Below are 57133 nucleotides of genomic sequence, written 5' to 3' on the forward strand. Positions count from 1 at the left end.
CGGAAGGTGATCGGCGCACCGTTCATGCCCTGGTTGCCATGCACGCGTGCGATTTCACCGGAAATGCGCGCACCGATGGAGCGGTCGCAGTTGCCGATGTTCAACTCGAACTCACCGCCGGTCTTGCCAGCGATGGCGTCCTTGGCCATTTCCACCATCTTCTCGGCCAGCAGGCCTTCGTCGAACGGCGGGTTTTTCGGCACTTGGCAGAACTGCGGCTTGTCAGCCGGGATATGCGCGCTGGCCAGCAGCGGCGACAGATCCAGGTTGCCCTGCTTGGCGGTTTCGCCCGGCAGCACTTCGAGCAGGTCGGTACGCCCGATCAGCTCTTCCAGGCTGCGCACACCCAGCTTGGCCAGCCACTCGCGGGTTTCCTCGGCGACGTAGGTGAAGAAGTTCATCACCATCTCGACGGTGCCGATGAAGTGATCCTTGCGCAGCTTGTCGTTCTGCGTGGCCACGCCGGTGGCGCAGTTGTTCAGGTGGCAGATGCGCAGGTATTTGCAGCCCAGGGCCACCATCGGCGCGGTACCGAAGCCGAAACTCTCGGCGCCGAGGATGGCTGCCTTGATCACGTCCAGACCGGTTTTCAGACCACCGTCGGTCTGTACCCGAACCTTGCCGCGCAGGTCGTTGCCACGCAGGGTCTGGTGGGTTTCGGCCAGGCCCAGCTCCCACGGCGCACCGGCATAGCGAATGGAGGTCAGCGGCGATGCACCGGTACCACCGTCGTAACCGGAGATGGTGATCAGGTCGGCATAGGCCTTGGCCACGCCAGCGGCGATGGTGCCGACACCGGCTTCCGCCACCAGTTTGACCGACACCAGCGCCTTCGGGTTGACCTGCTTGAGGTCATAGATCAGCTGCGCCAGGTCTTCGATCGAGTAGATATCGTGGTGCGGCGGCGGCGAAATCAGGGTCACGCCCGGCACCGCGTAGCGCAGCTTGGCGATCAGACCGTTGACCTTGCCGCCCGGCAGTTGGCCGCCCTCACCGGGCTTGGCGCCCTGGGCCACCTTGATCTGCAGTACTTCGGCGTTGACCAGGTATTCCGGGGTCACGCCAAAGCGGCCGGTAGCCACCTGCTTGATCTTCGAGCTCTTGATGGTGCCGTAGCGGGCCGGGTCTTCGCCGCCCTCGCCGGAGTTGGAGCGGCCACCCAGGCGGTTCATCGCCTCGGCCAGCGCCTCGTGCGCCTCCGGCGACAGCGCGCCGAGGGAGATACCGGCGGCGTCGAAGCGCTTGAAGATCGACTGCAGCGGCTCGACTTCATCCAGCGCGATTGGCGAGGTGGATTCCTTGACCTTGAGCAGGTCGCGGATCATCGATACCGGGCGAGTGTCGACCAGCTTCGAGTATTCCTTGTACTTCTCGTAGTTGCCCTGCTGCACGGCGTCCTGCAGCGTGCGTACCACGTCCGGGTTGTAGGCGTGGTATTCGCCGCCGTAGACGAACTTGAGCAGGCCGCCCTGCTGGATCGACTTGCGGTTGTTCCAGGCCTCAAAGGACAGCAGCTTCTGCTCACTTTCGATGTCGACGAAACGCGCGCCCTGGATGCGGCTGGCCACACCACGGAAGCACAGTTCGGTGACTTCGTCGGCCAGGCCGACCGCTTCGAACAGTTGCGCACCGCGGTAGGACGCGACCGTGGAGATGCCCATCTTCGACAGGATCTTCAGCAGGCCCTTGGAAATGCCCTTGCGGTAGTACTTGAACACTTCGTACAGATCGCCCAGCACTTCGCCGGTGCGGATCAGATCGCCCAGCACTTCGTAAGCCAGGAACGGATAAACCGCCGAGGCACCGAAGCCCAGCAGCACGGCGTAGTGGTGCGGGTCACGCGCGGTGGCGGTTTCCACCAGGATGTTGCAGTCGCAACGCAGGCCTTTCTCGGTCAGACGGTGGTGCACGGCGCCAGTGACCAGCGCGGCATGCGCCGGCAGCTTGCCCGGGGCGATGTGACGGTCGGTCAGCACCAGCAGCACCTTGCCAGCACGCACGGCTTCCTCGGCCTGGTCGGCCATGTTGCGCACGGCGGCTTCCAGTCCCAGCGACTCGTCGTAGTTCATGTCGATGACATGACGGTCGAAGCCGGGACGATCCAGGTTCATCAACGCGCGCCACTTGGCCGGCGAGATCACCGGGCTGCTGAGGATCACGCGGGTGGCGTGCTCCGGCGACTCGCTGAAGATATTGCGCTCGGCGCCCAGGCAGATTTCCAGGGACATGACGATCGCTTCGCGCAGCGGGTCGATCGGCGGGTTGGTGACCTGCGCGAACTGCTGGCGAAAGTAATCGTAAGGCGAGCGCACGCGCTGGCTGAGCACCGCCATCGGCGTGTCGTCACCCATGGAGCCGACGGCCTCCTGGCCCTGCTCGCCGAGCGGACGCAGCACCTGGTCACGCTCCTCGAAGGTGACCTGGAACATCTTCATGTACTGCTTGAGCTGATCCGGGTCATAGAAGGCCGAACCGTGGTCGCGATCTTCCAGCGTCGCCTTGATGCGCTGGGCATGCTTACGCAGCCACAGCTTGTACGGATGACGCGACTTCAGACGGCTGTCGATGGACTCGGTGTCCAGCACCTGGCCGGTCTCGGTGTCGACGGCGAGAATCTGCCCCGGACCGACCCGGCCCTTGGCGATGACGTCTTCGGGCTGGTAATCCCACACGCCGATTTCCGACGCCAGGGTGATGTAGCCGTTCTTGGTGGTGACCCAACGCGCCGGGCGCAGACCGTTACGGTCGAGCAGGCACACGGCATGGCGACCATCGGTCAGCACCACGCCGGCCGGGCCATCCCAGGGCTCCATGTGCATGGAGTTATATTCGTAGAACGCGCGCAGGTCGGCGTCCATGGTCTCGACGTTCTGCCAGGCCGGCGGAATGATCATGCGCAGGCCGCGGAACAGGTCGATGCCACCGGTGACCATCAGCTCGAGCATGTTGTCCATGCTCGAGGAGTCGGAGCCGACACGGTTGACCAGAGGGCCCAACTCGTCGAGATCAGGGATCAACTCGTTGGCGAACTTGGTGCGACGGGCCTGCGCCCAGTTGCGGTTTCCAGTGATGGTGTTGATCTCGCCGTTGTGCGCGAGATAACGGAAAGGTTGCGCCAGCGGCCATTTCGGCAGCGTGTTGGTGGAGAAACGCTGGTGGAAGACCGCGATGGCGGTCTGCAGGCGCTCGTCACCCAGATCCGGATAGAACTGCTGCAGATCCGCCGGCATCATCAGACCTTTGTAGATGATGGTCTTGTGCGAGAAGCTGCAGATGTAGTGATCGCTGTCATCGGCATTGGCCACCGACGAACGACGACGAGCACTGAACAGCTTGATGGCGAATTCCTGGTCGCTCAGACCCTCGCCACCGATGAACACTTGCTCGATCTGCGGCAGACGCTCAAGCGCCAACCTACCGAGCACGCTGGTGTCGATCGGTACCTTGCGCCAGCCCACCAGTTGCAGGCCGGCAGCCTGAATTTCGCGGTTCATGTTCTCGCGCGCAGTCTCGGCCTTGGCCGAATCCTGATTGAAGAACACCATGCCCACGGCATATTGCCCAGGCAGTTCGACACCGAATTGCTCCTGGGCGATGGCGCGCAGGAATTGATCAGGCTTCTGGATCAGCAGGCCGCAACCATCACCGGTTTTGCCGTCGGCGTTGATACCACCGCGGTGGGTCATGCAGGTGAGGGCTTCAATAGCGGTATTGAGCAGGTGATGACTAGGTTCACCTTGCATGTGGGCGATCAAGCCAAAGCCGCAGTTATCCTTGAACTCATCAGGACGGTACAAACCTGCTTTCATAGGGGAACTCTCACCAGGCTGCCTAAACATCAGGCAAATTACTTTCTAATTCAATTACTTAAACCCGAAAAGCGGGCACGGGCCAGCTTTGCGTGGGCAAAAGGGAGGTCATTGTACATATCCCCCCATGGCGTCACAAATTTTCGTGACGAGGGGGTGAAAATTAATGTCGCAAAAACGAAGGATAAGACCGCGAGGTCGTGCTAACGACCAGGCGGTCATCTTGCGACAGAGCGCTTAGCGACTCATTTCCTGCTGGATACTGCCCAAGGTACGAGGCCAGGGCTTGCCCGCCTGCAGCTTGGCAGGCAGGGTTTTCACAGCCGCCTGAGCCGCGTCGCGACTGGAAAAACTACCATAGGTCAGTACATACAGCGGCTGCCCCTGGTGGATCTTCTTGAAGTAGCGGTATTCGCCGCCACCCTCGCGCACCAGCGCCTGAATATTGGCCTCCGAGCGCGAACCGACTACCTGCAAGGCATAGCGCGACGCCGATTGCTGCGCGTACCAGCTACCCGAGGCAGCACTCGGGGTAGCAGCCGGGGCGGGGGCAGGCTTGGCTGCCGGCGCAGGGGACGGAGTCACCGGCTTCGGCGCAGCAGACTCAGGCTGCTTCGCAGGTACAGATGCAGGTGCAGGTGCAGGTGCAGGTGCAGGTGCAGGTGCAGGTGCAGGTGCAGGTGCAGCAGCGATTGGAGCCGTCGGCGCGGTCACTGTCGAGGGCTCAGGCGATGCCGGTGGCTCGAAGCTGTCCAACTCCTCACCCGCCGCTTCAGCCAGCGGCTGGCGAATCACCGTCTGCGACTCTCCCACCAATGGCAACGGCAGCGGCTGGCTGGCGCCCGCAAATTCAATGGCGGGTGCACGGCTCTCGGCAGCCGGGGCCTGCGCCGCCCCTTCAGCCTCTACGGCTGGTGCAGAGGACTGCAGAGGCAATGAGGTGTTGCTGGCAACCGGCGCAGATGAAGTGGATTCGCGACCCTGCATGAACCACGCAGCGGCAACGCCCACCAACACGACAGCCAATGCCAGCAGATGCTTCTTCGGCAACGCGAAGCCGCCACCCGGCCCGCGCCCAGCGGAACGCTGCGCGAGCATCTGCTCAACTAGCAGCTCGCGAGCCTCCTGATTGATCGCCCCTGGCCAGCCCTGAGAGCGTGCATGGATATCTTCGATCTGCTCCTCGGCCAGCAGATCGATATCCTGACCAGCACCCTGGAGTCGCTGCGCCAGATATTCACGCGTCTCGTCCTCACCATAGGGCTGCAGCTCGATGGCGTGATAGCACTCTTCACCGCCCGCCAAAGCCTCCAGCCGAGCCAGCAGCTCCTGCTCGGCGAACAGAAAGACATGAGGACGCCCCTCGTCCCCACCCGCAGCAAGCACCAACAGATTTTTCAGGGCCACGTCGTCCAACTGATCCGCGTCATCGATCAGCAGATAAACTTCCTGCCCCGTCAGCGCCAACTGCCCGACTTGCGCCAGAATCGAGCGCACATCGGCTTGTGCGATGGACAAGCCTTGCGCCACTTGACGCAGCAGCGCCTCACTACCGGTAACACCCTGAGCGACGACGACACTCTGCACCGCCTGCTTGTTGGTGCTAGCGACCAATGCCTGTCGCAACAGCGTTTTACCACTGCCCTCAGGCCCAACTACCGCCAGCAGGAGCTGACTGTATCGCGCGAGATGGTGCAACTGCCCCAACACCGGCTTGCGCTGGGCCGGGAAGAACTTGAAGCCGGGTACGCGCGGCGCAAACGGGTCGTGACTGAACTGGTAATGGGCCAGGAAAGCTTCATCAGCATGCAAACTGGTCATGAATCACTCTTCAAGAGTTGGACGACTGAACCAACGCTGCGTAATCGCTACGCAGTGTGGCGTCGAGAATTTCACGCGGATAATCAGAGGTCACCACCGCCTCACCCAGGCGCTTGAGCAACACGAGGCGCAATTGCCCGTCGAGGACCTTCTTGTCTACCGCCATATGCTCCAGGAACTGCTCTGGCGTCATATCCTGCGGGGGTACGACCGGCAGCCCGGCAGCCTGCAGCAGGCATACACCTCGGTCACGGTCTTGCGTCGACAGCCAGCCCAACCGATGAGACATCTCCAGCGCCATCACCGTTCCGACAGCGACAGCCTCGCCGTGCAACCAGACACCGTAGCCCTGCTCGGTCTCGATGGCATGCCCGAAGGTATGGCCCAGGTTCAGGGTCGCTCGCACACCTGCCTCACGCTCGTCAGCACCAACGACACGCGCCTTGGCCACACATGATCTCTCGATGGCATAGGTCAGCGCTGCATTATCCAGAGCACGCAAAGCAGACATATTGCTTTCGAGCCAACCGAGGAAAGGCTCATCGCAGATCAGGCCGTACTTGATCACCTCAGCCAGACCCGCTGATAACTCGCGCGACGGCAAGGTACGCAGACTGCCAGTATCGATCAGCACAGCCTTGGGCTGATAGAAAGCGCCGACCATATTCTTGCCCAGCGGATGATTGATGCCGGTCTTGCCGCCCACCGACGAATCCACCTGCGAAAGCAGGGTCGTTGGCACCTGAATGAAGTCCACGCCACGCTGGTAGCACGCCGCTGCGAAGCCCGCCATATCACCAATGACGCCTCCGCCCAGTGCGATAACAGTAGTTCGCCTGTCATGCCGGGCAGTCAAAAGTCCGTCAAAAATCAGCTGCAGGGTTTCCCAGTTCTTGAACGCTTCGCCATCAGGTAAAACTACTGAAGCGACCTTGAATCCTTCCAGAGCGTGCAGCAGCGTTTCCAGATACAAAGGCGCCACGGTCTCATTAGTGACCACCGCCACCTGCCGCCCAGCGATATGACGAGTAAGCAACGCGGACTGCGCCAACAAGCCATCGCCAATGTAGATGGGATAACTGCGCTCGCCGAGTTCAACTTGAAGAGTCTGCATGAGGCCCCCGTAATAGAAAGGCCACTAGGATAGCGCAGTTCGCCCCGCGCTTTAACGGGGCGACAGGGCGTCCAGGCGCGAGAGAATTTCCTGAACCACCATACGCGGGGGACGCTCGTCCGTCTCGATGATGATATCGGCAACCTCCCGGTACAGCGGATCACGCATGGCCATCAGGTCACTGAGCACCTGAGCAGGATTAGGTGCACGCAACAAAGGACGGTTTCGGTCACGCGACGTGCGGTCGATCTGCTGCTCCACCGAGGTATGCAAGTAAACAACACGCCCACCGGCATGCAGCGCCTGACGGTTCTCTGGGCGCATGACTGCACCACCGCCAGTAGCCAGCACAAGACCGTCCTGCATCGAAAGCTCGGCGATCACCGCCTGCTCTCGCTCACGAAAACCCTGCTCCCCCTCAACATCGAAGATCCAGGGAATATCGGCACCGGTACGCTGCTCGATCTCCTTGTCGGAGTCCTTGAAAGGCAAACGCAGTTCTTTAGCAAGCAAACGCCCGATGGTGCTCTTTCCAGCTCCCATCGGGCCAACGAGGATTACATTCCGCACTTAGGTCATCGATTCACGGCAATGGCTTGGTTGTTCATGATGCGCGGAGTGAGGAAGACTAGCAATTCCGACTTGGTATCACGAACGACATCCCGACGGAAAAGTCGCCCCAGATACGGCAAGTCACCAAGGAATGGAACCTTATCCACTGCTGAGCTTCTTGTATTAGAGAAAACACCGCCGATCACAATGGTTTCACCATCATTCACAAGAACTTTTGCATTAACCTCGTTCTTCTTGATTGGCGGAACACCCAGAACTGCATTAGGGTAGTCAGGCTCATCTTTATTCACCTTGACTTCCATTATGATGCGATTGTCAGGGGTAATCTGCGGCGTGACCTCCAATGAAAGAGCTGCTTCTTTAAAGGAAACGGTGGTTGCACCACTAGAGCTGGACTCCTGATAGGGCACTTCAGTACCCTTTAGAATCTTTGCAGTCTCTTTATCAGAGGTCACAACTTTTGGCTGAGAAACGATCTCGCCATTGCCCGTCTTCTCCATGGCGGACAACTGCAAATCCAATATGGCATTATCGGTAATAAAACCAATACCAATACCAGAAGAGCTATTCACAGCACCCATATCCACAAAAGGCACAGGCACATTAGTCGTGCCAACGGTAGGACGAGTACATGCACCACCGAATGGACCACAAGTGCCGGCGCCATCTGAATCCACACCAGTGGCCCCATCTTTACCATTGGCACGCCACTTGGAGCCTGCACCACCCAAAGTCCCACCCCAGCGAACGCCTAAGCTTTTATCATAATCCACGTTCGCCTCAACAATTCTCGCCTCAATCATTACTTGACGCACAGCAATATCCAACTGAGCGACAATACGGCGTAGTTCGTCAAGGCGTTCCTGAGTCTGATAAGCAATGATGCTATTGGTACGCTCATCAACCGCCAGCGAACCACGCTCTTCAGTCACTGCACCACCAGCACTACTTGAGCCGGTACTGGTAACGGACTGGAATAATCTTGCTATATCTGTTGCCTTAGCATAATTAACCTGGATTAACTCGCGGCGCAAAGGAGCAAGTTCAGCAATCTGTTTCTGTGACTCTAACTCCTGACGCTCACGCGCTGCTATTTCATCTGCCGGGGCCACCAACAGAACGTTACCTACCTGACGCTTATCGAGCCCCTTAGTTTTCAGAACCAGATCCAGCGCCTGATCCCACGGAACATTCTGTAGGCGCAAGGTTATGTTTCCAGCAACAGTATCACTGGCGACCAAATTCAAATCGGTAAAATCTGCAATCAGCTGGAGAACAGAACGAACATCGATATCTTGGAAGTTAAGGGATAGCTTCTCACCGGTATAGGAAAAACGCTCCGCATTACGGCGCGCAGCATCATCCTGACTGAGCGGCTTTACACTCAGGGTCAACTTGTTCTCGGTCTGATAAGCCAAGTAATCGTACATGCCGACTGGCTCAATCACGATGCTGCTCTTGTCTGCACCACCCGTCGCACTCACAAACTGAACCGGAGTCGCGAAGTCCTTGACATCAAGACGAACCCGGAGGGATTCGGGCAGCTCGGTTTTAGCAAAATCAAGTCGGATTTTACCGCCCTGCTCTTGAATATCCGGGCTTACGGATGCATCAGAAAGCGTTATGACGACATTACCCTCGCCTTGCTCACCACGCTGGAAGTCTATATTACTAATCGACTTCGACTGCAAACCGTAGGTTTTCTTGGGCACCGGCTGAGCAACAGCAACTGGAGCAGCGGCAGCCGGGCGAGCACTGGCAGCAGATGACTCACCAACCAGAACGAACAAATCGTTCCCTTCGACCCGAGTGCTGTAAGGCGCAAGATTCGTAAGATTGACAATCAGACGAGTACGGTCTTTAGCCTCAACGATCGTAACGCTACGAGCATTACCTACGCCAAGTTCTCTATTTTTTGAACCAAGCTTATTGACTACACCCGGCAGATCCAGAGCAATTCGCGCAGGCTGCTCAATCGTGTAGCCTCGAGGGGCAGTCACAGGCTCATCGAAAGAGAGCTTCAGCTCGACTCGATCACCGGGCAAGCTGGCAACATCTATGCCTTGTAAATTGGCCGCCAATACCGCGGGCGACAGCAGCACCGCCATCAGGGCGACGCTAAGACGCGAAAGAGAGCCATTCATTTTCGTATCCCGTTTGGCAGACAAATTATTTATATTCATTTCTTCACCACCCCCGTCAGGAGCGCTCCTTCAAGGAAAGGCTGCGTGGTCGCTCAAGCCAGCCACCTTCGCCGTCCGGCACAATTTCCATAACATCGACTTTTGATTCATCGATTACCAGTATCTTGCCGTGGTTACGCCCCAGATAATCACCCACTTTTACACGGTGAACACCACCAGCCCCGCTAACCAAGGCGAATAGCTCGCTATCATTCCTGAGCGTTCCGACCATTTCGAAGGTTTCGATATTGAAGCCTTCGAGGAATTGTTTGACTCGAGCTTCATCGGGCTTAATTTCCTGCGACCCCTTCTGCCTAGAGACTACATCAATCTTCACGGGAGGCTGAAAGGGACTTCGCAACGACGCAGCTCGATATGTAAAACTTTCGTAAGGCTGGAATTTCGGTAATGGCTCGATAGTACCTTTGGGCCTTGCGCGAACCTCATTCATATACGCGCGCAAGTCAGTAAAATCACTGCTAGCGCCACACCCAACCAATAGAGACAAACCAAAGACCAGAGCCAAGCGCGAGAAAATCATTAGTTAGCCCCCTTATCATTGTAGCGATAGGTCTTGGCCATAATCTGCATACTCAAACGACCGGGACTACCCTCACTAGTCGGTGCCAACTGGAAATCATGGAGCGTAACAATACGAGGAAGACTAGCCACACCACTGACAAAAGTTGCAAGGTCATGATATCCACCCGTTACTTTTATCTGAATAGGCAACTCAACATAGAACTGCTGCACAGCTTCAGGAAGAAGTTTGATTTCCTCAAATTCCAGCCCACTTCCCAGACCGGTACGAGTAATATCCTCCAACAACCCCGGAACCTCAGTATCGCTTGGCAGTTGACGAAGAAGGGCCCCGAAAGAAACCTCCATTTCTTGCATTTGCTCCTTATAAGCTTCCAAGTTTGCAGCCTGGAAAGCCTTAGTAGAAAACTGCTCTTTAAGTGTCTGCTCTTCCTGCTGACGCTGCTCCAAGATACTTTGCATATCTTTAAGATGAAAATTGTAGCCAAGCCCCAAAACAATGATAAACAGCAATAGGCCAGCAATAAACTTGACTGCAGCCGGCCACGAACCAACGTTATTGAGCTCAAGCTCATTCAAATCGACACTGCGCAGGCCTTCAATAGAATCTCGAATACTCATTTCCCCACCTCCGCTTGCTCTTGGTCGGGCTGAGTTTGCTGAACGGTCAACTGAAACACGTTCGCCTGATCAAGAGCACCTGCCGTAACAGCCTTGACCTCAGTAAGGTTTGGAGAAGTAAACCATTCCGATCCATCTAGATTGCGCATGAGATTCGAGACGCGATTGTTCGACTCAGCAGCACCAACGATAGCAATACTTTTGTCTGCCATCTTGACGCTGGTGAAATATACGCCGTCCGGCAGCGTTCTCACCAACTGATCGAATACCCGACCGATGATTGGCCGATTGCCTTGCAGATCCTGGATGATCTTCATCCGCTCCAGCAATTGCTGCCGACGCGTGCGAAGTTCACTGATCTCCTTGATTCGAGCATCGAGGACAGCAATTTCTTTTTTGACGAAGTCGTTACGAGCAACCTGATTATCGATGGCAGCACTAAGCATCTGATCGCCGAGAAACACCAAGCCCGCAGCAACGATCAAAACACCAACAAGACTTACCAAAAACCGCTGCTTACGCTCCTCGCGCAGCTGCTCACGCCAGGGAAGTAGGTTAATCCGCGCCATCAGTCGAAACTCCTCATCGCCAGACCACAGGCAATCATCAATGCCGGCGCATCACTGGCCAGCGCACCGGCGTTGACCTTGCTGCTAAGCGCCATATCGGCAAAGGGATTGGCCACTAACGTCTGCGTACCGATCTTCTGCTGGATCAGTCGATCGAGATCAGGGATGGACGCGGTACCCCCAGCTAGGAGGATGTAGTCGACATCATTGAACTGCCCTGCGGCGAAGAAGAATTGCAGCGAACGTGAAACCTGCTGAACGACGGCTTCTTTGAACGGCTGCAAAACCTCACTGTCGTAGTCATCTGGAAGACCACCTTGCTTCTTGGCAAGACCAGCTTCTTCGACGGAAAGACCATAGCGACGCTGAATTTCCTCGGTCAGCTGTTTGCCACCGAAGAGCTGTTCGCGAGTGTAGATGGTGCGGCCGTTATGCAGGACGCTAAGCGTGGTCATGGTCGCACCGATGTCGACTACCGCGACCGTCATCTCGTCATGCCCAGCACCCAACTGTGCTTCCAGCAACCCATAGGCGCGCTCAAGGGCATAGGCTTCGACATCAACCACTTTCGCAGTCAGACCGGCAAGTGCCAGAGCTGCTTCGCGGACCTCCACGTTTTCCTTGCGGCATGCAGCCAGCAGCACTTCCACACGCTCGGGATTGCGTGGAGCCGGACCTTGCACTTCGAAGTCGATGGCGACTTCTTCAAGCGGATAGGGGATGTACTGGTCGGCCTCGATCTTCAGCTGGTTCTCCAGATCGTCCTCGGACAACCCGGCTTCCATTTCGATGGTCTTGGTGATGACAGCCGAACCAGCAACAGCAACGGCGGCTGTCTTGACGCCGCTCTTGGCCTTGGCCAACACGCGAGAAAGCGCCTGACCGACCCCCTCCAGCTCGGCGATATTCTTCTCAACCACTGCATTTGGCGGAAGCGGCTCGACTGCGTAAGCCTCTACCTTGTAGCGGCTTCCCGAGCGACTCAGTTCGAGGAGCTTGACCGAAGTCGAGCTGATATCGATCCCCAGCAGCGTATTCGCTTTCTTAGTGAAGAGCCCTAGCACGACCGTTTTCCTATTGGCATCCGCGACTTACGGACTATTTATGTTTTTCCACATTAAATATCAGTCTTGACAGAAGCGCAAATGGCTCCCCGGGAAAAAAAACGCTTATAATGTGATCAGCTTTTCCCTTTTTGCCTCAGCTCCTGCTTAACTCATTCTTTTACTTGGAATTCCGAACATTTTGATACGCCTGCTGAAGTTCATCTGGTGGTCTTGCGTTGCCGTTTTTTGTGGGCTGTTGCTCAGTTTCAGCGGCGCGTTTCTTTATCTTAGCCCGACCCTTCCGTCCGTCGAGTCGCTGCGCCAGGTGCAGCTGCAGATTCCCCTGCGCGTCTACAGCAGCGACGCCAAGCTGATCGCCGAGTTCGGCGAGATGCGCCGCTCGCCCATTCGCTTCGACGAGATCCCCAAAGAATTCATCAGCGCCCTACTGGCCGCCGAAGACGATAATTTCGCCAATCATTATGGCGTCGATGTGACCAGCCTGATGCGCGCTGCCACGCAATTATTGAAAAGCGGCCAGATTCAGAGCGGCGGCAGCACCATCACCATGCAGGTGGCGAAGAATTTCTTCCTGACCAGCGAGCGCAGCTTCTCTCGTAAAGCCACCGAAATTCTCCTGGCGCTGCAGATCGAACGCGAACTGAGCAAGGACGAGATTCTCGAGCTCTACGTCAACAAGATCTACCTCGGCCATCGCGCTTACGGTATCGAAGCCGCAGCGCAGGTGTACTACGGCAAATCCATCCGCGACCTCAACCTGGCGCAGATGGCAATGATCGCCGGCCTGCCCAAAGCCCCCTCGCGCTACAACCCGCTGGTCAACCCGACGCGAGCCAAGGAGCGCCGTGACTGGATTCTCGGTCGCCTCTATCGCCTCGGCCGTATCGACCAGGCCAGCTACGAAGAAGCACTGGCCGAAGAAGTCGATGCCCGTTATCACGTTCCGACGCCAGAGCTCAGCGCTCCTTATATAGCCGAGATGGCGCGCGCAGAAATGGTTGGACGTTACGGCAGCGAGGCCTACACCGAAGGATTCAATGTCACTACCACCGTCCCCAGCCAGTTGCAGGAAGTGGCCAACACCGCGCTGCGTGACGGGCTGATCACCTACGACCAGCGCCACGGCTATCGCGGCCCCGAAAGCCGCCTGCCGGGCATGACACGCGAAACCTGGCTCACCGAGCTGGGCAAGTTCCGCAGCATTGGCGGCCTTGAACCGGCGGTGGTGACCCAGGTAGAGAAAAGCGGCATCCTGGTGCTTACCCGTAACGGCGAAGAACAGGCCGTATCCTGGGACAGCATGAAATGGGCACGCCCCTTCCTCAACACCAATAGCCTAGGCCCGCGCCCGCAGCAACCCGGCGATGTAGCTCAAGTAGGTGACATCGTACGCGTACAGCGCCAGGAGGACGGCAGCCTGCGCTTTACCCAGGTCCCGGCAGCTCAGAGCGCGCTGGTATCCCTCGATCCATACAGTGGAGCCATTCAGTCACTGGTCGGCGGGTTCTCGTTCGATCAGAGCAACTACAACCGTGCCGTGCAGGCCAAACGCCAGCCTGGCTCCAGCTTCAAGCCCTTCATCTATAGCGCAGCACTGGATAGTGGCTACACCGCAGCGACACTGGTCAACGATGCACCGATCATCCTCTCTGATGACTATCTGTCGCAGAAGTGGCGCCCGAAGAACGATAACAACACCTTCCTCGGCCCGATCCGCATGCGCGAAGCCCTGTACAAGTCGCGCAACCTGGTGTCGATCCGCCTGCTGCAGGACGTGGGCATCGACCGTAGCCTTCGCTACATAGAGCGCTTCGGCTTCGCCCCCCAGGATCTACCGCGCAACCTGTCGCTGGCACTCGGCACGGCCAGCCTGACACCGATGGAAATCGCCGAGGGCTGGGCGACCTTTGCCAATGGCGGCTACAAGATCGAACCGTACCTGATTGAACGCATCGATGACCGCAACGGCAAACCGCTGTTCCGCGCCAATCCGGCACGCGTTCCCGGCAGCGAGCCAAGCGAGGAAAATGCCAACCTGACAGTGAACGCAGAGGACGATCTGCCACTGGAAGAACCCAAGGTCGCCGAACAGATCATAGACGAGCGCACGGCCTACATCATGACGAGCATGCTGCAGGACGTGATCAAACGCGGTACCGGCCGCCGCGCCCTGGCCCTGGGACGTAACGACCTGGCAGGCAAGACCGGCACTACCAACGAGTCCAAGGACAGCTGGTTCTCCGGCTACAACGCCGACTATGTGACCACCGTCTGGGCAGGCTTCGATCAGCCGGAAAGCCTCGGCCGCCACGAGTATGGTGGCACTGTCGCGCTGCCGATCTGGATGAACTACATGGGCCCGATACTCAAGGATCGCCCAAGCCATCTGCCCAAGGAACCCAAGGGCCTGCTGACCCTGCGTGTCGACCCGGTCAGCGGCCGCGCCGCAGCGCCAGGCACTCCGGACGCCTACTTCGAGCTGTTCAAGAGCGAGGATTCACCACCACCGATGAGTGAGTTCGAACCTGGCATGGGCATCCCTGGCAGCCCGCTGCCAGCTGATGAGGCGGCGCCGATCGACCTGTTCTGATCGGCGCTACCAGAACGGTGCTTCGCTCACAAAGACCGATCCCGTGAGAAGAACGACAGACAACAAAAAACCCGCCTAGGCGGGTTTCTTGTTTGCAGCATTCAGCGGCTTAGCCGTTGAACACTTCATCCACCGACTTCAGCGGATAGTGCTTCGGATAGGGCAATGTCGCAACGCCGGATTCGATGGCGGCCTTGGCCACAGCATCGCAAACCACGGTGATCAGACGCTGATCCATCGGTTTCGGAATGATGTACTCGCGGCCGAACGACAGCGCGATACCGCCGTAGGCATCACAGACATCCTGCGGCACCGGCAGCTTGGCCAGGTCGCGCAGCGCCAGCGCCGCAGCGATCTTCATCTCTTCGTTGATGCGAGTGGCGCGAACGTCCAGAGCACCGCGGAAGATGAAGGGGAAGCCCAGCACGTTGTTGACTTGGTTCGGGTAGTCAGAACGACCGGTAGCCATGATCACGTCATTACGGGTGGCGTGCGCCAACTCAGGACTGATTTCCGGATCCGGGTTGGAGCAGGCGAAGACGATCGGATTGGCCGCCATGCGCTTGAGGTCTTCCGAGCTCAGCAGGTTGGCACCGGACAGACCGACGAAAACGTCCGCACCTTCAAGGGCGTCAGACAGGGTGCGCTTGTCGGTCTCGGTGGCAAACACGGCCTTGTACTGATTGAGGTCATCGCGACCAGCATGGATCACACCCTTGCGGTCGATCATGAAGATGTTCTCGACCTTGGCACCCATGCTCACCAGCAGCTTCATGCAGGAGATCGCGGCAGCACCGGCCCCCAGGCAGACGATCTTCGCTTCTTCGAGCGTTTTGCCTGCGATTTCCAGAGCGTTGAGCATGCCGGCAGCGGTCACGATCGCGGTGCCGTGCTGGTCATCGTGGAAGACCGGAATGTCGCACTGTTCGATCAGCGCGCGCTCGATCTCGAAGCACTCGGGGGCCTTGATATCTTCCAAGTTGATGCCGCCGAAGGTGATGGAGATACGCTTTACGGTGTCGATGAAGGCCTGCGGGCTTTCCGAATCGACTTCGATATCGAACACATCGATACCGGCAAAACGCTTGAACAGTACGCCTTTACCTTCCATGACCGGCTTGGAAGCCAGCGGGCCGAGGTTACCCAGGCCGAGGATGGCGGTACCGTCGGAAATCACGGCGACCAAGTTGCCTTTACCGGTGTAGCGGTAGGCCAGTTCTGGGTCGCGAGCGATTTCGCGTACCGGCTCGGCGACACCCGGGCTGTAGGCCAGCGACAGGTCGCGGGCAGTGGCAGTGGCTTTGGTCAACTCGACGCTCAGCTTACCGGGGCGGGGCTGGGCATGATATTCGAGAGCGGCAGTTTTTAGATCTGACATAGTGGCATTTCCGCTTTTGTTGGCTGTTGAACGGGCAGGCGGCCGAGGATACGCAAGTTGTATACACCTGCCAAGACCGTTCGGTCGCGATTGAAGCGCCGCGCTAGCGCAGCGTTTTCAACCACTCGCCAGGGCGCGGTTCACCGCTCGGATAGAGCCCATTGAGCAGCCTCAGCTGCGCTTCGCCATCAGCAGGCAGCGGCGAATCCTTGGCCAAAGCAGAGAGACTCTGCCCCGCCTTGGCGCGCACCAGATGCAGGCGCACCGGTTCGGCCAGCTTGCGCTCGGCCGCCTTGAGAGGACGGTAACTACGGATGACATCGAGGAAATGCTGATCTTCGGTCTCCAATGAAGCGCGCCCTTTCACCGCGGCCACGAACAGGTAGGCGTTGTCGCCGCGATAGATCACCGCAACACGGCGTGCCGACTGTCCCTGCAAGACCGCCGTATAACCCTGCAATGTCCCCACGCGCAGCTCTTCGCCTGCCACCAGACGTTGACTGCCGGCACGCTTGCGCAGGAATTCGGCGGGAGAAAGTCGCTTGTCCGCCGCCTCCAGGGTCATGGCAATGAAGGCTTGCTCATCCGCGGTGTGGCCGATCAGCACATCCGGGCGATTAACCAGTTGCCAGCCTTGCGGATAGGTCAGGGCGAAATCCAGCTCGCCGTGATAGAAATTGCGCCCACGGCGAATACCGCTGGCAGCCGAGTCGCCGAATACCAGGCCGTCGAGCATCTGCAGAAAATTGTCGCGCCCCACTTCCTGATTGCCGCCGACCAACGCACTCGCCGGGCCGATCACTTCCTGCAGACGACGATCATTGTCCGGGTGGGTGTCGAACAAGCCGTGATAACCACCCACCGCCGGCGCTTCTCCGCGCTTGGCAGCCTGCGCCCGAGCGAAGTCCTCCTGGCCCTTGAGCACCTTGACTACTTCAATCATCGCCTGCGGATCGTAACCACCACGCGCCAGGTATTGCGCGCCCAGACCATCGGCCTCCAGCTCCATGTCGCGTCCGTAGCCGCGCACGAAGGCATTACCCATGGCGCTGGTCAGGTCGCCCACCGCACCGACACCGGTTCCGATTGCCGCAGCTTGGCCGAGAAGCCCCCAGGCCGTGGACTGACTCTGCTGACGCACACTGTGACGCGCCGTCACGTGGCCAACCTCGTGTCCCAGCACGGCAGCCAGCTCCGCTTCGGAGTTGAGGTAGGCGAGCAGGCCACGGTGGATATAGATGTAGCCACCCGGTAGCGCGAAGGCGTTGACGTCCGGGCTATCGACCAGGGTGAAGACGTAGTTGAGCTGGTTACGGTGACTGCTGCGTGCCACCCGCTCGCCGACGCGCTGGATGTAGGCCTGCAGCTTGGCATCCTCGTAGCGCGGGTATTGCTTGAGGATCTCCTGGTTGTAGCGCGCGCCGAGATCCAACTCCTGGCGCTCGCTCATCATCACGAAATCGGTGCGGCCGGTGGCAGGATTGACCGCACACCCGGCCAGCCAGCTGCAGATCAGGCACAGCGTTAACGCACGCATCATGGCAACAGCTCCAGCATCGCCGAATGGGTAAGCGGCAGCATCCAGCGCGCCTGCCGGGATTTCAAGCCGCCGCGACTCTGACGGTCGATGACCCAGCCACGCGCTTCCACGCGCCGCCCCTTGAGCTTCTGCAAGGCGCGCACATCGAACTCACCGAGCAGCTCGGGTGCCACACGCAGCACCCGGCCACCATCGAGGTCAATCCAGAGGCCGCCGCGATTGCGCTGCACAGCGGTAACCTGCCCGCCGAGCAAGGCGAAGCCACCACTGCGTAGCTGACCAGCCGTCTTCACCTGCTCGTCACGCCACACGCCAAGCCGCTTGTTGCGCGCCTGGCGCTCGGCCTGCGCCTGACATGCCACCAGCGCGCTATTGGGCGCCACCGCCACCATGAAGCCGAGGCCTTCGCCCAGCAGTTGCGCTTCGAGATTACGCCCCTGGCGATCGTAGAGATGGGCCAGGGTACGCCCGTAACGATCCTTGCGCTGCGCGCCGTAGAGCAGGCCGACACGTCCATCGCTGGCATCCACCAGCGCCTGCAGGCGGCGCTTGGCCTGCACCGCGTAGGGCTCGTCACTACGACCCTTGCGACCCAGTTCGGGCGTGTTGATGCCGATCAGGCGAATGCTGCGCCCATCGGTCAGGCGCACCGTGTCGCCATCGACCACCTGACGCACGGCGACCTGGGCAAGATCGCCACGCTGCGGGCAGAAGGCCTGGGCTAGTTCGACGCAAAGCAGAGAAACGAAAAAGGCGCCCACCAGGGACGCCTTTTTCAGTATCACGGAGTGGCGCATGCCAGATTCCGTTTTCGTTCGGTCGCTTACTTGGCGCCGAATACGCCGAAGCGCTGCTTGAAGCGATCGATACGGCCGCCGGTGTCCAGCACTTTCTGCTTACCGGTGTAGAACGGGTGGCACTCGGAGCAAACGTCGAGGCTCAGGTTCTTGCCCAGGGTGGAGCGGGTCTTGATCACGTTACCGCAGGAGCAGGTAGCGTCGATTTCGACGTAGTTCGGATGGATATCGGCTTTCATCGTGCTTTCCTCAGGGTAGTCGTGCCGCCACCCGACCAATGTCAGGCACCGCACAGAAATAGGCCGCGCATCTTACCAGACGCGCGAGTCGATGCAAGCCACGTAAGGCGCCGGTCGTCGCGTGCTAAGATCGCCCGCCTGTCAATGGAGCTTCTGGCTTGCCCAACCTGATCCTGCGCCTCGCCCTGCCCTCGCCGCTGCGCCGCCTGTTCGACTACCTCGCCCCCGCCGGCGTGTCGCGCAGTGCCTTGCAGCCAGGCGTACGCCTGCGCGTGCCCTTCGGCCGGCGCGAGATGATCGGCGTGCTGGTTGAAGTCGACAGCCAGAGCGAGGTCCCGACGGACAAACTCAAGCCCGCTCTGGAGCTGCTCGACACCCGCCCACCGCTACCGGAATCGCTGTTCAAGCTGTGCCTGTGGACAGCGCAGTACTATCAGCATAGCCTCGGCGACACCCTGAGCTGGGCCTTGCCGGTACTGCTGCGCCAGGGCGAACCGGCCGAAACCCGCCAGGAGCGTTACTGGCTGGCCAGCAAAGGCGCCAGCGTCGATGACCCACGCCTGACCCGTGCCCCGCGCCAACGCGACGCACTCAAGGCACTGGCGCAACATCCGCACGGTGTGGCCCACAGCCTGCTCAGCCAGCTGCAACTCAACCGCGACAGCCTGCAACTGCTGCAGGAGAAGGGGCTGGTACGGGTCGAGGTGCGCCGCACCCAGCCGCATGCCAAGCCCGCGCACTGGCTGGCACAACCGGAACTGCCGCTGAACGCCGAGCAACGTGCCGCCGTGAACGCCGTGGCCTCGGGCTGGGATCAGTTCAATGCCTTTCTTCTCGCGGGTGTCACCGGCAGCGGCAAGACCGAGGTGTACCTGCAACTGATCCACCAGTGCCTGGAGGCCGGCAAGCAGGCCCTGGTGCTGATCCCCGAAATAAACCTCGGCCCGCAGACCTTCGACCGCTTCGCCCGTCGCTTCAACGCGCGCATCGCCCTGCTGCATTCGGCGGTGAACGACCGCGAGCGCCTGGACGCCTGGTTGGCGGCGCGCGATGGTGAGGCCGATATCATCATCGGCACGCGCTCGGCGCTGTTCACGCCGATGAAGAACCCGGGACTGATCATCGTCGACGAAGAACACGACGCCTCTTATAAACAGCAGGAAGGCCTGCGCTACCATGCCCGCGACCTGGCCCTGGTTCGCGCGCGCCAGGAAGACGTACCGATCGTGCTCGGTTCGGCCACGCCCTCGCTGGAAAGCCTGCACAACGCCTACAGCGGCCGTTACGCCCTGCTCAAACTGACCCAGCGCGCCGGCGGCGCCAGCCAGCCACGCTTTCTGCGCCTGGACGTGAAGAGCCGGCCGCTGGACTCGGGTATCTCCGGGCCGATGCAGCAGGCCATCGCCCAGACCTTGGCGGCTGGCCAGCAAGTGCTGGTGTTTCTCAACCGTCGCGGCTTCGCCCCGACGCTGCTCTGCCACGACTGCGGCTGGCTGTCCGAGTGCCCGCGTTGCGATGCACGGATGACCGTGCACCAGCGCTACCAGGAACTGCGCTGCCACCACTGCGGGCATGTGGAGAAGCAACCGAGCAACTGCCCGAAATGCCAGCGCGTCGACCTGCGCCCGGTCGGTGCCGGCACCGAGCGCGCCGAAGAGCGCCTGGCAGTGCTGTTCCCCGATTACCCGGTGCTGCGTATCGACCGCGACAGCACCTCGCGCAAGGGCGCGATGGATCGCCTGTTCGCCACCATCAACAAGGGCGAGCCGTGCATTCTGGTGGGCACCCAGATGCTCGCCAAGGGCCACCATTTCCCGCGGGTGACGCTGGTGTCGATTCTCGACGCCGACGGCGGCCTGTTCTCGGCGGATTTTCGCGCCAGCGAGCGCATGGCGCAGTTGATCGTGCAGGTGGCTGGCCGCGCCGGTCGCGCCGAGGAGCCGGGCAAGGTGATCATCCAGAGCCATCTGGCCGACCATCCGCTGCTGGTGCAACTGACCGAACAAGGCTACTTCGCCTTCGCCGAACAGGCCCTCAGCGAACGCCGTAGCGCCGGCCTGCCGCCGTTCTGTCACCTGGCCCTGCTGCGCGCCGAAGCGCACAAGCCCGGCCAGGCAGAGAGTTTTCTCGACGAAGCCTGCAGCGAAGCCGAGCACCTGCTGGGCGAACTGAACCTCTCCGGTATCGAACTGCTCGGCCCGGTACCCGCACCGATGGAACGCCGCGCCGGCCGCTTCCGCGCACAACTGCTGGTGCAGGGCAATGCCCGCGCACCGCTGCACCGTCTGCTCAACCATTGGCTGCATGCACTGGAGCAAATGCCCAGCGGCCGTGCGGTACGCTGGTCACTGGATGTCGACCCGATCGACCTTTTCTGAACCGCATGCCGGCTTTTGTAGAAACGAGCGGCGCGAGCGAACTCCGGCAGTCCGTAGGGTGGACCGGGCGGCGTCCCGCTTCAGCCCAGCAACAGCGGCCAGCCTGGGTGGGCTGAAGCCCACCCTACCCACTGAACGCAGCACGCTTTTCCATGCCGCTTGTGGCTTGCAGCTTGTCGCTGCTCTTATAATGCGCAGTTTTCGACCAAAGCCCCAAGGCAACCCGAGCCGAACATGAAAGACAGCATTCGCCACCTGATCCAGCAAGCCATCGACCGCCTGACCGCCGAAGGCGTGCTGCCTGCCGGCCTGACGCCGGCCATCCAGGTGGAGAACACCAAGGACAAGAGCCACGGCGACTTTGCCAGCAACATCGCCATGATGCTGGCCAAACCGGCCGGCATGAAGCCGCGCGACCTGGCCGAGAAGCTGATCAAAGCACTGCCGGCCGACGAGCAGGTCACCAAGGTCGAAATCGCCGGCCCGGGCTTTCTCAACTTCTTCCAGAACAGCGACGTCCTGGCCCAGCGCCTGGAGGCTGCACTGGCCGACGCCAAGCTCGGCGTACGCAAGAGCGGCGCGGCACAGCGCGTGGTGGTCGACCTGTCGGCGCCCAACCTGGCCAAGGAAATGCACGTCGGCCACCTGCGTTCGACCATCATCGGCGATGGCGTGGCGCGTGTGCTGGAATTCCTCGGTGACAGCGTGATCCGCCAGAACCACGTCGGCGACTGGGGCACCCAGTTCGGCATGCTGCTGGCGTACATGCAGGAAAACCCGGCCGCCGCCGAGAGCGAGCTGGCCGATCTGGAAGGCTTCTACCGCGCCGCCAAGAAGCGCTTCGACGAATCCCCCGAGTTCGCCGACCGCGCCCGCGAGCTGGTGGTCAAGCTGCAGGCCGGCGACGCCGAGTGTCTGCGCCTGTGGCACCGTTTCAACGACATTTCCCTGTCGCACTGCCAGGCCCTGTATGACCGCCTGGGCGTCAAGCTGGGCATGGCTGACGTCAAGGGCGAGAGCGCCTACAACGACGACCTGCCGCAGGTGGTCGCCGATCTGGCCGCCAAGGGCCTGCTGACCGAAGATAACGGCGCCCAGTGCGTATTCATGGACGCATTCAAGAATGCCGAGGGCAATCCGCTGCCGCTGATCGTGCAAAAGGCCGGTGGCGGCTACCTGTACGCCACCACCGACCTGGCCGCCACCCGCTATCGCGCCGGCACGCTCAAGGCCGACCGCGTGCTGTACTTCGTCGACCAGCGCCAGGCCCTGCACTTCCAGATGGTCTTTGCCTGCGCGCGCCTGGCAGGCTTCGTCCCGGCCAGCATGGAAATGGAACACATGGGCTTCGGCACCATGAACGGCCCGGACGGCCGCCCGTTCAAGACTCGCGACGGCGGCACCGTGAAGCTGGTGCAACTGCTCGACGAAGCCGAGCAGCGCGCCTACAGCCTGGTCAAGGGCAAGAATCCGGACCTCGCCGAAGACGAGCTGCGTCAGATCGCCCGCGTGGTCGGCATCGCCTCGGTGAAATACGCCGACCTGTCCAAGCACCGCACCAGCGACTACAGCTTCAACTTCGACCTGATGCTGAGCTTCGAGGGCAACACCGCGCCCTATTTGCTGTACGCCTATACCCGCGTGGCAGGCGTATTCCGCAAGCTGGGCAAGGGCGTAGACGAGATCGGCGGGCAAATCACCCTGATCGCCGAGCAAGAACAGGCACTGGCTGCCAAGCTGGCGCAATTCAACGAGTTGCTCGGCAACGTCGCCGAAAAGGGCACGCCGCACATCCTTTGTGCCTACCTGTATGACCTCGCCGGCCTGTTCTCCAGCTTTTATGAGAACTGCCCGATCCTGAATGCCGAGGACGAAGCCACACGCGATAGCCGCTTGCGCCTGGCCGCCCTCACCGGCCGCACTCTCAAGCAGGGCCTGGAACTGCTCGGCCTGGAAACCCTGGAGCGGATGTAAATGGCAGCGCGCAAGAAACCGGCACCGAAACGCGGCGCCAGCCGCTATCAGGCCCCGGCAAAGAAGCCCGTACCGGGCTGGATCTGGCTGGCCTGTGGCCTGGTGGTCGGCGGTTTCTTCATGTTCCTGTTCAGCCTCGAACCGGGCCGTGACGAGATCAAGCGCGACAAGGGCGAGCAGGTACGCAGCACCAAGCCCGAGCCGAAGCCGACGCAGCCCGAGCCGACCAGGCCCAAGTACGATTTCTACACCTTGCTGCCTGAGTCGGAAGTGATCCTGCCGCAGGCGCTGGAAGAAACACCACCACCTGCACCCGAGCAGAAGCCGGTCACCCCGGAAGAAGCCGCGAAGATCGACACCGCCCGCGCCGAAGCTGCGCTCAACGGCCAGGTGCCGCCACCCGCGCCGCCGGTACTGGCCAGCGCGCCGGTCACCACACAGTTCTTCCTCCAGGCCGGTTCGTTCCGCAAGCGTGACGATGCCGATACCGTGCGCGCGCAGATCATCCTCCTGGGGCAGAACGTACGCGTGGAAACTGGCAAGGTGCGCGACGAGACCTGGCACCGCGTATTGGTCGGCCCCTTCGCCAGTCGCGAGCAACTCGCGGCCGCGCAGAAGACCCTCGCCGGCAACGGCTACAGCAACCTGCTGTTACAGCAGCGCCAGGTCCGCTGATCGTCGATTCACCCGCCGCCGGTTGAAAAGCCGCGGCGGGCACCCCATCTGATTCTCCATCCGGGCAATTCGCCCCGCAGCGTGGAGATTCACCCTTGACCACCATCGTTTCAGTGCGCCGCCACGGCAAGGTCGTGATGGCTGGCGACGGCCAGGTTTCCCTCGGCAACACCGTCATGAAGGGCAATGCCAAGAAGGTGCGCCGCCTCTACCACGGCCAGGTGCTGGCCGGCTTCGCCGGTGCCACCGCCGATGCTTTCACCCTGTTCGAGCGCTTCGAAGGTCAGCTCGAGAAACATCAGGGCCACCTGGTACGCGCCGCCGTCGAGCTGGCCAAGGACTGGCGCACCGATCGCAGCCTGAGCCGCCTGGAGGCCATGCTGGCCGTGGCCAACAAGGACGCCTCGCTGATCATCACCGGCAACGGTGACGTGGTCGAACCCGAGGAAGGCCTGATCGCCATGGGCTCCGGCGGCAACTTCGCCCAAGCTGCCGCGCGCGCTCTGCTGATGAAGACGGATCTGTCCGCCCTCGAGGTAGCGCAGACTGCACTCGGCATCGCCGGCGACATCTGCGTGTTCACCAATCACCACCAGACCATCGAGGAACTGGACGCTGCCGAGTAGCGTCCACTGCCTCAGAACCTGTTCCCGATGCGGCAGAGCAGGTTCTTACAGTTTTCCGATAGCGAGCCAAATTCCATGTCCATGACGCCCCGCGAGATCGTCCACGAACTCAACCGCCACATCATCGGCCAGGACGACGCCAAGCGCGCCGTCGCGATCGCCCTGCGCAACCGCTGGCGGCGCATGCAGCTGCCGGCCGAACTGCGCCAGGAAGTGACGCCGAAGAACATCCTGATGATCGGCCCAACCGGCGTCGGCAAGACCGAAATCGCCCGCCGCCTGGCCAAGCTGGCCAATGCGCCGTTCCTGAAAGTGGAAGCCACCAAGTTCACCGAGGTCGGCTATGTCGGCCGTGACGTCGAGTCGATCATCCGTGACCTGGCCGACGCTGCGGTGAAGATGCTGCGCGAACAGGAAATCACCAAGGTCCGCCACCGCGCCGAAGATGCCGCCGAGGAGCGCATCCTCGATGCCCTGCTGCCACCGGCACGCCAGGGCTTCGGCGACGAGCCTGCGCGCAACGAGGACTCCAACACCCGCCAGCTGCTCCGCAAGCGCCTGCGCGAGGGACAACTGGACGACAAGGAGATCGACATCGAAGTGGCCGAATCGCCCATGGGTGTCGAGATCATGACCCCGCCAGGCATGGAGGAAATGACCAACCAGCTGCAGAACCTGTTCTCCAACATGGGCAAGGGCAAGAAGAAGAGCCGCAAGCTCAAGGTCGCCGACGCGCTGAAGCTGGTGCGCGACGAGGAAGCTGCACGCCTGGTCAACGAGGAAGAGCTCAAGGCGCGCGCGCTGGAAGCCGTCGAGCAGCATGGCATCGTTTTCATCGACGAGATCGACAAGGTGGCCAAGCGTGGCAACACTGGCGGCGCCGATGTTTCCCGCGAGGGCGTACAGCGCGACCTGCTGCCGCTGATCGAAGGCTGCACGGTCAACACCAAGCTGGGCATGGTCAAGACCGACCATATCCTGTTCATCGCCTCGGGCGCCTTCCACCTGAGCAAGCCGAGCGACCTGGTACCTGAGCTGCAAGGCCGCCTGCCGATTCGCGTGGAACTCAAGGCACTGAGCCCGCAGGATTTCGAGCGTATCCTCAGTGAACCGCATGCCTCGCTCACCGAGCAGTACAGCGCGCTGCTGAAAACCGAAGGGCTGGATATCGAGTTCGCCGAGGACGGCATCAAGCGTCTGGCGGAGATCGCCTGGCAGGTCAACGAGAAGACCGAGAACATCGGGGCTCGTCGTCTGCACACCCTGCTCGAACGCCTGCTGGAGGAAGTGTCCTTCAGTGCTGGCGACCTGGCTGGCCAGCAGAACGGCGAGGCGATTCGTATCGACGCTGCCTACGTCAATGGCCACCTCGGTGAGCTGGCGCAGGACGAAGACCTGTCACGCTACATCCTGTAAATCCAGTAGCACGATCCTGGCGTCATTCTGTAGGAGCGGCTTCAGCCGCGAAATTCGCGGATAAATCCGCTCCTACAGGACAGTTCAAGTACCCAACTGGGCGTAACGCCTGAAAAGATCACGGAAATCAGCCATGCCCATCCCCAGCGCGATCAAACTGCACAAGGTGTCGAAGACGCTGGAGCTACGCTATGGCGAGCAGCACTACTCGCTCAGCGCCGAATTCCTCCGTGTGCATTCGCCTTCAGCCGAGGTGCAGGGCCATGGCAAGCCGATCCTGCAGACCGGCAAGCTCAGCGTCGGCCTCGAGCGTATCGAACCGGCTGGCAACTATGCACTGAAACTGTGCTTCGACGATGGCCATGACAGTGGCCTGTTCACCTGGGAATACCTGTACGAACTGGCCACCCGTCAGGACGCGCTGTGGGCCGACTACCTGGCCGAACTCAGCGCCGCGGGAAAATCTCGCGACCCCAGCGAGTCGGTCGTCCGCCTGATGCTCTGAGCAGCTGCAAAAGCCTCGCCGCAGAGCGCTCGCACCCATCACATAGAGTCACGTTAGCGACAGTTAGAGCGCGTTTTCTAATCTATCGCGGCATACTTCTGCCCCACGGACCAGCTTGCTTAACTTCAAAAACTCGGGTAACCAAGGAACTGGCAGGTTCCCTGCATTTGGCTGTGCCAGGTGCAACGAAAGATGCGGACTCGATCCGCCCCCGGTTAACCCGAGCAGTACCAGGCCCTGTGTCGCCGCGCGCCCCCGCAGGCCGGTATTCGTCTCAGGACAATGGAGCGTCGTAGATGAGTGATAAGAATAACGAAGACCTGAAACGCCAGGCCTCGGAAAACACCCTGGGACTCAACCCGGTGATTGGCATCCGCGGCAAGGATCTCCTGACATCTGCCCGCATGGTGCTCACCCAGGCACTCAAGCAACCCTTTCACAGCGCCAAGCACGTCGCTCATTTCGGCCTTGAGCTGAAGAACGTCGTGCTCGGCCAGTCCGCGCTCAAGCCTGAAGACGGCGACCGCCGCTTCGCCGACCCCGCCTGGAGCCAAAACCCGCTGTATCGCCGCTACCTGCAGACCTACCTGGCCTGGCGCAAGGAGCTGCACGACTGGATCGAGCACAGCTCGCTATCCGAGCAGGACGCCAGTCGCGGCCACTTCGTGATCAACCTGATGACCGAAGCCATGGCACCAAGCAACAGCATGGCCAACCCAGCAGCGGTCAAGCGCTTCTTCGAAACTGGGGGCAAGAGCCTGCTCGACGGCCTCTCGCACCTGGCCAAGGACATGGTGCATAACGGTGGCATGCCGAGCCAGGTCAACATGGAAGCCTTCGAGGTCGGCAAGAGCCTGGCCACCACCGACGGTGCCGTAGTGTTTCGCAACGACGTGCTGGAGTTGCTGCAGTACAAGCCGATCACCGAGAGCGTGCACGAGCGCCCGCTGCTGGTGGTACCGCCGCAGATCAACAAGTTCTACGTCTTCGACCTGTCGCCGGACAAGAGCCTGGCGCGCTTCCTCCTGCGTAGCCAAGTGCAGACCTTCGTGGTCAGCTGGCGCAACCCGACCAAGGCGCAGCGCGAGTGGGGGCTGTCCACCTACATCCAGGCGCTCAAGGAAGCCATCGACGTCATCTGCGCCATTACCGGCAGCAAGGACGTCAACATGCTCGGCGCCTGCTCCGGCGGCCTGACCACCGCGTCGCTGCTCGGCCATTACGCAGCGCTTGGCCAGCAGAAGGTCAACGCCCTGACCTTGCTGGTCAGCGTGCTCGATACCCAGCTCGACACCCAGGTGGCCCTGTTCGCCGACGAGAAGACCCTGGAGGCCGCCAAGCGCCGCTCCTACCAGGCCGGCGTGCTGGAGGGTAGCGACATGGCCAAGGTGTTCGCCTGGATGCGCCCCAACGACCTGATCTGGAACTACTGGGTCAACAACTACCTGCTCGGCAACGAGCCGCCGGTGTTCGACATCCTCTACTGGAACAATGACACCACGCGCCTGCCGGCCGCGCTGCACGGCGAATTCATCGAGATGTTCCAGACCAACCCGCTGACCCGTCCGGGCGCGCTGGAAGTCTGCGGCACACCGATCGACCTCAAGCAGGTCACCTGCGACTTCTTCGTCGTCGCCGGCACCACCGACCACATCACCCCGTGGGACTCCTGCTACAAGTCGGCCCACCTGTTCGGCGGCAAGTGCGAATTCGTGCTGTCCAACAGCGGCCATATCCAGAGCATCCTCAACCCGCCGGGCAACCCCAAGGCGCGCTACATGACCAATAGCGAGATGCCGCTGGACCCGAAAGCCTGGCAGGAAAGTTCGACCAAGCACGCCGACTCCTGGTGGCTGTACTGGCAGACCTGGCTGGCCGAACGCTCGGGCAAGACCAAGAACGCACCCACTGCACTGGGCAACAAGAAATTCCCGGCCGGCGAGGCCGCCCCGGGTACCTACGTACACGAACGCTGATCTGGCGCCTCTGGCGCCATTCTGCCCGCGGCACTGGGAAGTGCCGCACGTCACGACGGCCTGGCCGGGCGTGACGAACCAGGCTAGCCCTGGTCATTCTGGAAGCGGCCAGGATCGTCGCCTCCAGCGCTCAACTCCATAGGGGCTGCGCCCATGCCGCAACCATTCGTATTCCGCACCATCGATCTCGATGGGCAGACCATCCGCACGGCAGTGCGGCCGGGCAACAGCCAGTTGGTGCCGCTGCTGATCTTCAACGGCATCGGCGCCAACCTGGAGCTGGTGATGCCCTTCGTCGCCGCCCTCGACCCGGAGCTGGAAATCATCGCCTTCGACGTTCCCGGCGTTGGTGGTTCATCGACTCCGGCCACGCCCTACCGGTTTCCCGGCCTGGCCAAGCTTGCGGCACGCATGTTGGACTACCTCGACTACGGTCAGGTCAATGCCATCGGCGTGTCCTGGGGCGGCGCCCTGGCCCAGCAGTTCGCCCATGACTACCCCGAGCGCTGCAAGAAGTTGATCCTCGCCGCCACCTCGGCTGGCGCGGTGATGGTGCCGGGCAAGCCCAAGGTGCTCTGGCGTATGGCCAGCCCGCGGCGCTACGTGCAACCGTCCTACGGCGTGCGCATCGCCCCGGACATCTACGGCGGCGCCTTTCGCCGCGATCCCAAGTTGGCCATGGCGCATGCCAGCAAGGTGCGCTCGGGCGGCAAGATGGGCTACTACTGGCAACTGTTCGCCGGCCTCGGCTGGACCAGCATCCACTGGCTGCACAAGATCCGCCAACCGACGCTGGTGATGGCTGGCGACGACGACCCACTGATCCCGCTGATCAACATGCGCCTGCTGGCCTGGCGCATTCCCAACGCCGAATTGCACGTCATCGACGATGGCCACCTGTTCCTGGTGACCCGCGCCGAAGCGGTGGCACCGATCATCATGAAGTTTCTCGAAGAGGAACGGCATCGCGCGGTGATGCACCCGCAGCCAACACCTGTGCGCCAGCACTAGCAAACCGTTCGAAAACGTAGGCGAAGACTGCATGGATGCAGGAGGTAGAGCGATGCAGGAAGCCAAAGCCGAAGTAGCTTTCTGACGGCTTGTTGACCCGCACCAGCTTAGTGCGCAATGTTGGGCGTGCTCGAAGAAGGGGCCGGTAACGGCCCCTTCGATTTTCCAGCCAGTGCTCTGGGACGGACCTCCCGCGCGTTTGGTACAGGGCTTGCTGCACATCGTGCACAAGCACAAGGTGCGCGTCAGGCAGTCCGCGCCATGAAAGTCTCTTGCAGGTCGTTTTCAACGGCTTGCCAGGCGGTTTGACGATGGAGTGTTACACCATGCGAGACAAGTCGAACCCGGCCTCACTGCCGGCACCTGCCAGTTTCATGAACGCCCAGAGCGCGGTAGTGGGCGTACGCGGTCGCGATCTGTTATCCACCATGCGCCTGCTGGCCGCCCAGGGCCTGAAGAACCCGGTGCGCAGCGGGCGTCACCTGCTGGCCTTCGGTGGTCAGCTGGGCCGGGTGCTGCTCGGTGACACGCTGCACAAGGTCAATCCGCAAGACGCGCGTTTCGCCGATCCAACCTGGCACCTCAACCCCTTATACCGCCGCAGCCTGCAGGCCTACCTGGCGTGGCAGAAGCAACTGGCGGCCTGGATCGACGACAGCGACCTGTCAGCCGATGACCGCGCCCGCGCGCGCTTTCTCGCCGCGCTGATGAGCGACGCGCTGTCGCCCTCCAACAGCCCGCTCAACCCGCAGGCGCTCAAGGAGCTGTTCAATACCGGTGGCAGCAGCGCCTTCAAGGGCTTGCGCCATCTGCTCGACGACCTGCTGCACAACGATGGCATGCCCAGCCAGGTCACCAAGCATGCCTTCGAGGTCGGCCGTAACCTGGCCTGCACCCCTGGTGCAGTGGTGTTTCGCAACGAGTTGCTGGAACTGATCCAGTACAAGCCGATGAGCGAAAAGCAGTACCTGCGCCCACTGCTGATCGTGCCGCCGCAGATCAACAAGTACTACATATTCGACCTGTCCAACGACAAGAGCTTCGTCCAGTACGCACTGAAGAATGGCCTGCAAACCTTCATGATCAGCTGGCGCAACCCCGATCCACGGCATCGCGAGTGGGGCCTGTCGAGCTATGTGCAGGCGGTCGAGGAAGCCGTCGACGCCTGCCGCGCGATCACTGGCAGCAAGGACGTCAACCTGCTCGGCGCCTGCGCCGGCGGCCTGACCAGCGCCGCCCTGCAGGGCCACCTGCAGGCGCGTCGGCAATTGCGCAAGATCGCCAGCGCCACCTACATGGTCAGCCTGCTCGACAGCCAGATCGACAGCCCGGCCATGCTCTTTGCCGACGAAGAAACCCTGGAGTCGGCCAAGCGCCGCTCCTACCAGCAAGGTGTGCTGGACGGTCGCGACATGGCCAGGGTCTTCGCCTGGATGCGCCCCAACGACCTGATCTGGAACTACTGGATCAACAACTATCTGCTCGGCAAGCAGCCGCCGGCCTTCGACATCCTCTACTGGAACAACGACAACACCCGTCTGCCCGCTGCGCTGCATGGCGATCTGATCGATTTCTTCAAGCACAACCCGCTCAGTCGCGCAGGCGGCCTTGAAGTCTGCGGCACGCCGGTGGACCTGGCCAAGGTCAACGTCGACAGCTTCAGCGTGGCCGGCATCAACGATCACATCACGCCCTGGGACGCGGTCTACCGTTCAACCCTGCTGCTCGGCGGCAACCGCCGCTTCATCCTGTCCAACAGCGGCCATATCCAGAGCATTCTCAACCCGCCGGGCAACCCCAAGGCCAACTACTACGAGAATGCCAAGCTCACCTCTGACCCGCGTGCCTGGTACCACGACGCCCAGCACCAGCAGGGCAGTTGGTGGCCGCAATGGCTGGAATGGATTCAGGCGCGCTCCGGCGAGCAACGTGAAACCCTCATGGCCCTGGGTAACCAGAACCATCCGGCCATGGAAGCGGCGCCCGGCACCTACGTGCATATCCGTTGAAGTGGCATACCACGAAGGCCCAGCGTCAGCAAAGCCTGCGCGGTATGCCCGCATCCCTCATCCGGCGCTTCGCGCCACCTTCTCCCCGAGGGAGAAGGATTAGAGGCGTCACTACGCGACTTTTACTAAAGGGATGGCCGGCAGCAGCGCGGCCAGTTATCGTCAGCCCTTCGCGCCCAGCCGAACAAGAAGCCAAGGATGAAAACCCGCGAACGCATTCTGCAAACCGCCCTGCAGCTGTTCAACGAGCAGGGTGAGCCCAACGTTTCGACCCTGGAGATCGCCAACGAGCTGGACATCAGCCCGGGCAACCTCTACTACCATTTCCATGGCAAGGAACCGCTCGTGCTGGAGCTGTTCGAGCGTTTCCAGGGCGAGATGGCACCATTGCTCGACCCACCAGCCGAAGCCCAGCTGGACGTCGAGGATTACTGGCTGTTCCTGCACCTGATCGTAGAACGCCTGTCGCAGTACCGCTTTCTCTTCCAGGATATGTCCAACCTGACAGGGCGTCTGCCAAAACTGGCGCGCGGCATTCGCCATTGGCTCAACGCCCTCAAGCGCACCCTGGCGGCGCTGCTCGCCCGTTTGATGGCCGATGGGCAACTGAACAGCGGCACACAGGCGCTCGGCCAACTGGTCGAGCAGATCACCCTGACCCTGCTGTTCTCCCTCGACTACCAGCGCATCCTTAACCAAGAAGGTGAAGTGCGCCTGGTGGTGTACCAGATCATGATGCTGGTGGCACCGCACCTGAACCAGCCCTCACGCGGCACCGTCGAGCACCTGGCACAGCGTTATCTGGAAGCCTGATACACGGCCGTGCGCTGGCCGCAGGACGGGTGAAACCCGCCAGAACGCAAATGGCGAGTTACACCCACCCTACAAACCTGAGGCACATCCTCGGTTGCTGCGCATGGCGAGCCTTACAGCCTGAAATGAAAACGCCCGGCACTAGGCCGGGCGTTTTTGATCCTGAGAAACTCAGGACGAAGTGGCTGGGGTTGCCGCAGTGGCAGCCGGAGCCGGTGCAGCGGCCGGGGTAGCAGCGGCAGCCGGGGCTGGAGCGGCCGGCTTCGGTGCAGCTGCCTTGGGCGCAGCAGGCTTTTTCGCAGCCGGTTTCTTCGCCGCAGCCGGTTTGGCCGCAGGCTTGGCTGCTGGCTTGGCGGCTGCTGCAGGCTTGGCAGCGGGTTTCGCTGCAGCCTTGGCGGCCGGCTTCGCCGCGGGCTTGGCCGCAGGTTTAGCTGCTGGCTTCGCGGCAGCTTTCGCAGCGGCAGGTTTGGCGGCTGGCTTGGCTGCTGCTTTAGCAACTGGCTTGGCGGCCGGTTTTGCAGCGGGTTTGGCAGCAGCTTTCGCAGCCGGCTTGGCAGCAGCCTTGGCGGCGGGTTTCGGCGCGGCTTTGGCAGCAGGCTTGGCGACCGACTTGGCCGACACACCTGTGATTTTCTCCAGCTGCTTGGTCAGGCTGTCGACCTTGTCGTTCAACGCCTTGACCTCGTTGCGGCTGGGTACGCCCAGGCGCGAGATGGCATTGTTCAGACGCTTGTCGAAAGCCTCTTCCAGCTCGCCCCATTTGCCGATCGCCTTGCCCCGGACTTCATCGACCTTGGACTTGGCGGAACCGACCTTGGAACCGACACCGGTTTTAACTGCATCAACCTGCTTATCGACTTCGCTCTTGGCTAGTTTCTCAGCCTTCTCGCCATCCTTGACCAGCGTATCGAACAGCTTGGTGCCGTCCTTGCTGACCTTGGAATAAGCGCCCAAGCCTGCCAACCAGATCTGACGCGAGTATTTCTCGACCTCGCCGATCCAGGAGCTGGTCTGTTTCTCGGTTTTCTTCTTAACAGCCATCCTGATCTCCTTATTTGGTACGCGCGACATGCTCGAGCAACGCGCTCAGCTCATCCAGCTTAGCAGAGAGTCCTTCAACATCCTGCTTGGACGGAATGCCGATACGGTTCAGAGCGGAAGCCACACGAGTATCGAAAGCCTTCTCGATCTTGTCGAGTTGAACTTCGACTTTGCCTTTAACGCTGGTGACATTGCTGTTGACCGACTGCTTGACCGATTCGATCTGGCTGTTGGCGGCTTCTACCTGCTCGTCGACCAGCTTCTTGCCTTTGCTCTCGACGCCTTCACCGGCCTTGACCAGTTCCTTGAAGTATTCAGCCCCCTCGACACCCGCCTTGGCGTAAGCGCCCAGACCAGCGAGGTAGATCTTGCGGGCATAGCCCTTCACGTCGTCGAACAGACCGGCTTTGTCTTCGACCACGGTTTCTACTTTTTTCTTCACGGATACTTTCGACATGGTGCACCTCACGCGCTTTGACAGTTAGCGGAAACGCCCACGGAATGCAGGCTTGGGTACACCCTAAGGAGAAAAATTAGAAATCGCATACTAAGAGCAGGCGACAGCACGCATGCTCAAGCACCCCAGCGAAGGTGCGCACAGCGCACCCTACCGGCTTGCTGCCGCTCTCAGGCCAGCGACTTGTCCAGCACCTGTTCGATTTCACGCTGAATCATGCCGCCCATGGGCGACAACAACAGCCCAAGTTTGAGCTCCACGCGCACGGTATCCTCACCCACCGCGATGCTGCCATCGGCACCGCTGCGCTTGAACTCCAGGGTGTCGCCATTCCAGCGATAGCGCACGTCGTACTCGCTGGCCAGGCGTTCGGCCAGGCGCTCGGCCTTTTCACGGGCGGCCTCACGGCCGAGAGAGTGGGATCGTTCGACACGAATGCGGGACATGACAGCTCCTCAATCAGGCAGACGCCGCAGCACTGCGGCATGAAGTCACAGCACTCTAACAGCCCGCCAACCCACCTGGCACCCAGGCAAGACAAAGGCGGCAGGCGGCTTTAGAATGGCGAGGTTTTTTACCTGGTGAGAGCGACATGAGCGATCCACGCAAGGCCAACGAGCAGGAACCTACCACCCACTTCGGTTTCCAGGATGTGCCGGAAAGCCAGAAGGCGGAGAAGGTAGCGGAAGTCTTCCATTCGGTGGCGGCCAAGTACGACCTGATGAACGACGTGCTGTCCGGTGGCCTTCATCGCCTGTGGAAGCGTTTCACCATCGAGCTGTCCGGCGTGCGCACGGGCAATCGTGTACTGGATATCGCCGGCGGCACCGGTGACCTGACCCGCAAGTTCGCCAGCATCGTCGGCCCGACCGGCGAAGTGGTGTTGGCAGATATCAACGAATCCATGCTCAAGGTCGGCCGCGACCGCCTGCTGGACAAGGGCGTGGCCGGCAACGTGCAGTTCGTTCAGGCCGATGCCGAGAAGCTGCCGTTCCCCGACAACCACTTCGACGTGGTCACCATCGCCTTCGGCCTGCGAAACGTCACCCACAAGGAAGACGCCCTGCGCTCGATGCTGCGCGTACTCAAGCCCGGCGGCCGCCTGTTGGTGCTGGAGTTCTCCAAGCCCGGCAACCCGCTGCTGGCCAAGGTCTACGACACCTATTCGTTCAGCTTCATGCCGCTGGCCGGCAAGCTGATCAGCAATGACTCGGAAAGCTACCGCTACCTCGCCGAATCGATCCGCATGCACCCGGATCAGGAAACCCTCAAGGCGATGATGGTCGACGCCGGCTTCGAGCGCGTCACTTACCACAACATGACCGGCGGCATCGTCGCCTTGCACCGCGGCATCAAGCCTTAATGCTCATAACCGGACTGCTGGCAGGCGTCGAAACGGGCCTCAACCGGGTTCTCGGCCTCGATGGCACGGCCTTGCCACGCCTGCAGGCACTGAGCGGCAAGGTCATCGCCGTGCATTGCCAGAGTCCCGCCCTGGAGCTGTTCATCCTGCCCAGCGGTGATGGCCTGCAGTTGGCATCACAGTGGCACGCACCGGCCGACTGCACGCTCACCGCACCAGCCGCCAGCCTGGCACGCCTGGCCCTGAGCCGCGAAAAGACAGCCGTATTGCACCGCCCGGAAGTCTCACTCGATGGCGACAGCGCGGTGCTGCTGCAGTTGGCCGGCATCCTCCAGGACCTGGAGCTGGACTGGGAATACGAAATTTCGCGCTGGGTCGGCCCGGTGGCCACTACCCTGCTCGCTGGCCACCTGCGTAGCCGAGTCAACCTGGCCACTAACGGCGCCGCCAGCCTCAAGCAGGACCTGGCCGATTACCTGGCCGAAGAGTCACGCACCCTGGTAGGTCAGCGCGAAGCCGATGTGCGCTTCGCCGAGCTGGACCAACTCAAACTCGCCCTCGACCGCCTGGAAGCACGCATCGAGCGCCTCACTTCTGCCAATAAGTCCGACGCATGAAGCTGCTTGCCGTTCGCCGTCTGCTGCGCATTCAGCGCGTAGTCATCCGCTATCAACTGGACGAAATGCTCTTCGAGCTGCCGCTGCCATTCTGGTTGCGCGCACTGTCCTGCCTCCTGCCCTGGCGCTGGCTGCCACGCAAGCCGCTCGACCTGTCGCGCGGCGCACGCCTGCGCCTGGCGCTCGAAGACCTCGGCCCGATCTTCATCAAGTTCGGCCAACTGCTGTCCACCCGCCGCGACCTGATGCCGCCGGACATTGCCGATGAACTGGCGCGCCTGCAGGATCAGGTACCGCCCTTCCCGGAAGCGCAGTCCATCGCCCTGATCGAGCGCCAGCTCGGCGCGCCAGTGAGCGAACTGTTCGCCCGCTTCGACAGCCAGCCGCTGGCCTCGGCTTCGGTCGCACAGGTACATGCTGCGCAGCTCAAGACGGGCGAGGAAGTGGTGGTCAAGGTGGTGCGCCCAGGCCTCAAGCCGGTGATCCGCCAGGACCTGGCCTGGCTGTTCTTGATCGCCCGCATCGCCGAGAAAGCCTCGGCAGACGCCCGCCGCCTGCATCCGGTGGAAGTGGTCAGCGATTACGAGAAGACCATCTACGACGAACTCGACCTGCTGCGCGAGGCGGCCAACGCCAGCCAGCTGCGGCGCAATTTCGACGGTTCGCCGCTGCTCTACGTCCCGCAGGTGTACTGGGACCTGTGCCGCCACCAGGTGTTGGTGATGGAGCGCATCTACGGCATTCCGGTCACTGACCTGGCGACCCTGGCCGACCAGCGCACCGACATGAAGCTCTTGGCCGAACGTGGTGTGGAGATCTTCTTCACCCAGGTGTTCCGCGACAGCTTCTTCCACGCCGACATGCACCCCGGCAACATCTTCGTCAGCACGCGCACTCCCTGGAGCCCGCAGTACATCGCCATCGACTGCGGCATCGTCGGCAGTCTTACCGACGAGGACCAGGACTACCTGGCGCGCAACCTGCTGGCGTTCTTCAAGCGCGACTACCGCAAGGTCGCGCAACTGCATATCGACTCCGGCTGGGTGCCGGCAGAAACCAAGGTCAACGAATTCGAGGCCGCTATCCGCACCGTTTGCGAGCCGATCTTCGAGCGGCCACTGAAGGACATCTCCTTCGGTCAGTTGCTGCTGCGCCTGTTCCAGACTGCACGTCGCTTCAACATGGAAGTCCAGCCACAACTGCTGCTGCTGCAGAAGACCCTGCTCAACATCGAGGGCCTCGGCCGCCAGCTGTATCCGGATCTGGACCTGTGGAGTACCGCCCAGCCCTTCCTCGAGCGCTGGATGCGCGAACGCATCAGCCCCCTGCACCTGCTGCGCAACCTGCAACAACAGGCCGAGCAGGTGCCACACCTGTCACAGATTGCCCGCGATACTCTGGATCGCCTGCAGCAATCACAACGCGAAGAACAGCGCCCGAGCAGCGGCCACTGGCCGCTACGCCTGCTCGGTGCGGCCCTGATTGGCGCCGGCACCATTCAGGGGCTGGCGCCGCTGCTCGCAGCCTGGCCCGCCTGGCTGATGGTCGGCGGCGGCCTCTATCTGGTACTGCGCCGATAGCCAGCTAGCGACGGCACTGGCACACTTGGCGAATTGACAGTCCGGCAGCCCCGGCAGACTTGGAACACCGATGAACGATTGGCTCGACGAAATCCGCTGGAACGAAGACGGCCTGGTGCCGGCCATCGCCCAGGATCACCAGACCGGCCGCATTCTGATGATGGCCTGGATGAACCGCGAATCCCTTTCCCTTACCGTCAACGAGCAACGCGCCATCTATTGGTCGCGCTCGCGCGGTAAGCTGTGGCGCAAGGGCGAGGAGTCCGGCCACGTGCAGAAACTGCATGAACTGCGCCTGGACTGCGATGCTGACGTGATCGTGCTGATGGTCGAACAACTGGGCGGCATCGCCTGCCACACGGGCCGCGAAAGCTGCTTTTACCGCGTTTACGAGAATGGCAACTGGAAAACCGTTGAAGCGGTACTGAAAGATCCGCACGCCATCTATGCAGGACACAGTCATGAGTGACACGCTTGATCGCCTGGCCGAAGTACTGGAGTCGCGCAAGGGCGCAGCGCCCGATAGCTCCTACGTGGCCAGTCTGTATCACAAGGGTCTGAACAAGATTCTGGAAAAAGTTGGCGAGGAGTCGGTGGAAACCATCCTCGCTGCCAAGGACGCCGCTACCAGCGGTGATTGCAAGGATCTGATCTACGAAACCGCTGATCTGTGGTTCCATAGCCTGGTCATGCTCGCCGCACTCGGTCAGCATCCCCAGGCCGTGCTGGATGAACTGGATCGCCGTTTCGGCCTCTCCGGCCACGCGGAAAAAGCCGCGCGACCGCAATCCGAATAAACCTTCATAACGGAGTACATATCATGGGTTTTGGTGGTATCAGCATCTGGCAACTCCTGATCGTCCTGCTCATCGTGGTCATGCTGTTCGGCACCAAGCGCCTGAAGAATTTGGGCTCGGATCTGGGCGACGCGATCAAGGGCTTCCGCAAATCGATGGACAACGCCGAGGCCGACAAACCGGCCGTGGAAGAGCCCAAGGGCCAGACCATCGACGCCCAGGCACGCAAGGTCGAAGAGCCGGCGAAGAAAGACTAAGCCATGTTCGACATCGGTTTTACCGAGCTATTACTGGTCGGTCTGGTGGCCCTGGTGGTGCTCGGCCCCGAGCGCCTGCCTGGTGCAGTGCGCACAGCCAGCCTGTGGATCGGCCGGATCAAGCGCAGCTTCAACTCGATCAAGGCCGAGGTGGAACGCGAGATCGGCGCCGATGAGATTCGCCGTCAGTTGCACAACGAGCGGATTCTCGAACTCGAGCGGGAAATGCAGGCGATGAAGCAGGACATTCTCGGCACCGGCAAAAGCGACAATCCGCCAGCAGAGAACAGCGCCAAACCGACCGCCGACACGACCCCGAGCGTTCAGGACAAGAGTCCCCTGCCATGAGCAATAATCCACAAGCCGACCAGGAAATGCCCCTGGTCTCGCACTTGGCCGAGCTGCGTACTCGCCTGCTGCGCTGCGTCGTGATCATCCTGCTGATCTTCGCCGGCCTGTTCTACTTCGCTCAGGATATCTACGCCTTGGTGGCGGCACCGTTGCGTGCCTATCTGCCGGCGGGCGCGACGATGATCGCAACCGGTGTCGCCTCGCCGTTCCTCACGCCATTCAAGCTGACACTGATGTGTGCATTGTTTCTCGGCATGCCAGTGATCCTGCACCAGATCTGGGGCTTCATCGCCCCAGGGCTTTACACCCACGAACGCCGTATCGCGGTACCGCTGCTGGTTTCCAGCATCTTCCTGTTCTATGGCGGCATGGCCTTCGCCTACTTCGTGGTGTTCCCGATCATGTTCGGTTTCTTCGCCAGTGTGACGCCGGAAGGCGTGGCGATGATGACCGACATCGGCCAGTACCTGGACTTCGTCCTGACCCTGTTCTTCGCCTTCGGCGTGGCCTTCGAGATCCCCATCGCCACCTTCCTGGTGATCTGGGTCGGGCTGGTCGACGTCGCCACGCTGCGCAAGAGCCGCCCCTACGTGATCGTCGGCTGTTTCGTGGTCGGCATGGTGCTGACGCCACCGGACGTGTTCTCGCAGACGCTGCTGGCCGTGCCGATGTGGCTGCTGTTCGAAAGCGGCCTGCTGGCTGGCGCACTGGTCAAACGCAAACGCGATGAGGAGCAGGCCGAGGAACAGACTGAGCCCGAAGACCAGCCGCCCGCGCCACTATCGTGAACCTCCTGCTGCTGGAAGACGCCGATTTTGTCGGCGTCGATCGGGCTCGTCTCACCGGCCGACGCCTGAAACATCTGCATGAGGTGCATCGCGCCGAAGCCGGTGACCGGCTGCGCGTTGGCCGCCTCGGCGGGATGATGGGCGAAGGTCATCTGCTTGTGCTGGATGCCGAGCATGCCGAGCTGCAGATCAGCCTCGACCAGTCGCCACCGACCAAGCTGCCACTGACCCTGATCCTCGCCCTGCCCCGACCGAAGATGCTCAAACGCGTGCTGCAAACCGTCAGTGCCATGGGCGTAGCGCGCCTGGTGCTGGTCAACAGCTATCGCGTGGAGAAGAGCTTCTGGCAGACGCCATTCCTCGAGGCCGAGGCGATCCGCGAACAGCTGATCCTCGGCCTGGAACAGTCGCGCGATACCGTGCTGCCCGAGGTGAGCATCGAGAAGCGCTTCAAACCCTTCGTCGAAGATCGACTGCCAGCCCTGGCGGCAGGAACACTCGGCCTGACCGGCCACCCAGGTGATTACCCAGACTGCCCGCGTGCCGTGCAAGGCCCGGTAACCCTGGCCATCGGCCCAGAAGGCGGCTGGATTCCCTACGAAGTCGAACTACTGCGTGAAGCCGCAGGCCTGCGGCCGGTGCAGCTCGGCGAGCGAATCTTGCGAGTGGAGACAGCCGTGCCAGCGTTGCTGGCCAGGTTGTTCTGATCGCCCCTCTGAACCGCTGGTGCGCGCGGCGCACCCTACGGGCGGTGGACAAGCTTCGCGTTGTCCACCCGCACAGCGCTGATTGGTTCCCACAGGGAAGTGGCATGCCTGCTTTTTCCAGCGCATCCACGCTCTTGTGGGAGGGGCTTTAGCCGCGAAAGCTGTGAAGGTGCCTTGAGGACTGGTCGCGCCCTCAACGCCAGGCTCACACCTCCAACAAGAAGGTCACCGGCCCGTCGTTGACCAGATGTACCTGCATGTTGGCACCGAAGCGTCCGGTGGCGACCTGTGGATGCTGGACACGGGCCAGCTCGACCAAGCCGTCGAACAGCGCAGCACCTTGCGCAGGTGGTGCGGCACTGGAGAAGCCAGGGCGCATGCCGCTTTTGGTATCGGCCGCCAAAGTGAACTGCGAGACCAACAGCAAACCGCCCTGCACATCCGTCAGCGAGCGATTCATCTTGCCAGCCTCATCGCTGAATACGCGGTAATTCAGCAGTTTGTGCAATGCGCGATTCAGGCTGGCCTGATCGTCCTGCGGCTCAATGCCGATCAGTGCCAGCAGGCCCTGATCGATGCTGCCCACTACCTCACCGTCGACCTCGACACGTGCACCAGTGACGCGCTGGATCAGCAGCTTCATGCATCCTCCGGCGGCAAATCGAGCAGACGCCGAGCCATCTGTTCAGCCGCACGGATCAGCGCGTCTGTGATACCCGGCTCCGCCGCCGAGTGGCCGGCATCACGGATGATCTGCAGCTCACTGTTGGGCCAGGTCTGATGCAGCGCCCACGCGTTGTCCAGCGGGCAGATGGCATCGTAACGGCCATGCACGATGATGCCCGGCAGGTGAGCGATCTTCGGCATGTCACGGAGCAACTGGTTGGGTTCGAGAAAGGCGTCGTTGACGAAGTAGTGACATTCGATACGGGCGATGGACAGTGCGCGATGGGCGTCACTGAAGCGCTCGACCACCTGGGAGTTCGGACGCAGCGTGGCAGTGCGCCCTTCCCAGGTCGACCAGGCCTTGGCCGCGTGCATCTGGGCGATCTGATCGGCGCCGGTCAGACGCTTGTAGAAGGCCTTCATCAGGTCGCCACGCTCTTCTGCCGGGATCGGCGCGACGTAGTCTTCCCAGTAATCGGGGAACAGCCGGCTGGCGCCTTCCTGATAGAACCAGCTGAACTCCTGCGGCCGGCACAGGAAGATGCCCCGCAGGATCAGCCCATGCACGCGCTGCGCATGCGCCTGGGCATAGGCCAGCGCCAGGGTAGAACCCCATGAGCCGCCGAACAGCACGAACTTGTCGATACCCAGATGCTCGCGAATGCGCTCGATATCGGCGATCAGCGCCTGGGTGGTGTTGCTCTCCAGGCTCGCGTGCGGTGTGGAACGGCCACAACCGCGCTGGTCGAAAGTGACGATACGATACAAGGCAGGATCGAAATAGCGGCGGCTGGCTGAATCGCAGCCAGCGCCGGGGCCACCATGGATAAACAGTACCGGCAACCCATCCGCCGAGCCGCTCTCGTCGACGTACAGCACGTGCGGCGGCTCGACCGCCAGTTCGTGGCGGGCATAGGGTTTGATCTCCGGATACAAAGTCTGCATGGTTGGCTCCTGTTGGCTGGGCTACAACTGCCGTGTTCCACTCTGCCCGGCATCATAACCATGAAAAGGAAGTTCAGCATGTCGATGCGTCATCTGGCTGGCTCGCTGTTTATCTCTCTCACCCTTCTGCTCGCCGGCTGTGGCGCTGATGACGACCCGCAGGCAGCCTTGGAAGCCGCCGTTCAGCAACTGCAGGACAATATCGAAGGCAAGAGCACCGGCGCGGTGCTGGATCAATTGCATGGTGATTTCCTGGCCCGCCAGGAGCTCGACCGCGAGTGGGCCAAACGCACCATGACCCTGCTGTTTCTGCGCCACAAGAACATCAAGGTGATCGCTCTGGGCAAGAACAGCTGGATCGATCCGGCCATCAGCAGCAAGGGCTACACCGAGACGCAAGTGGGCCTGAGCGGCGCCGAAGGATTGATTCCCGATAGTGCACGACACTATTCGGTGAAATTGGAATGGTGGCTGGACGGCGGGGAATGGAGGCTGGCGCGCCTGGACTGGGAGTAAAGGCGTAGCCCACCCCACTGACCTGACCCGGATTAAGTCCGGGCTAAGCGTATCCGCGCCTGTGCAGGAGCCGGCTTGCCGGCGATCCTCGATGCTCGATGCTCGCCATCTGATCTGATCGCGAGCAAGCTCGCTCCTACAGGGGCTGGTCTAACGTACCCAGTTAGCCGAGACAATCCGGGCTACAGGCGTGTCAATCGGCCGAACGCCAGATCAGGTCCGAGGTAACGTAGCCCTGCTCACGGGCAACGCTGAGCAACTTGTCGCGGGTTTCCTGATCCACTTCCGGGGTGCGCGACAGCAGCCACAGGTATTTGTGCTCCGGGTGGCCGACCAACGCCACGCGGTAGTCCTCGTCGTGATAGATCACCCAGTAGTCGCCCTTGATCGGCAGCAGCTTGCTGGCCCAGTTGTCGAAGCGCACCCACAGCTTGTCGGTTTGCCCTTCGACCTGGGGCTCGGCAACACCCTTGGCCTCGATCCATTCACCGTCCTTGTCGCGGCAACGGTTGGTGACGTCGATGCGGCCATCGTCACGCAGACCGTAGTGCGCCTCGGATTGCACGCAGTTGCGCTGGAAGAACATCGGCAACCGCGCCAGCTCGTACCAGGTGCCCTGGTAACGCTGCAGGTCGACCTGCATGGTCTGTGGTGGCGGTTTCTGAATGCTGCCGGTACCGGAGTTGGCACAGCCAGCTAGGGCGAGAACGGCGCTGGCGATAAGGATCAAACGCATGGAAGCTCCTGTTTACTTGAGTCCCTTGCCGGAGAACAGCATGACCTTGTCTCCGGCGTACTGGACGCTGATGTAGGCCTTGTCGTCGCCCCAGGTGCAGCTGGTCATCCCCAACGCACCGGCGCATTCGCCCGGAGCACCGAGCAGGCTTTCCACTTCCTGCTTGCTCATGCCCGCTTTGAGCTTGGAGTAGTTTTCCTGATTGAGCTTGCTGCAGGCGGCAAGCAGACAGCAGGCGAGCAACGCGACGATACGCATCGACATGGATGAAGCTCCTGATGAGAAGGTGCCAGCAAGCTTGGCATAGCCGGCGACGACTTGCCCGATTGGAGTTCAGAAACGCGAGCCGGGTTCCCGCAGGAAGGCTTGCTCCTCGTCGCTGGAGGCACGACCGAGAATCGCATTGCGATGGGGAAAACGACCGAAGCGGGCAATCACCTGCTGATGGCGCTCGGCAAAATCGAGGAAGTTCGCGAACAATGGCTGCTCATTGGTAGCGGCTTCGACCAGCAGCTCACCAAACAGCTCGACCGCGCGGTTCTGCAAGGGCAGATCCTCGGCATGCTCGAAGATCAGGTAGGCAAAGACGCGCTGGATAGGCGTCAGCTGACGATCCCAGCCGCGATACAGGCCATCACTCAGCAGTTGCCGAGCCAGTGGGTCACCCGCAAATGCCCGCGGCGTGTCGCGAAAGATCATGCGCGGCAGCTGATCGAGCAGGATCAATTGCGCCAGCCAACCGTGCGGATCGTCCGTCCAACCCTGCAGCTCGCCAGCCAGAGCCTGCTCGACCAGCACGCCGAAACGCGCCTCGGCCTCACGGTCCTGGCTGTCGCGCTTACCGAACCACAACCCCTGGCGCGCCGCTGCCACCTCGGTGGCAGTGCCGTGATCGGCACCGAACCACCAGTCGAGCAGCGGCTGCCAGGCTTGCATCAGTTGCGGTGGTAGGCGGTGATGCGCAGCACTTCTTCTTTCGAGCCGAGGTAGACCGGCACGCGCTGATGCAGCGAAGTAGGCTGAATATCGAGAATACGCTGGCTACCGTCGGTTGCAGCGCCACCGGCCTGTTCGATGATCATCGACATCGGGTTGGCCTCGTACATCAGGCGCAGCTTGCCCGGCTTGTCCGGCTCGCGAGCGTCACGCGGGTACATGAACACGCCACCACGGGTGAGGATGCGATGCACATCGGCCACCATCGAGGCGATCCAGCGCATGTTGTAGTTACGCCCCAGCGGCCCGGTTTCACCGGCCAGCAGCTCGGAGACGTAACGCTGCACCGGGGCTTCCCAGTGGCGCTGGTTGGACATGTTGATGGCGAATTCCTTGGTGGATTCCGGCACCTTGATGTTGTCGTGGGTGAGCACGAAGCTGCCCAGTTCGCGATCCAGGGTGAAGCCCTTCACGCCGTCGCCGAGGGTCAGCATCAGCATGGTCTGTGGGCCATAGATGGCGTAGCCGGCCGCGACCTGCTGGGTACCCGGCTGGAGGAAGGCTTCCTCGCCCAGGTCGCCGGTCTGGCCATTGCGCTCAGGGCAACGCAGCACGGAGAAGATGGTGCCGACCGAGACGTTGACGTCAATGTTGCTGGAGCCGTCCAGCGGGTCGAATACCAGCAGGTAGGCACCTTTCGGGTACTTGCCGGGAATCTGGTAGGCGTTGTCCATTTCCTCGGAGGCCATGCCGGCCAGGTGACCACCCCACTCGTTGGCTTCCAGCAGAATTTCGTTGGAGATCACGTCGAGTTTCTTCTGCACTTCGCCCTGCACGTTCTCGCTGTCCAGGCTGCCCAGCACGCCGCCGAGGGCGCCCTTGGAGACCTGATGGCTGATCGCCTTGCAGGCCCGCGCCACGACTTCGATAAGGAAACGCAGGTCGGCCGGGGTGTTGTGGCTGCGAGTCTGCTCGATCAGGTAGCGGCTCAGGGTGACGCGGGACATGGACGGCTCCGAAAAGGGAAAAATCGCGCGCAGTTTAACCCGAGTCGCCGCGCAATGCTGCCTGCTGGGATGGATGGCTGAGATTGGCGTCTGCCAGCAGGTCGCAGACGCGGTTACGTCCGTCGCGTTTGGCCTGGTAAAGCGCAGCATCAGCAGCTTGCAGCAACTCGTCGAGCGCCTGCCCCTGTTCAGGCCAATAGGCCAGCCCGGCGGACAGGGTCACACGCTGGTCACCGCCACGGGTGGCGACATCCTGAGCGGCCAGCTGCGCGCAGATACTCTGCAGGCGCTCACGGGCTTCACCAGGGTCGGCCCCCGGCAATATCAGCAAAAACTCCTCGCCACCGATACGAAACACCGCATCGGTGCTGCGCAGATTGTCCAGCAGGTGCTGGGCAACGGCCTTGAGCACGTCGTCACCGACCAGATGCCCGCATTCGTCGTTGAGGCGCTTGAAATGATCGAGATCGATCAGGGCCAGCGCCAGTGGCAGGTTCTCGCGCTGTGCCCTGGCCAGCTCGCGGGCGAAGAATTCGTCCAGGTAGCGGCGGTTGTACAGCCCGGTCAGCGGATCGCACAGGGCCTGCTCGCGCAGTTGCTCATGCAGGCTGGAGATGGTGCGCAGGCGCTCCTCGCTGAGTGCCAGCGCCTCGGCCAGCTTGAGTTCACTGAGGTGGCGCTGGGTCACGTCACGGATGTAGAGCATATGGCCGAGCAGCGTCGGGCCGTGGCGTGTGGCGCGCTGGATGGCCCGCACGCGTACCTCGTAGTAGCGCGCGGCGCTGGTCAGCGTCAGCGGCAGGTCCTGCTCGGCATTACTGCTTTCTTGCAGCAGTTGCCGCAGGTCGGCGCCGAAGACCGGCCACTGCCCCAATGCAGTGCCTTGCCATCCCGATTGCAGACCCGCGAGCTTCAGCGCCGCCGGGTTGGCCTCGATCACTCGCCCACGCGGGTCGATCACCAGCACCGGGTCGAGCAAGGCTTCGAGCAGCAGATGACGAGCCACCGGCAACAGATCGAACAGGCGCACACCGACAATCAGCCAGGAGAACGCCATCAAGGTGAACGCGAAGCTGAAGGGCGTTGGATCGAAGCCGAACAGGGTCACACCGAACCCTACATAAGCGATGTTGGCCACCCAAGGCACCGCTGTCACCAGCACGAAAGCCAGGTAGTGGCGCCGATGCAGTCCCTGGCTTAGCGCCGCGGCACGCGTTACCACGCCCATGCAGAAGGCCATGAACAGGTAGACGTAGACGGCAGTGGCATAGAACAGCGGGCCATGCTCGTAGCGCACCGGCGCGCCCAGGCTGGCGTCGATCGGTGCACTGCCAGCACCGTAGAACAGGCCGTGCCAAGGATTACTCAGCGCCAAAACCCAGACCGCCAGCGGCACCAGGCTCAGCCCGAGGATGCTGCTGCGCGCCAGCGGCGTGCGCATGCTGTTGACGTATTGCCAGAGGAAAACCGCCCAGAACGTGGGCGTGGAAACGATGCCGGGCCAGGCCATGCTGGCCCAGAACATCTTGCAGTCAGCGCCGAGGAAGGTCATTTCCAGCGCTGCAGCCACCATCCACCAGAGGCTGGCCAGATGCAACAGGATGAAGCTGTCACGTCCGGGGAAATCGCGCTGGCGAGTGACCCAGTGCGCCAGCAGGACCACGCCGAGACACACCAGCAGCGTCACCAGCACCGGTGCCGAAAGGCTCCAGCCGGAAGCCAGGCAGGCTTGCATCAACGGAACCTCCGTCGGGGGGCGGCGAAGCGAGTCGAGGTACGCAAGCAGGGCGGGCCTTCCTGACCAGAGTAGAGGGCGCGGCGCACCCGAAACTGCTCACGACTCACAACGCGGCGCTACTTCCCGACCGACGAGACCGTGAACACTGCCTACGATACTGCAAAAGATCAGCTTAGACAGTAATGACGTGCATTCTCGATTTCAGCACTCAGCCCTTGTCAGGCCTGCGCAACAGGCTCGCCGCCATGCCGGCCAGCAAGGCCACGCCCAGTAATAAAACGGCCCACAGCCCCCAGCGCTTCCAGTCCGTGTTCGGGGCAGCCGGCACATCCGCAACGGCAGTCTGAGCGGTGCTGGCGTCGACCTCGGCACGCGCCAGCGCAGCCAGGCGCTCGGCCGAATAGTCGGGAATCAGCGTGCTGATGGGCAGCGCTGCCGAGGTCACAGCGCTGCGCCCCACTACCAAGCGATAGGGCGGCTCGCCACGAGCGAGGAAAACCAGCTGCGTAGCGCGTACCGCAAACGCCGCCGTGGGCGCCTGCTGGCCCAGACCACCACCGCGCGCATCGACCTTCAGACGCAGTTGGCGCACCGGCCAGCCCGGCAAGGACAGCTCGTCCAGACGAACCTCGCGGCCATCCTGCGGCAGGCGATAGAGCACGCCATTGGTCAGCGCCCGCCAGGGATCCTGCTCACGCGAGCGCGCCTCAAACCAGACCGGCGCCAGGGTATTGGGCTCATCCAGAGTGATGCGCACTCGCTCCAGCGGCAGTGCTTGCGGCAGCTGCCATTCATAACGGCCATCACCCACAGCTTGTGCGGACATGGGTTCAGACCAGACCAGCGGCGCCGGGCTGCTCGACTGACGGCGGCTGCGCAGCGTCACCGCGTCCAGCTGTGGCGCCTGTTGCGGACTGTGCCAGAGCAGGCGCAGGTAACGCGCAGGCTGGGCCGGCAGCTCCACCTGGCGCTGGTCGATACGCTCTTCACCGAAGCTCAGGCGCGCCACCTGCCCCTCGCCCCAGCTACGCCAGTGCTGCAGATCATCGCTGGCTTCGATGGAAAAGCGCTGAAAGCCCTCCTCGCCACCACTCCAGCTCAGGTTCAGGCGCACCAGCGGCGCGTCGATGGCACTGGCATCGAGCAACCAACCACGCAGTTGACGCTGCGCTGTCGCCGGCTGGTCATCCGTCAATTCGATCAGCGTGCCATCGGTACTGCGCTGCACGCGCAGCCGTGGCACGCCGCCCTGCTGCGCATCGGCATGCAGCGGAAACCAACGCACGCCGTGCTCCTGCTCTTGATCGCGTGACTCACCCTGGCCAGCCAGCAGCGCATAAGCCTGCGCCTGGCCCTGCGCGTTGAAAATACGCAGGTCGCGCAGATCGCCATGCTGCGCGGCGTAATGCACAGCCATGGGCAGCTCCACGCGATACCAGGGGCCGCTGCCCTCCAGGGTCAGCGGCATCTGCTGGCGATAGTCCTGTGGGCGCTCTTCGGCTTGTACGCTGGTAATCAGCGCCAGGCTCATGGCCACTACCGCAGTGATGATTCTCACGACAACGACTCCTTGTTCGGGGCGGCTTCCTCGGCCTTGCGCGGTGGCAGCGGGGCAAAATAGCCCACCACCAACAGCAGCACGCCGACGCCGATGAACGACACGATCCGCTCCAGGCCACCGCGGTTGCCCAGTTCGACGAAGAACAGCTTGGCCACCACCAGGGCGATCAGTGCGGCGCCGACCAGCCACAGCTCGCGGCGCACGCGCAGGTGACCGAACAGCATCAGCGCCAGGGCGATCAGCGTCCAGACGATGGACCAACCGGCCTGCACCAACATCGAATCGAACAGCGCCGAGCTGTGCCAGGGCACGCCGCCCCAGTGATGGGCCGTGCGCATCACCATCACGGTCAACAGGGCGAACAGCGACAGCCCTGCAACGCCCTGCACCAATTGCTGTGCACGTTCAGGTTCCAGACCAAAGCGCGGCAGCGCATCGCGAGCCCAGACGAACAGCGCACCCAGGCACAGCAGCAAACCCAGCTCCAGCGGGTTGATGAACGGCAAGTACGGCAGCGGATCGCTGTCACCGGCACTGTTGGCATTGGCCAGCCAGAACCAGGCGAGCATCAATGCCGCCAGCGGCGCCGCCGCCCATAGCCGGTACTCGCGCTCGAAGCTGACCACCGGCCAGGGCAAGCGACGTGCCTGTGCCATGCCCCACAGGTAGGCGGTCGGCAACAACGCCCAGCCCAGCCAGCGCCAGGCGTTGTAGTGCTCGGACAGGCTCAGCAGCAGATAGCGCAGCTCCAACGCCAGCACGCCGAGCAGCAACCAGCAACCGAGCACATGGGCGACGCTGGCCGCGTTGCTCGGCAGCAGCGCGTTCAAGCGCCTTAGTATCAATAGGTGCGCGGCAATCACGGCGATCCAACCCAGCCAGCCAAAGTTCGCGGCCGGGTGATAGAACGGATGCCAGGCATAAGCCAGGATCAAACCTGCTACCGGCGCCAGCAGGCTGCACAGCATGGCCAGGTCGCGCCAGCCGGTGCGCAGCGCCAGCAGCATCCAGGCCAGGCTCGACAGGGCGGCCAGGACCAGCAGCGCGCTGGCCTGCAGATCAACGCTAACGAAGCGCATTACCTCACTGGCCAAGGCCAGCGCCCACCAGGCCGCACCCCAGGCCAGCAAGAGCTGCCCCAGGCGCTGCAGACTGACGCCATCGATCCCCGTCTCGCGCCCGCTACGGGCCAGGCTGTGCAGGCGCCATGCGCCGATCTGCGCGGCCAGGCCGAGCACGGCCGGTGTCCAGAAGCCGGTGTGTGCCAGCGGCGCAAGACCCTCGCCACTGATGCCCGACAGCAGCAACGGCCCAGCCGCCAGGAAGGCCAGACCGGCGAATAGCTGCAATACCAGGCTGAACAGGAACGCCGCGCGCTGCTGCAGGTAAAGCGCCAGCCACAGAATCAGCAGGCCCGTACCGCCCCACACCGCGGCAGCCGCCACCCAAGGCAGCACGAACAGCACCGCCAGGTTGATGAACACCAGGCCCACCAGCATCACCATGGACAATGCACCGAGCAGGCGGCGGTTCTCACGAATGTGTGGGTCACGCGCGGCCAGCAGCATGCCGGCGATCAGACCGAAACCCACCATCGACGCCGCCAGCAGACCGAACCAGCCGCCGCTGAAGCCACCACTGCCGAACAGCGAATCCAGCGCCATCTGCCCAAGGAACAGCAGGCCACCGAGCAACTGGATGGCGAAGGCGCTGTAGACGAAGCTCGGCGCGGCGATACGCAGACCGATGAACAAGGTCGCCAGGCCTGCCAACGCCCAGGCAATGGCAGTGCCGGGCGCCTCGAACAGCAGCGGTGCGATCAGGTAGATGAAAGCCAACCCGGCCAGGCCCAGCCAAGGCAGTAGGCGGTTTTCCCAGGCGCTGGCCGCCTGCGGTGCCTGGCGCAGCTGCCAATAGCTGAACAGCAGCGCCGCACCGAGCATCAGAGCGCCCAGCGGCGAACCGTCAAGCAGGCTGCCGTAGCCGTAATCCAGCCCACTGATAAAGGCCAGAGCCGCTCCCATCTGCAGCAGCAGGGCAAAAGCACGCGCCAGCGGCCGGCCCTGACGCAGGCCCAACCAGAAGATGCCGGCGCCCTCCACGGCCCAGGCCGCCGCCGTCCAGCGCGCGTCGAGCCCGAGCGGAATGGCCAGGCTGGCGAATACCACGCCGAGCGCCAGGCAGGTTTCCACCAGCAGCAGTGCGCGGTCGCCAGCACGCGCCTTGAGCACCCGTGCCAGCAGCAGGTAGAACAGCCCCAGACCGAGGGCGCTGAACGCCGCGGCGAACTCGATATGTCGCACCAATGCGACCTGCAGGCCGAAGCCGACCAGCGGCGGGCCGAACAGTGTGGTGGCATCGACATAGTCGCCACGGCGCAGCGACCAGCGCAGCAGCTCGTCACGCGCTTCGGGTGCATCCGCCGCGTCACGCAGAGTGCGACGGGCAAACAGCAGGCCGATGACCACGTACATCAGGAAGAACAGCACCAGGAATGGCTCGGTGCTCCACAGCAGTTCTGGCGTGTAGGAGCGCAGCCCCCAAGCGAAGCCAATGCCGAAGGTGCCGACGAAACCGATCAGGTTGAGCAGGCGCCATGCCTTGAACCAGGCGATGGCGAAGATGCCGGCGTTGAGCAGGGCGAAGTAGGAGAACAGCGCGACATGGTTGCCGCTGCCGGTAGAGGTAAGGATCGGCGCGGCGAAGCCGCCGAGCGCCGCCGCAGCCGCCAGGCCGAGGGCATTCTGCTGTACAGCGAGAATCGCCGAGAACAGCGTCACCGCTACCAGCAAACCGAGCGCCATGCCCGGATCGAGCAGCGGATGCAGGCGCATGGCGGCGAATACTGTCAGGTACAGCACGGCGATGCCGGTGCCCTGCAGCACCAGGGCATAACTGCGGTTGCGCCGGCGCAGCCACCAGCCCAGGCCAAGCAAGGCCAAGGCACTGGCCGCGACGCCCATGTAGCGCAGCTCGACCGGCACCTCGACGCCTTCGGTGGCGTAACGCAGGAGGAAGGCCAGACCGAGGAACAGCAGCACCACGCCAACCCGCAGCACGGTGTTGCCGCCAAACAGCCAGGCCTTGGCCGCGGCGATACCACGCTCGATCAGGTTCGGTTCACGTGGCGCCTGTTCGCGCCAAGGGCTTTGCTGCGCTGCCGGTTGAGGCTGGTGAGCGACCTGGGCAGCCAGCGGTGCAGGCTCGTCGATAGATTGTGGCGTTTCGATTTCCGGCAATGGATCCAGCGTCCAGTCCAGTTCAGGCTGGGGCTCCTCGGCAAAGACCGGTTCGAGCCGGGGCTCGGGCGCAGCACTGACAACAGGCTCAACAGGCACGGGAGGCGGGGCCGGCTCCGGCCCGCTTCGCTCGCCCTGCTCGACCTTGACCAGCCGCTCGTGAATAGAACGCGTACCGCGGTCGAAGCGCTCGGCGAAATCCTTGAGCTGCGCGACCAGTTGAGCATTACGCTGCTCCAGCCCTTGCAGACGGAACGCCTGGCCCAGACTGAGGCCGATCAAGCCGCCGAGAAGTGCGCCGGTGACCGATTCGCTGACGCCCGCACCGAGCACCAAACCGACCAGCATGAAGATCCATTGCATGCGTTATGTCCCAATCCTGAGAAAGAGGTCGCCTCGCACTCCTGCTGCCGCCCGAGACGGGCACCAGTATAGGAGTCGCACCAACCAACACCCAGAGAGACGACTGCCAAGCCGTTCACAGGCACAACGGAAAGCGATCAGCCGCCAGCCGGTGCTTCACAAACGCCACGCGCCCGCTATCATCGCCGCCCCGTGACAGCAGCGGCGCAGACCGCACGATAGCCAAAACCATGATAAAGCCCCGCCTGATAGCCGCTGCAGAGATCGACCGCCTGGAAACCTGGGCCAAATACACCGCCGATATGTGCCACAGCTGCATGTCTACCTGCTGCACCATGCCGGTTGAGGTGCGCCTGAATGACCTGATTCGCCTGGAACTGGTGGACGAGTTCGAGCGCAGTGAACCGCCGAAGAACATCGCCAAGCGCCTGCAGAAGGACGGCATCGTCGAGCGCTTCAACCAGAAATCGGGCATCTTCACCCTGATCCGCATGTCCAACAACGACTGCCTGTTCCTGGATCGCAAGACGCGCCTGTGCAGCGTCTACGAAAAGCGCCCGGACACCTGCCGCCATCACCCCAAGGTCGGACCACGGCCGGGGTATTGCGCGTACAAGCCGAAGTAGGGCTGGTCACGCGGGCACTGCCCCTGGTGCGCACAACCTGGGCGGCCCCGCGACACCCTACGAAGCTCGGCGCAGGCCGATAACACGCCCGACGCAGGCTGGGCGTTGCAGATTCTGCTGTTCGGCAGCCAGGTGCGCCACCCGCTCGGCCACCTGTTCGTCGAACAGCGCCGCGCGGCCGGCGGCGCTGTCGATATTCATCAGCATCTGCTCGCTTTCCGCCAGGCTGGCGCCTTCGCCCGGCCGGTAAAGGCCATGGTGGATATGCAGGCGCTTGGCGTCGTGCGCCAGTAGCTGGGTGCGCACCTCCACCCGCTCGCCCTCCTTCACCTCCGCCAGGAAGTTGAGGTGGCATTCCAGGGTGTACAGCGTGTGCCCAGTACGGGCACGACCGGCTTCGTCCAGGCCCAGCACATCCATCAGCGCATCGGTGGCATGACTGAAGATCAGCAGGTAAAAGGCGTCACGCAAGTGACCGTTGTAGTCGACCCAATCGGGGGAGATGCTGGTTTGGTAGCTGGTCAGCGGCTTGGCGGACATGACACGACTCCAGAAGTGGCCCCGGTGCGTAGGGTGCGCCGTGCGCACCGGGAATGACTCGATTACTCGGCGAACTCGAAACCATGCTTGGCCTTGGTCTGCCGAATCGCCTCCAGCACCGCCAGTAGGCAATCGTCGCGATAGCGCTCCAGGGCGTCCAGGCTGCGTTCACCCTGCTGCTCGGCGGTGCCTTCGACCACCGCGTCGATCAGCCCGTCGGTCAATTCCGGCGCTTCGAGGTACGTCCAGGGCAGCTTCAGCGCCGGGCCGAACTGCGCCATGAAGTGGCGCATGCCGGCCGGGCCGCCAGCCAAGGTGTAGGTCAGGAAGCTGCCCATGAACGACCAGCGCAGGCCGGCACCGAAACGGATCGCGTCGTCGATCTCGCCGGTGGTCGCCACGCCATCGTTGACCAGGTGCAAGGCCTCACGCCATAGCGCTTCGAGCAGGCGGTCGGCGATAAAGCCCGGGACTTCCTTGCGCACATGCAATGGGCGCATACCCAGCCCGGTGTAGACCTGAATCGCCGCCTGCACCGCCTCGGGCGCGGTCTTCGCCCCGCCCACCACTTCCACCAGCGGCAGCAGGTACACCGGATTGAACGGATGGCCGACCACGCAACGTTCGGGATGCGCGGCGCCTTCGTAGAACTCGCTAGGCAGCAGACCCGAGGTGCTGGAGCCGATCAATACGTTGGGGCGTGCTGCAGCACTGATCTTGGCGTGCAGTTCGCACTTGAGGTCGAGGCGCTCGGGCGCGCTTTCCTGGATGAAATCGGCATCGCGCACGCAGTCTTCGATGCTGCTGACGAAACGCAGGCGACTCAGCGAGGCGCCGGGGACCAGGCCCTGTTTTTCCAGCGCCGGCCAGGCATTGGCCAGACGCTTGCGCAGCGCAGCCTCGGCGCCAGGCGCCGGGTCCCAGGCGATGACGTCGAGGCCATGGGCCAAAGCGCGGGCGATCCAGCCGGCGCCGATGACGCCGGTGCCGAGGGCGGCGAAGGTCTTGATATCGGTGACGAAGGTCATGGTTGAACTCCGGTAGCCCGGATGCAATCCGGGGAATTGGCGTTAGGGAATGCCCCGGATTGCATCCGGGATAGCGGAGCGAGGGACCAACCCTCTCCCGATCGCGGGCCGCCCCTGCCCCTCTCCCGCAAGCGGGAGAGGGGAGGAAGCGGGCTTAGCGTCTGGATTTGAGCTTCATCTTCTCCCGCCCCTCGGCCGGGGTCAGGGCGCGGCCGCCGAGGCGCTCGATGATCTCGATGGCGCGTTCGACCAACTGGCCATTGCTGGCGTGCACGCCGCGATCCAGCCAGATGTTGTCCTCCAGCCCCACCCGCACGTGGCCGCCGAGCAGCATGGCCTGGGCGACCATGGGCATCTGCATGCGGCCGATGCCGAAGCCGGCCCAGGTGATGTCTGGCGGCAGGTTGTCGGCCATGGCCTTCATGGTCGTGGTGTCGGCCGGCGCGCCCCAGGGAATGCCCAGGCACAGCTGGATCAGCGGGTCGTCCAGCAGGCCTTCCTTGATCATCTGCTTGGCGAACCACAGGTGGCCGGTATCGAAGACTTCCAGCTCGGCCTTCACCCCCAGCTCGGTGATGCGCTTGGCGCCGGCGCGCAGTTGCGCCGGGGTGGAGACGTAGATGAAATCGCCGTCGCCAAAATTCAGCGTGCCGCAGTCCAGGGTGCAGATTTCCGGCAGCAGTTCCTCGACATGCGCCAGCCGAGTGATCGGCCCGACCAGGTCGGTACCAGCACCGAACTCCAGCGGTTGCTCGCCCCGGCCAATCTCCAGGTCGCCACCCATACCGGCGGTGAGGTTGATGATCACGTCGGTGTCGCTTTCACGAATGCGCTCGACCAGCTCGCGGTACAGCGCTACATCGCGGCTCGGCTTGCCGGTCTGCGGGTCGCGCACATGGCAATGGGCGACAGTAGCGCCGGCCTTGGCCGCCTCGATGGCGGCGGCGGCGATCTCCTTGGGCGTGACCGGGATCGCCGGGTGCTTGCCGACGGTGTCGCCAGCGCCGGTCACCGCGCAGGTGACGATAACCTCGTAATTCATTTTCGACTGTCCTTTCCAGAGGCGAACGAGTGCCGACGGCAGGGCCGCAGGCGTTGTGCAAAAAGGGAGTTGGCGCCGGCTCAACCGGCGCCGTGCTATCAGTTGCCGGCGACCAGCGCGGCGTTAGCAGGCTTGCCGTCCAGCGTGGTGACGCCCTCAAGCCAGGCGTCTACCACTTGCGGGTTGGCCTTGATCCAGTCACGCGCCACTTGGGCGGCCGGTTTACGGTCCATGATCGGCTGCATCAGCTCGGCTTCCTGCTGGCTGGTGAAGCGCAGGCTGGTGAGCAGGCGGTTGGCGTTGGGGCAACGCTCGGCGTAGTCCGGCGCGGTAACGGTGGACACGGTGGCGGCGCCATCGTTGGGGCCGAACACGTCGTCGGTACCGGTCAGGTAGGTGACCTGCATCGACAGGTTCATCGGGTGCGGTTTCCAGCCGAAGAACACCACCGGTTTCTCGTTGCGCACAGCGCGGCCGACAGCGGCGAGCATGCCAGCTTCACTGGACTCAACCAGCTTGAAGCCGCCCAGGCCGAACTGGTTGGTGTCGATCATTTTCTGGATCGCCGTATTGGCGCCGGAGCCGGCTTCGATGCCATAGATCTTGCCGTCCAGCTCGTCCTTGAATTTGGCGATATCGGCCAGGGTCTTCAGACCCTTGTCGGCGGTGTAGCTCGGCACTGCGAGCACCGCCACGGCATCGTTCAACGATGGCTCGGCCGCAACCTTGACCGCGCCGGCATCGAGGAAGGGTTTGATGTTGTCGTCCATGATCGGCTTCCAGTAACCGAGGAAGGCATCGATCTGCCCCTTCTGGATGCCGGCAAAGATGATCTGTTGCGACGCCTGGGTCTGCTTGGTTTCGTAGCCGAGGCCCTGCAGCAGCTCGCTGGCGACGGCGGTGGTGGCGACCACGTCGGTCCAGCCGACGGCGCCGATGCGAACGTTCTTGCAACTGGCGTCGTCGGCCAGCAGGGAGGTACTGAACAGGCTCAGGGTGCAGCACGCGGCCAGCGCGGTAAGACCTTTCATCTGGGTGCTCCTCATCGTGTCACAGCGGTTCTATTTCGTTTTTCTAGAGGTCTGCCAACGGACAGAACCCCCACCGTGCTCGGGTTTCTTGTTTCCCGATGAAACCACCTTACGCTTCGATTCCACGCCTTATGCGCACTTGAGCGACTATTTATTGACCCATACCGACTTTCTGCTTGCATGAAAACCCTACTGGCCGATTAATCTCTCGGCATGCCCGTAACCGGATGCAAACCGGGAATCCGCCCCCGGATTGCATCCGGGCTACCAGCCACCCTGCCCCGGCGCCGTGACCTGTATGCCCCAGACCTTCTGTTTCCTGCTGCTGCCCGGTTTCTCGATGATGGGCCTGATGTCGGCCATCGAACCGCTGCGCGTGGCTAATCGTTTTCGTGGCGAGCTGTACCGCTGGCGCCTGCTCAGCCAGGACGGCAATGCCGTGCAAGCCAGCAACGGCATGTCGCTCAACGTCGACGACAGCCTGGAATTGCCCGCTGACAGCCAGGCGCTGTTCGTGGTCGCCGGCTTCGAACCGCTGGCCCACTACGACCATCACCTGGCGCACTGGCTGCAACGGCGTGAGCCGGAACTGGTGATCCTCGGCGGTATCGACACCGGCAGCTTCGTGCTGGCCGAGGCCGGGCTGTTCCAACACCAGCGCCTGACCCTGCACTGGGAAGCCATCGAGGCCTTTCGCGAGCGCTACCCGGCGCTGCTGGTCACCCAGGAGCTGTTCGAGATCGACGGCAAGCGCATCACCAGCGCCGGTGGCACCAGCAGCCTCGACCTGATGCTCGGCCTGATCGGCCAGGCGCATGGCGAGCCGCTGGCGATGCAGGTATCCGAGCAGTTCGTGGTCAGCCGCATCCGCACCCGTCTGGATCACCAGCGCATGCAGATCGCCAGCCGCTACGACCTGCACAATAAGAAGCTGGTGCGGGTGATCAGCGAGATGGAGCGCCAGTGCGAGCAGCCGC

Annotated in this window: 52 protein-coding genes (2 of these 52 running past the window's edge); 23 read left to right on the top strand and 29 right to left on the bottom strand. The window is 62.2% G+C overall.

From position 1 onward, the window contains the following. The 9 genes from gltB to BM059_RS02815 form a co-directional block, all read right to left on the bottom strand. A protein-coding gene (gltB, locus tag BM059_RS02775) for a glutamate synthase large subunit (RefSeq protein ID WP_037000433.1) crosses the window boundary here: on the bottom strand, positions 1-3809 show its 5' portion. 640 nt of this gene lie to the left of the window's left edge; the window shows 3809 of its 4449 coding nt (coding positions 1-3809); its start codon is at positions 3807-3809; its stop codon lies off the left edge, out of view. A 237-nt stretch (positions 3810-4046) separates the two neighbouring features. Beyond that, positions 4047-5630, bottom strand: a complete 1584-nt coding sequence (locus BM059_RS02780) for an AAA family ATPase (RefSeq protein ID WP_074936573.1) — start codon at positions 5628-5630, stop codon at positions 4047-4049. A 10-nt stretch (positions 5631-5640) separates the two neighbouring features. After that, positions 5641-6744 carry a 3-dehydroquinate synthase gene (aroB, locus tag BM059_RS02785; RefSeq protein WP_074936575.1) on the bottom strand — a complete coding sequence of 368 codons (1104 nt, stop codon included), beginning with the start codon at positions 6742-6744 and terminating at the stop codon, positions 5641-5643. 51 nt (positions 6745-6795) lie between these two features. Further along, a complete protein-coding gene (aroK, locus tag BM059_RS25575; RefSeq protein ID WP_074936577.1) occupies positions 6796-7314 on the bottom strand; it encodes a shikimate kinase AroK in 519 nt (172 codons plus the stop codon). 5 nt (positions 7315-7319) lie between these two features. Beyond that, complete coding sequence (gene pilQ, locus BM059_RS02795) at positions 7320-9461, bottom strand: type IV pilus secretin PilQ (protein WP_074936811.1); 2142 nt, start codon at positions 9459-9461, stop codon at positions 7320-7322. Positions 9462-9516: 55 nt separating this feature from the next. Further along, positions 9517-10041: a type 4a pilus biogenesis lipoprotein PilP gene (gene pilP, locus BM059_RS02800; RefSeq protein ID WP_074936579.1), complete on the bottom strand. Its 525-nt coding sequence runs from the start codon at positions 10039-10041 to the stop codon at positions 9517-9519. Beyond that, entirely contained in the window at positions 10041-10661 is a 621-nt protein-coding gene (gene pilO, locus BM059_RS02805; RefSeq protein WP_074936581.1) for a type 4a pilus biogenesis protein PilO, read from the bottom strand. Before pilO ends, pilP begins: the two co-directional genes overlap by 1 nt. Further along, the gene (gene pilN / locus BM059_RS02810; protein WP_074936583.1) at positions 10658-11230 is read right to left on the bottom strand and encodes a type 4a pilus biogenesis protein PilN; all 573 of its coding nucleotides are present in this window, start codon (positions 11228-11230) and stop codon (positions 10658-10660) included. Before pilN ends, pilO begins: the two co-directional genes overlap by 4 nt. Further along, positions 11230-12294: a pilus assembly protein PilM gene (locus tag BM059_RS02815; protein ID WP_074936585.1), complete on the bottom strand. Its 1065-nt coding sequence runs from the start codon at positions 12292-12294 to the stop codon at positions 11230-11232. The genes pilN and BM059_RS02815 overlap by 1 nt, the downstream gene beginning before the upstream one ends. A gap of 181 nt (positions 12295-12475) precedes the next feature. Here BM059_RS02815 and BM059_RS02820 point away from each other — a divergent pair, with 181 nt between their 5' ends. Then, a complete protein-coding gene (locus BM059_RS02820) occupies positions 12476-14887 on the top strand; it encodes a penicillin-binding protein 1A (protein WP_074936587.1) in 2412 nt (803 codons plus the stop codon). Between the two features lie 109 nt (positions 14888-14996). Here BM059_RS02820 and BM059_RS02825 read toward each other — a convergent pair whose 3' ends face one another. The 4 genes from BM059_RS02825 to rpmE all read right to left on the bottom strand — a co-directional run bounded on the left by BM059_RS02825 (position 14997) and on the right by rpmE (position 18841). Beyond that, positions 14997-16265, bottom strand: coding sequence for a malic enzyme-like NAD(P)-binding protein (locus BM059_RS02825; RefSeq protein WP_037004584.1), 1269 nt, complete (start codon positions 16263-16265; stop codon positions 14997-14999). 103 nt (positions 16266-16368) lie between these two features. Beyond that, positions 16369-17805: a M48 family metalloprotease gene (locus BM059_RS02830; protein WP_074936589.1), complete on the bottom strand. Its 1437-nt coding sequence runs from the start codon at positions 17803-17805 to the stop codon at positions 16369-16371. Then, positions 17802-18602, bottom strand: a complete 801-nt coding sequence (locus tag BM059_RS02835; protein ID WP_074936591.1) for a thermonuclease family protein — start codon at positions 18600-18602, stop codon at positions 17802-17804. Before BM059_RS02835 ends, BM059_RS02830 begins: the two co-directional genes overlap by 4 nt. Before the next feature lie 26 nt (positions 18603-18628). After that, complete coding sequence (rpmE, locus tag BM059_RS02840; protein WP_003459015.1) at positions 18629-18841, bottom strand: 50S ribosomal protein L31; 213 nt, start codon at positions 18839-18841, stop codon at positions 18629-18631. A gap of 158 nt (positions 18842-18999) precedes the next feature. Between rpmE and BM059_RS02845 the strand changes: the two genes are divergently transcribed. The 10 genes from BM059_RS02845 (at position 19000) to BM059_RS02890 (ending at position 32224) form a co-directional block, all read left to right on the top strand. Next, positions 19000-21219, top strand: a complete 2220-nt coding sequence (locus BM059_RS02845; RefSeq protein WP_074936593.1) for a primosomal protein N' — start codon at positions 19000-19002, stop codon at positions 21217-21219. Between the two features lie 234 nt (positions 21220-21453). Next, a complete protein-coding gene (argS, locus tag BM059_RS02850; RefSeq protein WP_074936595.1) occupies positions 21454-23193 on the top strand; it encodes an arginine--tRNA ligase in 1740 nt (579 codons plus the stop codon). Next, entirely contained in the window at positions 23194-23868 is a 675-nt protein-coding gene (locus BM059_RS02855; protein WP_037004573.1) for an SPOR domain-containing protein, read from the top strand. A 95-nt stretch (positions 23869-23963) separates the two neighbouring features. After that, positions 23964-24494, top strand: a complete 531-nt coding sequence (gene hslV / locus BM059_RS02860; protein WP_004372920.1) for an ATP-dependent protease subunit HslV — start codon at positions 23964-23966, stop codon at positions 24492-24494. 75 nt (positions 24495-24569) lie between these two features. Beyond that, on the top strand, positions 24570-25910 hold the full coding sequence (gene hslU, locus BM059_RS02865) for an HslU--HslV peptidase ATPase subunit (RefSeq protein ID WP_074936596.1): 1341 nt from the start codon (positions 24570-24572) through the stop codon (positions 25908-25910). Between the two features lie 133 nt (positions 25911-26043). Beyond that, positions 26044-26415 carry a gamma-butyrobetaine hydroxylase family protein gene (locus BM059_RS02870; protein WP_074936598.1) on the top strand — a complete coding sequence of 124 codons (372 nt, stop codon included), beginning with the start codon at positions 26044-26046 and terminating at the stop codon, positions 26413-26415. A gap of 296 nt (positions 26416-26711) precedes the next feature. Further along, positions 26712-28391: a class II poly(R)-hydroxyalkanoic acid synthase gene (gene phaC / locus BM059_RS02875; RefSeq protein ID WP_037004562.1), complete on the top strand. Its 1680-nt coding sequence runs from the start codon at positions 26712-26714 to the stop codon at positions 28389-28391. Positions 28392-28544: 153 nt separating this feature from the next. Further along, on the top strand, positions 28545-29402 hold the full coding sequence (gene phaZ / locus BM059_RS02880; RefSeq protein ID WP_017678527.1) for a poly(3-hydroxyalkanoate) depolymerase: 858 nt from the start codon (positions 28545-28547) through the stop codon (positions 29400-29402). A 326-nt stretch (positions 29403-29728) separates the two neighbouring features. Beyond that, positions 29729-31411: a class II poly(R)-hydroxyalkanoic acid synthase gene (gene phaC / locus BM059_RS02885; RefSeq protein ID WP_074936600.1), complete on the top strand. Its 1683-nt coding sequence runs from the start codon at positions 29729-29731 to the stop codon at positions 31409-31411. 198 nt (positions 31412-31609) lie between these two features. Continuing rightward, positions 31610-32224, top strand: a complete 615-nt coding sequence (locus BM059_RS02890; protein WP_037004560.1) for a TetR/AcrR family transcriptional regulator — start codon at positions 31610-31612, stop codon at positions 32222-32224. A 171-nt stretch (positions 32225-32395) separates the two neighbouring features. On the opposite strand, the gene BM059_RS02895 is transcribed toward BM059_RS02890, so the two are convergent. From BM059_RS02895 to BM059_RS02905, 3 genes are all read right to left on the bottom strand, one after another. Continuing rightward, positions 32396-33265 (bottom strand): phasin family protein, encoded by an 870-nt coding sequence (locus BM059_RS02895; protein ID WP_074936601.1) that lies wholly within the window; start codon positions 33263-33265, stop codon positions 32396-32398. A gap of 10 nt (positions 33266-33275) precedes the next feature. After that, positions 33276-33722 (bottom strand): phasin family protein, encoded by a 447-nt coding sequence (locus BM059_RS02900; RefSeq protein WP_037004553.1) that lies wholly within the window; start codon positions 33720-33722, stop codon positions 33276-33278. A 170-nt stretch (positions 33723-33892) separates the two neighbouring features. Continuing rightward, on the bottom strand, positions 33893-34168 hold the full coding sequence (locus tag BM059_RS02905) for a polyhydroxyalkanoic acid system family protein (protein ID WP_017678522.1): 276 nt from the start codon (positions 34166-34168) through the stop codon (positions 33893-33895). 146 nt (positions 34169-34314) lie between these two features. Between BM059_RS02905 and ubiE the strand changes: the two genes are divergently transcribed. From ubiE to BM059_RS02950, 9 genes are all read left to right on the top strand, one after another. After that, entirely contained in the window at positions 34315-35085 is a 771-nt protein-coding gene (gene ubiE / locus BM059_RS02910; protein WP_037004552.1) for a bifunctional demethylmenaquinone methyltransferase/2-methoxy-6-polyprenyl-1,4-benzoquinol methylase UbiE, read from the top strand. After that, the gene (locus BM059_RS02915) at positions 35085-35702 is read left to right on the top strand and encodes a ubiquinone biosynthesis accessory factor UbiJ (protein ID WP_074936603.1); all 618 of its coding nucleotides are present in this window, start codon (positions 35085-35087) and stop codon (positions 35700-35702) included. Before ubiE ends, BM059_RS02915 begins: the two co-directional genes overlap by 1 nt. Further along, positions 35699-37282, top strand: a complete 1584-nt coding sequence (gene ubiB / locus BM059_RS02920) for a ubiquinone biosynthesis regulatory protein kinase UbiB (RefSeq protein ID WP_074936604.1) — start codon at positions 35699-35701, stop codon at positions 37280-37282. The genes BM059_RS02915 and ubiB overlap by 4 nt, the downstream gene beginning before the upstream one ends. A 70-nt stretch (positions 37283-37352) precedes the next feature. Next, positions 37353-37751 (top strand): phosphoribosyl-AMP cyclohydrolase, encoded by a 399-nt coding sequence (hisI, locus tag BM059_RS02925; protein ID WP_037004546.1) that lies wholly within the window; start codon positions 37353-37355, stop codon positions 37749-37751. Further along, the gene (locus tag BM059_RS02930; RefSeq protein ID WP_037004543.1) at positions 37744-38079 is read left to right on the top strand and encodes a phosphoribosyl-ATP diphosphatase; all 336 of its coding nucleotides are present in this window, start codon (positions 37744-37746) and stop codon (positions 38077-38079) included. Before hisI ends, BM059_RS02930 begins: the two co-directional genes overlap by 8 nt. A gap of 23 nt (positions 38080-38102) precedes the next feature. Beyond that, complete coding sequence (tatA, locus tag BM059_RS02935; RefSeq protein WP_037004541.1) at positions 38103-38336, top strand: twin-arginine translocase TatA/TatE family subunit; 234 nt, start codon at positions 38103-38105, stop codon at positions 38334-38336. Positions 38337-38339: 3 nt separating this feature from the next. Further along, on the top strand, positions 38340-38684 hold the full coding sequence (tatB, locus tag BM059_RS02940; RefSeq protein WP_074936606.1) for a Sec-independent protein translocase protein TatB: 345 nt from the start codon (positions 38340-38342) through the stop codon (positions 38682-38684). Then, complete coding sequence (tatC, locus tag BM059_RS02945) at positions 38681-39475, top strand: twin-arginine translocase subunit TatC (RefSeq protein ID WP_037004534.1); 795 nt, start codon at positions 38681-38683, stop codon at positions 39473-39475. The genes tatB and tatC overlap by 4 nt, the downstream gene beginning before the upstream one ends. Further along, the gene (locus BM059_RS02950) at positions 39472-40182 is read left to right on the top strand and encodes a 16S rRNA (uracil(1498)-N(3))-methyltransferase (RefSeq protein ID WP_074936607.1); all 711 of its coding nucleotides are present in this window, start codon (positions 39472-39474) and stop codon (positions 40180-40182) included. The genes tatC and BM059_RS02950 overlap by 4 nt, the downstream gene beginning before the upstream one ends. 205 nt (positions 40183-40387) lie before the next feature. Here BM059_RS02950 and dtd read toward each other — a convergent pair whose 3' ends face one another. Beyond that, entirely contained in the window at positions 40388-40825 is a 438-nt protein-coding gene (gene dtd / locus BM059_RS02955; protein WP_074936609.1) for a D-aminoacyl-tRNA deacylase, read from the bottom strand. Beyond that, positions 40822-41793, bottom strand: a complete 972-nt coding sequence (pip, locus tag BM059_RS02960; RefSeq protein WP_074936611.1) for a prolyl aminopeptidase — start codon at positions 41791-41793, stop codon at positions 40822-40824. Before pip ends, dtd begins: the two co-directional genes overlap by 4 nt. A 78-nt stretch (positions 41794-41871) precedes the next feature. Here pip and BM059_RS02965 point away from each other — a divergent pair, with 78 nt between their 5' ends. Then, positions 41872-42309: a hypothetical protein gene (locus BM059_RS02965; RefSeq protein WP_074936613.1), complete on the top strand. Its 438-nt coding sequence runs from the start codon at positions 41872-41874 to the stop codon at positions 42307-42309. Between the two features lie 193 nt (positions 42310-42502). Here BM059_RS02965 and BM059_RS02970 read toward each other — a convergent pair whose 3' ends face one another. From BM059_RS02970 to BM059_RS03000, 7 genes are all read right to left on the bottom strand, one after another. Then, entirely contained in the window at positions 42503-43045 is a 543-nt protein-coding gene (locus tag BM059_RS02970) for a lipocalin family protein (protein WP_037004518.1), read from the bottom strand. 12 nt (positions 43046-43057) lie between these two features. Beyond that, the gene (bamE, locus tag BM059_RS02975) at positions 43058-43309 is read right to left on the bottom strand and encodes an outer membrane protein assembly factor BamE domain-containing protein (protein WP_037004513.1); all 252 of its coding nucleotides are present in this window, start codon (positions 43307-43309) and stop codon (positions 43058-43060) included. Positions 43310-43378: 69 nt separating this feature from the next. Beyond that, entirely contained in the window at positions 43379-43981 is a 603-nt protein-coding gene (locus BM059_RS02980; RefSeq protein ID WP_074936615.1) for a DUF924 family protein, read from the bottom strand. Continuing rightward, entirely contained in the window at positions 43981-44988 is a 1008-nt protein-coding gene (locus BM059_RS02985) for a class 1 fructose-bisphosphatase (protein ID WP_037004510.1), read from the bottom strand. Before BM059_RS02985 ends, BM059_RS02980 begins: the two co-directional genes overlap by 1 nt. Before the next feature lie 34 nt (positions 44989-45022). Beyond that, complete coding sequence (locus BM059_RS02990) at positions 45023-46723, bottom strand: histidine kinase N-terminal 7TM domain-containing diguanylate cyclase (protein ID WP_074936617.1); 1701 nt, start codon at positions 46721-46723, stop codon at positions 45023-45025. 211 nt (positions 46724-46934) lie between these two features. After that, positions 46935-48257: a DUF3999 domain-containing protein gene (locus tag BM059_RS02995; RefSeq protein WP_074936813.1), complete on the bottom strand. Its 1323-nt coding sequence runs from the start codon at positions 48255-48257 to the stop codon at positions 46935-46937. Between the two features lie 23 nt (positions 48258-48280). After that, positions 48281-51889 (bottom strand): DUF2339 domain-containing protein, encoded by a 3609-nt coding sequence (locus BM059_RS03000; RefSeq protein WP_074936619.1) that lies wholly within the window; start codon positions 51887-51889, stop codon positions 48281-48283. Positions 51890-52119: 230 nt separating this feature from the next. Here BM059_RS03000 and BM059_RS03005 point away from each other — a divergent pair, with 230 nt between their 5' ends. Next, on the top strand, positions 52120-52515 hold the full coding sequence (locus BM059_RS03005) for a YkgJ family cysteine cluster protein (protein WP_037004502.1): 396 nt from the start codon (positions 52120-52122) through the stop codon (positions 52513-52515). 57 nt (positions 52516-52572) lie between these two features. Here the strand turns inward: BM059_RS03005 and BM059_RS03010 are convergent, their stop codons facing one another. The 4 genes from BM059_RS03010 to choX all read right to left on the bottom strand — a co-directional run bounded on the left by BM059_RS03010 (position 52573) and on the right by choX (position 56156). After that, a complete protein-coding gene (locus tag BM059_RS03010; RefSeq protein WP_074936621.1) occupies positions 52573-53055 on the bottom strand; it encodes a thioesterase family protein in 483 nt (160 codons plus the stop codon). A gap of 62 nt (positions 53056-53117) precedes the next feature. Then, positions 53118-54083 carry an L-carnitine dehydrogenase gene (locus BM059_RS03015; protein WP_074936622.1) on the bottom strand — a complete coding sequence of 322 codons (966 nt, stop codon included), beginning with the start codon at positions 54081-54083 and terminating at the stop codon, positions 53118-53120. A gap of 154 nt (positions 54084-54237) precedes the next feature. Then, positions 54238-55125 carry a 3-dehydrocarnitine:acetyl-CoA trimethylamine transferase CdhC gene (locus BM059_RS03020; RefSeq protein WP_074936624.1) on the bottom strand — a complete coding sequence of 296 codons (888 nt, stop codon included), beginning with the start codon at positions 55123-55125 and terminating at the stop codon, positions 54238-54240. Positions 55126-55223: 98 nt separating this feature from the next. Further along, positions 55224-56156, bottom strand: coding sequence for a choline ABC transporter substrate-binding protein (gene choX / locus BM059_RS03025; protein WP_037004496.1), 933 nt, complete (start codon positions 56154-56156; stop codon positions 55224-55226). A gap of 298 nt (positions 56157-56454) precedes the next feature. Between choX and BM059_RS03030 the strand changes: the two genes are divergently transcribed. Continuing rightward, a protein-coding gene (locus tag BM059_RS03030; protein ID WP_074936625.1) for a GlxA family transcriptional regulator crosses the window boundary here: on the top strand, positions 56455-57133 show its 5' portion. The gene runs 266 nt beyond the window's last position; only the first 679 of its 945 coding nucleotides appear in the window; its start codon is at positions 56455-56457; its stop codon lies off the right edge, out of view.

This window comes from Ectopseudomonas composti (genome assembly GCF_900115475.1).
Lineage (GTDB): Bacteria > Pseudomonadota > Gammaproteobacteria > Pseudomonadales > Pseudomonadaceae > Aquipseudomonas > Aquipseudomonas composti.

What these genes read in the sequence shown, in the direction of transcription:
- BM059_RS02890 (WP_037004560.1), top strand. Translation starts at nt 31,610, where the DNA reads ATGAAAACCCGCGAACGCATTCTGCAAACCGCCCTGCAGCTGTTCAAC.
- BM059_RS02995 (WP_074936813.1), bottom strand. Translation starts at nt 48,257, where the DNA reads ATGAGCCTGGCGCTGATTACCAGCGTACAAGCCGAAGAGCGCCCACAG.
- ubiB (WP_074936604.1), top strand. Translation starts at nt 35,699, where the DNA reads ATGAAGCTGCTTGCCGTTCGCCGTCTGCTGCGCATTCAGCGCGTAGTC.
- dtd (WP_074936609.1), bottom strand. Translation starts at nt 40,825, where the DNA reads ATGAAGCTGCTGATCCAGCGCGTCACTGGTGCACGTGTCGAGGTCGAC.
- BM059_RS03005 (WP_037004502.1), top strand. Translation starts at nt 52,120, where the DNA reads ATGATAAAGCCCCGCCTGATAGCCGCTGCAGAGATCGACCGCCTGGAA.
- BM059_RS02980 (WP_074936615.1), bottom strand. Translation starts at nt 43,981, where the DNA reads ATGCAAGCCTGGCAGCCGCTGCTCGACTGGTGGTTCGGTGCCGATCAC.
- BM059_RS02900 (WP_037004553.1), bottom strand. Translation starts at nt 33,722, where the DNA reads ATGTCGAAAGTATCCGTGAAGAAAAAAGTAGAAACCGTGGTCGAAGAC.
- BM059_RS02905 (WP_017678522.1), bottom strand. Translation starts at nt 34,168, where the DNA reads ATGTCCCGCATTCGTGTCGAACGATCCCACTCTCTCGGCCGTGAGGCC.
- pilQ (WP_074936811.1), bottom strand. Translation starts at nt 9,461, where the DNA reads ATGAATGGCTCTCTTTCGCGTCTTAGCGTCGCCCTGATGGCGGTGCTG.
- BM059_RS03020 (WP_074936624.1), bottom strand. Translation starts at nt 55,125, where the DNA reads ATGAATTACGAGGTTATCGTCACCTGCGCGGTGACCGGCGCTGGCGAC.
- BM059_RS02930 (WP_037004543.1), top strand. Translation starts at nt 37,744, where the DNA reads ATGAGTGACACGCTTGATCGCCTGGCCGAAGTACTGGAGTCGCGCAAG.
- BM059_RS02990 (WP_074936617.1), bottom strand. Translation starts at nt 46,723, where the DNA reads ATGCAAGCCTGCCTGGCTTCCGGCTGGAGCCTTTCGGCACCGGTGCTG.
- tatA (WP_037004541.1), top strand. Translation starts at nt 38,103, where the DNA reads ATGGGTTTTGGTGGTATCAGCATCTGGCAACTCCTGATCGTCCTGCTC.
- tatC (WP_037004534.1), top strand. Translation starts at nt 38,681, where the DNA reads ATGAGCAATAATCCACAAGCCGACCAGGAAATGCCCCTGGTCTCGCAC.
- hisI (WP_037004546.1), top strand. Translation starts at nt 37,353, where the DNA reads ATGAACGATTGGCTCGACGAAATCCGCTGGAACGAAGACGGCCTGGTG.
- rpmE (WP_003459015.1), bottom strand. Translation starts at nt 18,841, where the DNA reads ATGAAAGCCGATATCCATCCGAACTACGTCGAAATCGACGCTACCTGC.
- bamE (WP_037004513.1), bottom strand. Translation starts at nt 43,309, where the DNA reads ATGTCGATGCGTATCGTCGCGTTGCTCGCCTGCTGTCTGCTTGCCGCC.
- argS (WP_074936595.1), top strand. Translation starts at nt 21,454, where the DNA reads ATGAAAGACAGCATTCGCCACCTGATCCAGCAAGCCATCGACCGCCTG.
- hslU (WP_074936596.1), top strand. Translation starts at nt 24,570, where the DNA reads ATGTCCATGACGCCCCGCGAGATCGTCCACGAACTCAACCGCCACATC.
- BM059_RS02855 (WP_037004573.1), top strand. Translation starts at nt 23,194, where the DNA reads ATGGCAGCGCGCAAGAAACCGGCACCGAAACGCGGCGCCAGCCGCTAT.
- phaZ (WP_017678527.1), top strand. Translation starts at nt 28,545, where the DNA reads ATGCCGCAACCATTCGTATTCCGCACCATCGATCTCGATGGGCAGACC.
- tatB (WP_074936606.1), top strand. Translation starts at nt 38,340, where the DNA reads ATGTTCGACATCGGTTTTACCGAGCTATTACTGGTCGGTCTGGTGGCC.
- pilN (WP_074936583.1), bottom strand. Translation starts at nt 11,230, where the DNA reads ATGGCGCGGATTAACCTACTTCCCTGGCGTGAGCAGCTGCGCGAGGAG.
- BM059_RS02970 (WP_037004518.1), bottom strand. Translation starts at nt 43,045, where the DNA reads ATGCGTTTGATCCTTATCGCCAGCGCCGTTCTCGCCCTAGCTGGCTGT.
- pilP (WP_074936579.1), bottom strand. Translation starts at nt 10,041, where the DNA reads ATGATTTTCTCGCGCTTGGCTCTGGTCTTTGGTTTGTCTCTATTGGTT.
- phaC (WP_074936600.1), top strand. Translation starts at nt 29,729, where the DNA reads ATGCGAGACAAGTCGAACCCGGCCTCACTGCCGGCACCTGCCAGTTTC.
- BM059_RS02780 (WP_074936573.1), bottom strand. Translation starts at nt 5,630, where the DNA reads ATGACCAGTTTGCATGCTGATGAAGCTTTCCTGGCCCATTACCAGTTC.
- BM059_RS02895 (WP_074936601.1), bottom strand. Translation starts at nt 33,265, where the DNA reads ATGGCTGTTAAGAAGAAAACCGAGAAACAGACCAGCTCCTGGATCGGC.
- pilO (WP_074936581.1), bottom strand. Translation starts at nt 10,661, where the DNA reads ATGAGTATTCGAGATTCTATTGAAGGCCTGCGCAGTGTCGATTTGAAT.
- BM059_RS02835 (WP_074936591.1), bottom strand. Translation starts at nt 18,602, where the DNA reads ATGCGCCACTCCGTGATACTGAAAAAGGCGTCCCTGGTGGGCGCCTTT.
- BM059_RS02965 (WP_074936613.1), top strand. Translation starts at nt 41,872, where the DNA reads ATGTCGATGCGTCATCTGGCTGGCTCGCTGTTTATCTCTCTCACCCTT.
- BM059_RS02985 (WP_037004510.1), bottom strand. Translation starts at nt 44,988, where the DNA reads ATGTCCCGCGTCACCCTGAGCCGCTACCTGATCGAGCAGACTCGCAGC.
- choX (WP_037004496.1), bottom strand. Translation starts at nt 56,156, where the DNA reads ATGAAAGGTCTTACCGCGCTGGCCGCGTGCTGCACCCTGAGCCTGTTC.
- BM059_RS03015 (WP_074936622.1), bottom strand. Translation starts at nt 54,083, where the DNA reads ATGACCTTCGTCACCGATATCAAGACCTTCGCCGCCCTCGGCACCGGC.
- BM059_RS02830 (WP_074936589.1), bottom strand. Translation starts at nt 17,805, where the DNA reads ATGATGCGTGCGTTAACGCTGTGCCTGATCTGCAGCTGGCTGGCCGGG.
- BM059_RS03000 (WP_074936619.1), bottom strand. Translation starts at nt 51,889, where the DNA reads ATGCAATGGATCTTCATGCTGGTCGGTTTGGTGCTCGGTGCGGGCGTC.
- pip (WP_074936611.1), bottom strand. Translation starts at nt 41,793, where the DNA reads ATGCAGACTTTGTATCCGGAGATCAAACCCTATGCCCGCCACGAACTG.
- BM059_RS02870 (WP_074936598.1), top strand. Translation starts at nt 26,044, where the DNA reads ATGCCCATCCCCAGCGCGATCAAACTGCACAAGGTGTCGAAGACGCTG.
- BM059_RS03010 (WP_074936621.1), bottom strand. Translation starts at nt 53,055, where the DNA reads ATGTCCGCCAAGCCGCTGACCAGCTACCAAACCAGCATCTCCCCCGAT.
- phaC (WP_037004562.1), top strand. Translation starts at nt 26,712, where the DNA reads ATGAGTGATAAGAATAACGAAGACCTGAAACGCCAGGCCTCGGAAAAC.
- ubiE (WP_037004552.1), top strand. Translation starts at nt 34,315, where the DNA reads ATGAGCGATCCACGCAAGGCCAACGAGCAGGAACCTACCACCCACTTC.
- aroB (WP_074936575.1), bottom strand. Translation starts at nt 6,744, where the DNA reads ATGCAGACTCTTCAAGTTGAACTCGGCGAGCGCAGTTATCCCATCTAC.
- BM059_RS02915 (WP_074936603.1), top strand. Translation starts at nt 35,085, where the DNA reads ATGCTCATAACCGGACTGCTGGCAGGCGTCGAAACGGGCCTCAACCGG.
- BM059_RS02825 (WP_037004584.1), bottom strand. Translation starts at nt 16,265, where the DNA reads ATGTCAGATCTAAAAACTGCCGCTCTCGAATATCATGCCCAGCCCCGC.